General features: G+C 53.2%; 48 protein-coding genes and 1 other RNA gene (2 of these 49 cut by a window edge). 28 read left to right on the top strand and 21 right to left on the bottom strand.

All coding sequences use genetic code 11. The annotated features are described in order from the left end of the window. Together HV832_RS12300 and HV832_RS12295 are read right to left on the bottom strand one after the other, a co-directional pair. Positions 1–710, bottom strand: partial view of an MFS transporter gene (locus tag HV832_RS12300; protein ID WP_176804135.1) — the 5' portion only. It extends 475 nt beyond the left edge of the window; 710 of the gene's 1,185 nt are visible here — the first part of the coding sequence; its start codon is at positions 708–710; the stop codon falls past the left edge of the window. 46 nt (positions 711–756) lie between these two features. Beyond that, entirely contained in the window at positions 757–2,469 is a 1,713-nt protein-coding gene (locus HV832_RS12295; RefSeq protein ID WP_176804134.1) for a thiamine pyrophosphate-binding protein, read from the bottom strand. Between the two features lie 112 nt (positions 2,470–2,581). On the opposite strand from HV832_RS12295, the gene rnpB reads away from it, so the two are divergent. The 19 genes from rnpB to lpxC all read left to right on the top strand — a co-directional run bounded on the left by rnpB (position 2,582) and on the right by lpxC (position 25,697). Then, an RNA gene (gene rnpB, locus HV832_RS12290) (RNase P RNA component class A) lies at positions 2,582–2,952 on the top strand. A 239-nt stretch (positions 2,953–3,191) separates the two neighbouring features. After that, positions 3,192–6,383 (top strand): EAL domain-containing protein, encoded by a 3,192-nt coding sequence (locus tag HV832_RS12285; protein WP_176804133.1) that lies wholly within the window; start codon positions 3,192–3,194, stop codon positions 6,381–6,383. Positions 6,384–6,745: 362 nt separating this feature from the next. Further along, on the top strand, positions 6,746–7,174 hold the full coding sequence (gene mraZ / locus HV832_RS12280) for a division/cell wall cluster transcriptional repressor MraZ (protein WP_176804132.1): 429 nt from the start codon (positions 6,746–6,748) through the stop codon (positions 7,172–7,174). A gap of 9 nt (positions 7,175–7,183) precedes the next feature. Continuing rightward, complete coding sequence (rsmH, locus tag HV832_RS12275; protein ID WP_176804131.1) at positions 7,184–8,143, top strand: 16S rRNA (cytosine(1402)-N(4))-methyltransferase RsmH; 960 nt, start codon at positions 7,184–7,186, stop codon at positions 8,141–8,143. Continuing rightward, positions 8,140–8,415, top strand: coding sequence for a cell division protein FtsL (ftsL, locus tag HV832_RS12270; RefSeq protein WP_176804130.1), 276 nt, complete (start codon positions 8,140–8,142; stop codon positions 8,413–8,415). Before rsmH ends, ftsL begins: the two co-directional genes overlap by 4 nt. Next, positions 8,412–10,175, top strand: a complete 1,764-nt coding sequence (locus tag HV832_RS12265) for a peptidoglycan D,D-transpeptidase FtsI family protein (RefSeq protein WP_176804129.1) — start codon at positions 8,412–8,414, stop codon at positions 10,173–10,175. Before ftsL ends, HV832_RS12265 begins: the two co-directional genes overlap by 4 nt. Then, the gene (locus HV832_RS12260; RefSeq protein WP_176804128.1) at positions 10,175–11,701 is read left to right on the top strand and encodes a UDP-N-acetylmuramoyl-L-alanyl-D-glutamate--2,6-diaminopimelate ligase; all 1,527 of its coding nucleotides are present in this window, start codon (positions 10,175–10,177) and stop codon (positions 11,699–11,701) included. Before HV832_RS12265 ends, HV832_RS12260 begins: the two co-directional genes overlap by 1 nt. Further along, entirely contained in the window at positions 11,701–13,098 is a 1,398-nt protein-coding gene (locus HV832_RS12255; protein WP_176804127.1) for a UDP-N-acetylmuramoyl-tripeptide--D-alanyl-D-alanine ligase, read from the top strand. The genes HV832_RS12260 and HV832_RS12255 overlap by 1 nt, the downstream gene beginning before the upstream one ends. Position 13,099: 1 nt before the next feature. Next, positions 13,100–14,269 (top strand): phospho-N-acetylmuramoyl-pentapeptide-transferase, encoded by a 1,170-nt coding sequence (mraY, locus tag HV832_RS12250; protein ID WP_176804126.1) that lies wholly within the window; start codon positions 13,100–13,102, stop codon positions 14,267–14,269. Positions 14,270–14,321: 52 nt separating this feature from the next. Then, on the top strand, positions 14,322–15,824 hold the full coding sequence (gene murD / locus HV832_RS12245) for a UDP-N-acetylmuramoyl-L-alanine--D-glutamate ligase (protein WP_176804125.1): 1,503 nt from the start codon (positions 14,322–14,324) through the stop codon (positions 15,822–15,824). Positions 15,825–15,907: 83 nt separating this feature from the next. After that, positions 15,908–17,041, top strand: a complete 1,134-nt coding sequence (ftsW, locus tag HV832_RS12240; RefSeq protein WP_399310911.1) for a putative lipid II flippase FtsW — start codon at positions 15,908–15,910, stop codon at positions 17,039–17,041. Then, positions 17,038–18,120 carry an undecaprenyldiphospho-muramoylpentapeptide beta-N-acetylglucosaminyltransferase gene (gene murG, locus HV832_RS12235; protein ID WP_223827273.1) on the top strand — a complete coding sequence of 361 codons (1,083 nt, stop codon included), beginning with the start codon at positions 17,038–17,040 and terminating at the stop codon, positions 18,118–18,120. Before ftsW ends, murG begins: the two co-directional genes overlap by 4 nt. Continuing rightward, the gene (murC, locus tag HV832_RS12230) at positions 18,117–19,502 is read left to right on the top strand and encodes a UDP-N-acetylmuramate--L-alanine ligase (RefSeq protein ID WP_176804123.1); all 1,386 of its coding nucleotides are present in this window, start codon (positions 18,117–18,119) and stop codon (positions 19,500–19,502) included. Before murG ends, murC begins: the two co-directional genes overlap by 4 nt. A gap of 21 nt (positions 19,503–19,523) precedes the next feature. After that, positions 19,524–20,495, top strand: coding sequence for a D-alanine--D-alanine ligase (locus tag HV832_RS12225; RefSeq protein WP_176804122.1), 972 nt, complete (start codon positions 19,524–19,526; stop codon positions 20,493–20,495). A gap of 29 nt (positions 20,496–20,524) precedes the next feature. Continuing rightward, the gene (locus HV832_RS12220) at positions 20,525–21,307 is read left to right on the top strand and encodes a cell division protein FtsQ/DivIB (protein ID WP_176804121.1); all 783 of its coding nucleotides are present in this window, start codon (positions 20,525–20,527) and stop codon (positions 21,305–21,307) included. Next, complete coding sequence (gene ftsA, locus HV832_RS12215; protein ID WP_176804120.1) at positions 21,304–22,536, top strand: cell division protein FtsA; 1,233 nt, start codon at positions 21,304–21,306, stop codon at positions 22,534–22,536. Before HV832_RS12220 ends, ftsA begins: the two co-directional genes overlap by 4 nt. A 123-nt stretch (positions 22,537–22,659) precedes the next feature. Then, complete coding sequence (ftsZ, locus tag HV832_RS12210) at positions 22,660–23,859, top strand: cell division protein FtsZ (RefSeq protein ID WP_176804304.1); 1,200 nt, start codon at positions 22,660–22,662, stop codon at positions 23,857–23,859. A 208-nt stretch (positions 23,860–24,067) separates the two neighbouring features. Then, on the top strand, positions 24,068–24,574 hold the full coding sequence (locus HV832_RS12205) for a peroxiredoxin (protein ID WP_176804303.1): 507 nt from the start codon (positions 24,068–24,070) through the stop codon (positions 24,572–24,574). 187 nt (positions 24,575–24,761) lie between these two features. Then, positions 24,762–25,697, top strand: coding sequence for a UDP-3-O-acyl-N-acetylglucosamine deacetylase (lpxC, locus tag HV832_RS12200; protein WP_176804119.1), 936 nt, complete (start codon positions 24,762–24,764; stop codon positions 25,695–25,697). 56 nt (positions 25,698–25,753) lie between these two features. Here the strand turns inward: lpxC and HV832_RS12195 are convergent, their stop codons facing one another. From HV832_RS12195 to HV832_RS12180, 4 genes are all read right to left on the bottom strand, one after another. After that, entirely contained in the window at positions 25,754–26,365 is a 612-nt protein-coding gene (locus HV832_RS12195) for a class I SAM-dependent methyltransferase (RefSeq protein ID WP_176804118.1), read from the bottom strand. Positions 26,366–26,498: 133 nt separating this feature from the next. After that, positions 26,499–28,376 carry a 1-deoxy-D-xylulose-5-phosphate synthase gene (gene dxs, locus HV832_RS12190; protein ID WP_176804117.1) on the bottom strand — a complete coding sequence of 626 codons (1,878 nt, stop codon included), beginning with the start codon at positions 28,374–28,376 and terminating at the stop codon, positions 26,499–26,501. A 12-nt stretch (positions 28,377–28,388) separates the two neighbouring features. Further along, positions 28,389–29,276, bottom strand: coding sequence for a polyprenyl synthetase family protein (locus HV832_RS12185; RefSeq protein ID WP_176804116.1), 888 nt, complete (start codon positions 29,274–29,276; stop codon positions 28,389–28,391). Further along, a complete protein-coding gene (locus HV832_RS12180) occupies positions 29,273–29,539 on the bottom strand; it encodes an exodeoxyribonuclease VII small subunit (protein ID WP_176804115.1) in 267 nt (88 codons plus the stop codon). The genes HV832_RS12185 and HV832_RS12180 overlap by 4 nt, the downstream gene beginning before the upstream one ends. 403 nt (positions 29,540–29,942) lie before the next feature. Between HV832_RS12180 and HV832_RS12175 the strand changes: the two genes are divergently transcribed. Next, positions 29,943–32,219, top strand: a complete 2,277-nt coding sequence (locus tag HV832_RS12175; protein WP_176804114.1) for a DUF1631 family protein — start codon at positions 29,943–29,945, stop codon at positions 32,217–32,219. A 9-nt stretch (positions 32,220–32,228) separates the two neighbouring features. Here the strand turns inward: HV832_RS12175 and HV832_RS12170 are convergent, their stop codons facing one another. Both HV832_RS12170 and HV832_RS12165 read right to left on the bottom strand, forming a co-directional pair. Continuing rightward, entirely contained in the window at positions 32,229–33,197 is a 969-nt protein-coding gene (locus HV832_RS12170) for a lipase secretion chaperone (RefSeq protein WP_176804113.1), read from the bottom strand. 56 nt (positions 33,198–33,253) lie between these two features. Continuing rightward, positions 33,254–34,198 (bottom strand): lipase family alpha/beta hydrolase, encoded by a 945-nt coding sequence (locus HV832_RS12165; protein WP_176804112.1) that lies wholly within the window; start codon positions 34,196–34,198, stop codon positions 33,254–33,256. A gap of 11 nt (positions 34,199–34,209) precedes the next feature. On the opposite strand from HV832_RS12165, the gene HV832_RS12160 reads away from it, so the two are divergent. From HV832_RS12160 to HV832_RS12145, 4 genes are all read left to right on the top strand, one after another. Beyond that, positions 34,210–34,389: a hypothetical protein gene (locus HV832_RS12160; protein WP_176804111.1), complete on the top strand. Its 180-nt coding sequence runs from the start codon at positions 34,210–34,212 to the stop codon at positions 34,387–34,389. A 383-nt stretch (positions 34,390–34,772) separates the two neighbouring features. Beyond that, positions 34,773–35,873 carry an aromatic ring-hydroxylating oxygenase subunit alpha gene (locus tag HV832_RS12155; RefSeq protein ID WP_176804110.1) on the top strand — a complete coding sequence of 367 codons (1,101 nt, stop codon included), beginning with the start codon at positions 34,773–34,775 and terminating at the stop codon, positions 35,871–35,873. Positions 35,874–35,947: 74 nt separating this feature from the next. Continuing rightward, positions 35,948–36,859 carry a DMT family transporter gene (locus tag HV832_RS12150; protein ID WP_176804302.1) on the top strand — a complete coding sequence of 304 codons (912 nt, stop codon included), beginning with the start codon at positions 35,948–35,950 and terminating at the stop codon, positions 36,857–36,859. Between the two features lie 12 nt (positions 36,860–36,871). Beyond that, positions 36,872–37,717 (top strand): sulfurtransferase, encoded by an 846-nt coding sequence (locus HV832_RS12145; protein WP_176804109.1) that lies wholly within the window; start codon positions 36,872–36,874, stop codon positions 37,715–37,717. An 88-nt stretch (positions 37,718–37,805) separates the two neighbouring features. Here the strand turns inward: HV832_RS12145 and HV832_RS12140 are convergent, their stop codons facing one another. After that, entirely contained in the window at positions 37,806–38,567 is a 762-nt protein-coding gene (locus HV832_RS12140) for a ZIP family metal transporter (protein WP_218132036.1), read from the bottom strand. A 139-nt stretch (positions 38,568–38,706) separates the two neighbouring features. Continuing rightward, positions 38,707–39,588: a dienelactone hydrolase family protein gene (locus HV832_RS12135; RefSeq protein WP_176804108.1), complete on the bottom strand. Its 882-nt coding sequence runs from the start codon at positions 39,586–39,588 to the stop codon at positions 38,707–38,709. Between the two features lie 329 nt (positions 39,589–39,917). Here HV832_RS12135 and HV832_RS12130 point away from each other — a divergent pair, with 329 nt between their 5' ends. After that, on the top strand, positions 39,918–41,615 hold the full coding sequence (locus tag HV832_RS12130; protein ID WP_176804107.1) for an L-lactate permease: 1,698 nt from the start codon (positions 39,918–39,920) through the stop codon (positions 41,613–41,615). Between the two features lie 83 nt (positions 41,616–41,698). On the opposite strand, the gene HV832_RS12125 is transcribed toward HV832_RS12130, so the two are convergent. Further along, a complete protein-coding gene (locus HV832_RS12125) occupies positions 41,699–43,120 on the bottom strand; it encodes an MBL fold metallo-hydrolase RNA specificity domain-containing protein (protein ID WP_176804106.1) in 1,422 nt (473 codons plus the stop codon). A 560-nt stretch (positions 43,121–43,680) separates the two neighbouring features. Between HV832_RS12125 and HV832_RS12120 the strand changes: the two genes are divergently transcribed. Further along, complete coding sequence (locus HV832_RS12120) at positions 43,681–44,430, top strand: toll/interleukin-1 receptor domain-containing protein (RefSeq protein ID WP_218132035.1); 750 nt, start codon at positions 43,681–43,683, stop codon at positions 44,428–44,430. A gap of 351 nt (positions 44,431–44,781) precedes the next feature. On the opposite strand, the gene HV832_RS12115 is transcribed toward HV832_RS12120, so the two are convergent. The 8 genes from HV832_RS12115 to rbsK all read right to left on the bottom strand — a co-directional run bounded on the left by HV832_RS12115 (position 44,782) and on the right by rbsK (position 53,276). After that, complete coding sequence (locus tag HV832_RS12115; RefSeq protein ID WP_176804105.1) at positions 44,782–45,180, bottom strand: cytidine deaminase; 399 nt, start codon at positions 45,178–45,180, stop codon at positions 44,782–44,784. A 238-nt stretch (positions 45,181–45,418) separates the two neighbouring features. Continuing rightward, positions 45,419–46,258, bottom strand: a complete 840-nt coding sequence (locus tag HV832_RS12110) for an isopenicillin N synthase family dioxygenase (protein WP_176804104.1) — start codon at positions 46,256–46,258, stop codon at positions 45,419–45,421. An 11-nt stretch (positions 46,259–46,269) separates the two neighbouring features. Next, positions 46,270–47,262 (bottom strand): nucleoside hydrolase, encoded by a 993-nt coding sequence (locus HV832_RS12105; protein ID WP_176804103.1) that lies wholly within the window; start codon positions 47,260–47,262, stop codon positions 46,270–46,272. A gap of 173 nt (positions 47,263–47,435) precedes the next feature. After that, the gene (locus HV832_RS12100) at positions 47,436–48,407 is read right to left on the bottom strand and encodes an ABC transporter permease (RefSeq protein ID WP_176804102.1); all 972 of its coding nucleotides are present in this window, start codon (positions 48,405–48,407) and stop codon (positions 47,436–47,438) included. Continuing rightward, positions 48,404–49,486 carry an ABC transporter permease gene (locus tag HV832_RS12095; protein WP_176804101.1) on the bottom strand — a complete coding sequence of 361 codons (1,083 nt, stop codon included), beginning with the start codon at positions 49,484–49,486 and terminating at the stop codon, positions 48,404–48,406. Before HV832_RS12095 ends, HV832_RS12100 begins: the two co-directional genes overlap by 4 nt. A 54-nt stretch (positions 49,487–49,540) precedes the next feature. Beyond that, on the bottom strand, positions 49,541–51,070 hold the full coding sequence (locus HV832_RS12090; protein ID WP_176804100.1) for an ABC transporter ATP-binding protein: 1,530 nt from the start codon (positions 51,068–51,070) through the stop codon (positions 49,541–49,543). A 103-nt stretch (positions 51,071–51,173) separates the two neighbouring features. Then, positions 51,174–52,169, bottom strand: coding sequence for a BMP family lipoprotein (locus HV832_RS12085; protein WP_176804099.1), 996 nt, complete (start codon positions 52,167–52,169; stop codon positions 51,174–51,176). Positions 52,170–52,346: 177 nt separating this feature from the next. Beyond that, positions 52,347–53,276 carry a ribokinase gene (gene rbsK / locus HV832_RS12080; RefSeq protein WP_176804098.1) on the bottom strand — a complete coding sequence of 310 codons (930 nt, stop codon included), beginning with the start codon at positions 53,274–53,276 and terminating at the stop codon, positions 52,347–52,349. A gap of 540 nt (positions 53,277–53,816) precedes the next feature. On the opposite strand from rbsK, the gene HV832_RS12075 reads away from it, so the two are divergent. Continuing rightward, positions 53,817–54,917, top strand: a complete 1,101-nt coding sequence (locus tag HV832_RS12075; RefSeq protein ID WP_176804097.1) for a carbohydrate kinase — start codon at positions 53,817–53,819, stop codon at positions 54,915–54,917. Beyond that, positions 54,917–55,831: a pseudouridine-5'-phosphate glycosidase gene (locus tag HV832_RS12070; RefSeq protein ID WP_176804096.1), complete on the top strand. Its 915-nt coding sequence runs from the start codon at positions 54,917–54,919 to the stop codon at positions 55,829–55,831. Before HV832_RS12075 ends, HV832_RS12070 begins: the two co-directional genes overlap by 1 nt. A 76-nt stretch (positions 55,832–55,907) precedes the next feature. Here the strand turns inward: HV832_RS12070 and HV832_RS12065 are convergent, their stop codons facing one another. Together HV832_RS12065 and prmA are read right to left on the bottom strand one after the other, a co-directional pair. Continuing rightward, positions 55,908–57,206, bottom strand: coding sequence for a DUF3426 domain-containing protein (locus HV832_RS12065; protein WP_176804095.1), 1,299 nt, complete (start codon positions 57,204–57,206; stop codon positions 55,908–55,910). 5 nt (positions 57,207–57,211) lie between these two features. Beyond that, positions 57,212–57,671, bottom strand: the 3' portion of a protein-coding gene (gene prmA, locus HV832_RS12060; protein ID WP_176804094.1) for a 50S ribosomal protein L11 methyltransferase. 452 nt of this gene lie beyond the right edge of the window; only the last 460 of its 912 coding nucleotides appear in the window; its start codon lies beyond the right edge, outside the window; its stop codon occupies positions 57,212–57,214.

Genomic DNA, 57,671 nt, shown 5'->3' with positions numbered 1-57,671 from the left:
CGCAACACCAGAAAGGCTTCACTGAAGCGTGCCAGCGTGAAGATGCTGCCCATGAGCACCACCCACCAGTAGCTGCGTCCCATGCGGCGCAGATTGTGCGGGCTGACCGGATTGCCCGGGTTGCGGATGGCGACCGATGCCGGTTCGTGGACGCCGAAAAAAAGCAGCAGCATGGCGGCCAGACCGGGGATCACGGCCAGCCAGAATATCTGCCGGAAATCATTCGCCCACAGTAGCATCAGTCCGCTTGCCAGCAACGGACCAGCGACCGCCCCAATGGTATCGAGCGATTGCCGCAAACCGAATGCCTCACCGCGTATCGATGGCGGTGTGATGTCGGCAATCAGTGCATCGCGCGGTGCGCCACGAATACCTTTACCGATACGGTCCATCAGGCGGGCAGTCAGGAGCATGTCCATGCCCTGAGCGATGGCAAACAGCGGCTTGGTGAATGCACTCATGCCATAACCGAACACCGCAAGGGCTTTGCGTTTTCCTAACTTGTCGCTGAGTGCGCCGGAAAATACTTTGACCAGCAAGGTCGTGGACTCTGCGATACCGTCGATCAGGCCGACGGCAAAAACGCTCATGCCCAGCGTCCCGACCATGAACATCGGCAGCAGGCTGTGAATCATCTCAGACGAAATGTCCATCAGCATGCTGACGAATCCGAGAACCCAGATGCTTTTCGGGAGGCTTACTTTACTCATGGTGATCCATTCAAATACTGTCCGGCTACGCTCAGGCTGAGTGCAATCAAGTGCCGTTGATCTCCTTACCGGCATCCAGTGCTGCCTGACGCAGAGTATTCAGTGTCGCTCCGGGCGTGATCAGGTTTCCATCGTAACGCAATTCAATCAATGCGGGCAGTTGCTGTGTTCTGGTGTGTTCGATCGCTCGTTGCAGGGCAGGAGCAAAATCTGCTGTTTGTTCCACCGTTTCACCGTGCGCCCCGAAGGCGCGGGCGAGGGCGGCAAAGTCCGGATTTTGCAATTCCGTGCCGGATACCCGCTGAGGAAAGGTTTTTTCCTGATGCATGCGGATGGTGCCGTACATGCCGTTGTTGAAGACGATGATGATGACACCCACTTTGTACTGCACAGCGGTGGCGAGTTCTTGTCCGTTCATGAGGTATTCACCGTCACCGGCAAATGTGATGACTGTGCGTTCCGGTGCAATCAGCTTGGCCGCAACGCCTGATGGGACACTGTAACCCATGGCACCCGAGGTCGGCGCCAGCTGGGTGCGGAAGCCACCATAGCGGAAATAACGGTGTGCCCAGGTGGCGTAATTACCGGCGCCATTGGTGATGATGGTATCCGTCGGTGTTTGCTGCATGATGTTTTGCACGACCTGCCATAAGTTCAGCGGGGCATTTTCTTTTGCAAAAATCGCTGGCTCCTGTTGCCACATCTGCAGTTCAGCTCTTGCCTCGCTGACGTGATGCTGCCATGTTGTGCCGGTATCGAATGCCGCCATGTCTGTCAGTGCCTGTGTCATTTCTTTCATACCGCTGTTGATCATCAGATCGGCCTGATAGACACGGCCAAGCTCGCTGGCATCGCTATGAACATGAATCAGTTTTTGTTTGGGCAGCGGTGCTTCCAGCAACGTGTAGCCACCGGTCGTCATTTCGCCAAGACGCGGGCCGATGGCGACAACCAGATCGGCATTCTGAATGCGTTGCGCCAGTTTGGGGTTGATGCCGATGCCGACATCGCCGATATAATTCGGATGCGCATTGTCGACCAGATCCTGAAAGCGGAAGGTGCAAGCCAGCGGGATATGGTGGCGCTCTGCAAAATCGGCGATGCGTTTGCAGGCATGGCAGTCCCAGCCGCTGCCACCGAGCAGGAAAACCGGGCGTGTCGCTGCTGACAGCAGCGCACGCAGCTGCGTGATCTGGGTGGGTGAAGGCGCAGCCTGTACCGGTGTGTAGCGGCGGGTGTCAGCGACGATGGCCTGCTGCACCAGCATATCTTCCGGTAATGCCAGCACGACCGGACCCGGGCGACCGCTGGTGGCGACCTGAAAAGCATGAGCGATGTATTCCGGTATCCGGTCGGCACGGTCGATCTGTGCCACCCATTTCGCCATCTGCCCGAACATGCGGCGATAATCGATTTCCTGAAACGCTTCCCGTTCCACAAAATCATTGCCGACCTGTCCGATGAACAGAATCATCGGTGTCGAATCCTGGTGAGCCGTGTGCACGCCGATGGATGCGTTAGTCGCGCCAGGGCCGCGGGTCACAAAGCAGATGCCCGGTTGGCCGGTCATTTTCCCATAGGCGTCGGCCATGAAGGCTGCCCCGCCTTCCTGGCGGTTGATAATGAAACGGATGCTGCTGTCATGTAGTGCATCCAGTACTGCCAGATAGCTTTCGCCTGGAACACCGAAAATGGTATCGACGCCATGAACTTCCAAAGCATCCACAATCAATTGACCACCGGAACGTGACTTCAGCATGATAGGTAAACCGGAAAAAGAAAATCAGTACGCTACCAGAAAGCTTGCCGAATTTGCAGCGCTTCTGCAGAGAATCAGCGGAAACTGTGGCGACTAGGGTAAAATGACGCATGAAGCAGGCCAGACAATCGCTGGTTGCTGTGTTTTGCACAGCGACGGGAGGAAGGTCCGGACTCCACAGAGCAGGGTGACGGCTAACGGCCGTACGCTGAAAGCCGCAAGGTATAAGGCGAGGAATAGGGCCACAGAGACGAGTCTTTGGGGAGTAGCGGGCGCAAGCCTGTGCTAAACCACAAAGGGTGAAACGCGGTAACCTCCACCCGGAGCAATTTCAAATAGGCACGCGTTGAGGTGGCTCGCGGAGCGTGCGGGTAGAAAGCTTGAGCGACGGAGCAATTCGTCGCCTAGAGGAATGATTGTCATAGCGGGTTGCAGCAATGCAGCGTGCCGTAACAGAATCCGGCCTACCGGCCTGCTTTATTTTTCCGGTTCCCTCATACTGCGGGCAATTCATTTATTATTGCCAGCGCTGAATTGCGAAAAACGTCCTGCTGCATACTCGCGCCGTTGTTTTCACATCATTTCCATTTTCCCGTTTTTTATCTGTCGCATGCTAAACTGAGCTGCGCACAGCATGATGGCTGAAATATCAGCATCCTGACTCGTGCGAATGTATAAATCAATTCCCTTACCTTCGGTCAGATTAAGCAGATTCCGGATACATGGAAATTCAGGGCTCAAAAAAACAAAGAAAGGTGCCACTGGCTGTATTTACGGGAGGCATTGCCCTGATTGTGCTGGCTATGATCGCGCAGGCATGGTGGGCAGCGATAGAAGACCGTAACCAGACTTTATCTGAAGCGCAGCGTCATAGCTATTTCACGGTACGCATTCTGGAAGAGCAGGCCAATCACGAGCTGGCAGAAGCTGTCCAGGTGATCGCTGAGCTGGAAAATGCGCTGAGAGATACCGCCGACATCACTCTGGTACAAAAGCCGAATTTCGGCGACATACTCGCGGAGCAACGCCAGAATTCCGCATATCTGTGTGGGATGTCGGTGTTCAATCCGGACGGAACGGTGCTATTTTCGAGTCATGCCCGCTATCAGGACAAACGATCGCTGCCTGAGCACATCAGAAAATTGCTTGCGCAACCGGGGCAGAAGCAGATCGTGACCGGCCCTGTCCTCTGGGAGGGCGGCAATCGGGGTATTTTGCCGGTTGCCAAAAATATTTACGATGCCCGGGGAAAGCTGGTGGCGCTGATTGAGGCCAATATCAGCCTCAGTTATTTTCAGGAATTTTATGAAGTGGTTGCACGCGGCAGTGCTGCAGTTCTCTCCTTGCATGATCAGTCCGGCAATCTGCTGACCAGCGCTCCTTTTGATCAGAACTTGATCCGGAATGTTGTACCTCCATCTCCGCTGCTGTCGGTATTGACCGCTGCTGCCGGGGAAGGCGCTTTGTATGCACCGGGATTTTCTGGTGACGCCGGAGAATTTCAATACACATACCGAAAAATCACCGGCTTTCCACTGACGCTGGTGTATGCCAGGAGCACGGCGACTATTTTGTCAGACTGGAGTACCAGATTAAATCATAAGCTGATGTTTTCTGCGGTCATAGCACTGCTGATTCTGTTGCTGACGATTTTTCTGTTGCGGCAGATCCGGCGGTTACAAATATCCCGGCAGCAAGTTGAAGCCAGCGAAAACCGCTACAGACTGATTTTTACCGGTGCTCAGGACCCGATCTTTCTGGTGGATCGGCAATGGTGTTATGTGGACTGTAACCGCGCGGCACTGACTTTGTTGAATGTGCAGAATTTAAGTGACGTCATCGGACATTCAGTGACGAAATTCACGACACCCCAGCTACAGTTTTCTGATCTGCATATCAGCAGCGAACAACAGATGACGACTCTGATGAATAAGGTCATGGAGGGCGGTGTGCAACGGGCTGAATGGGTCACGGAAAGAAATGGTCAGCCTTATTACAGCGAGGTTTCCCTGAGCCGGGTTGAATTAAACGGCGAAATGCTGTTGTTTTGCGTGGCGCGCGACATCAACAGTCAGAAATATTCGGAACGTTTACTGGAAGGCCAGAATCGTTTGCTGCAATTGATAGGCGCAAATGAGGAGCCTTCATATATTCTGAATGCGATCTGCGATTTTGTGGAGGAGCTGCGCCCATGGTGGCGGGTCGGGATTCAGTTGCTGGATGATGATCAGAAAATTTTCGTGCAGTCTGTCGGCCGCCATTTCCCGGAAATCCTGACGCAACAAATGACAGGCGCGCCGGTATCTCACGGTAGTGGTCTGTGGAGCGAGGCGATCCTGTTGGCTTGTCCGGTACAGGCTGAATCATTGCAGCAGGCTGCCTGCATGCAGTTTGTCAATGGATTGGAAGAGTTGACTGAATACAGCTCCGGCAGTGCCTGGCCACTGATGGATAAGCATGGACAGGTTTTGGGGAGCTTTACTGTGCTGTTGCTGTCCGGTTTGTCACTGAGTCTGGATGATCAGCGACTGGTCGGCGCCATGATTGAGTTGGCAGGCATTGCGATTGAAGGCCGCCGTTCAGAGAAAAAGATTCTCCAGCTGGCACACTACGATGAGCTTACCGGTTTGCCAAACCGATTTTTATATAACCAGCATCTGGCGAAAGCCTTGTTGCTGGCTGAGCGCAACAGCCGTTGTCTGGCAGTGCTATTCCTGGATCTCGACCGGTTTAAAAACATTAACGATACCTTTGGTCATGATGAAGGGGATAAGGTCTTGCGCCGTGTTGCGCAGCGGTTCCGCCACACTTTGCGTGAATCAGATATTGTCGCCAGGGTTGGTGGTGATGAATTCATCTTGCTGGTCGATCAGTTCAATGAGCCGCGTGATCTGGGGGATATCGCCGGCAAATTGCTCTACGAGGCTGCGCAACCTTTTGAAATCGGCGGCCAGGAATACCAGCTCAGCGCAAGTATTGGTATCGCGACTTTCCCCAATGATGGGCGTGATGCGCAGACACTGCTGAAGAACGCAGATATCGCCATGTACCGGGCTAAAAACAAGGGGAAAGATAATTACCAGTTTTATGCTTCGGAAATGAATATTCACACCATCGAGCGCCTTGCTTTTGAAGCACGCTTGCGTAAAGCACTTGAAAGACGTGAATTTGTAGTCTACTACCAACCTAAGATTTCCCTGACAACCGGAAAAATTGTAGGAGCAGAAGCATTAGTCCGCTGGAGTCATCCGGAGCAGGGGATTCTGTATCCGAATGATTTCATCATGCTGGCAGAAGAGGCCGGTCTGATCGGGCGTATGGGGATGCTGGTGCTGGATATCGTTTGCAAGGATATCCTGAGTTTTCGTCAGATAGACGGACAGTTTGGGCGGATTGCGATTAATTTGTCCGGTTCCCAGTTCAATGATCATCAGCTGCTGGAAGAGATACGGAGTGTGATTGATTTCTGGCGCGTGCCGCCCAGTGCCATTGAGTTTGAAATTACCGAAAGCATGGTGATGCACAATCGAGAACAGGCGATGGTGTTGATGGATGGCTTTAAAGACGCTGGATTCAGCTTGTCGATTGATGATTTCGGAACAGGCTATTCTTCGCTGTCCTACCTGAAACGCTTTCCGGTTGACAGTGTCAAAATTGACCGTTCATTTATCAAAGACATTCCTGCTGATCCGAATGATACGGCGATTGTTCAGGCCATTATCGTCATGGCGCATACGCTGGGATTGAAAGTGATTGCTGAAGGTGTGGATGCCGCCGATCAACTGGTCTCGCTGACGAACTTTTCCTGTGATGAATATCAGGGCTTTTATTTCAGTAAAGCTGTGCCGGTCAAAGAATTTTTGCATCTGCTGCAAACACAAATGACGAATGCCAAGTCAGTACTTGCTCACTGAAATTTTCCTGTCGTTTTCCCCCCCTACCGTCGCCTCTCCCGGTACACCCATCAAACTTGCTTTTGGAAAATTAAACGGGCTCCCGTCACCTTGCCTTCTGATAAGCTACTTTCAAATTCGTTTGTAAGTACTTCATTTATAGAGCTATTTTCAAAATAAAATTTCGAAGTAGTTGCGCTAAGTCATTGACTTCATTAAGGAAATTCTCTTTTTTGCCTTTAATTTCTCTTGACCACGCTTATTGCATCCTCTAAAGTGGGAAACAGTGTGAAAAAGTGTAATTTTGTGGGATAAATCTCAGCGATTCGATTATCTTCACAAAGCACCTCATTTCAATCTCAATCCAGGTTAAAGGTATCAGCGTGTTTCAGGGTCCATCTGCACTCAATCTCGATGCGAAAGGCAGAATGTCTATTCCTGCCCGCTATCGTGATGCCCTGAGCAACCAGTATCAGGGACAGCTGACGCTGACCCGCCATCCCGACGGCTGCCTTTTGCTGTTTCCGCGACCCACCTGGGAAAACCATCGTGAGCAAATTGCTGCCTGGCCGATTCAGGCGCGGGACTGGAAACGGATTTTCCTCGGCAATGCGTTTGATGTGGACATGGACAGTGCAGGCCGTATTTTGCTGGCGCCGGAATTGCGCCAGGCAACTGGTATTCAGCGCGACATTATGATGCTGGGCATGGGGAGTCATTTCGAGATTTGGGATGCTGGCCGCCTGGCTGAGAATGAGGCAAATGCCAAAGCATCCGGTGCGCCGGATGTGCTCAACAATTTTTCTTTCTGATCGCAGGCAATGACAACACAGCAAGCGACAGAATTCACACATCAAACCGTGCTTCTGCACGAAGCAGTGGATGCGCTCGGGATCGCGAATGAGCGCAGCAATGGCATTTTCATCGATGGTACGTTCGGGCGCGGCGGGCATAGCCGGCTTATTCTCGAGCGTCTGGGGCCGCACGGCAGGCTGATTGCATTTGATAAGGATACGCAGGCGATCGCCTGCGCGAGTCAGATCACCGATCCGCGCTTTCAGATCGTGCACGACAGTTTTGCGACGGTCGCGCAGGCCTTGCAGGCATTGAATATTGAACAGGTGGACGGCGTATTGCTGGATTTGGGCATATCGTCGCCCCAGGTTGACGATGCTGCACGAGGCTTCAGTTTTCGCACCGATGGTCCGCTGGACATGCGCATGGATACCACGCGCGGTATGTCGGCTGCTGAATGGCTGGCGGTCGCAGAAGAAGAAAAAATCAGGGAGGTGATTAAAAATTATGGGGAAGAACGGTTTGCTTTTCAGATTGCAAAGGCGATTGTTGCTCGCCGGCAGGCGGAGTCCATTACTGGAACCCGACAGCTCGCAGAACTTGTTGCACACGCCGTCAAAACTCGCGAGAAGGGTAAGGACCCGGCAACTCGCACCTTTCAGGCTATACGGATTTTCATCAATCAGGAGCTTGAAGATCTCGAAGTAGGGTTGGCAGCGGCTTACAGTGTGCTGGCACCTTATGGCCGGATGTCCGTCATCAGCTTTCATTCGCTGGAAGACCGTATCGTCAAACAGTTTTTTGCCGCCAGAGTCAGGGTTGCACAGCCGGACCGGCGTTTACCGATACGGCAGGCAGATTTACCGCAGCCGCAGATGCGACTCCTGAACCGGTTGAAGCCATCTGATGCCGAAGTACAGCGGAATCCCCGTGCCCGTTCAGCTATTTTGCGGGTGGCGGAGCGTTTGCCGGGAGATTCGGTATGATTACCCGGATTAATATTGCACTGATGATTGCGCTGATCGGCTGTGCGTTATCGCTGATTAATGCTCAATATCAGGCACGTCGGCTGTTCATTGAACTGGAGCGTGAGCAAAGCCTCAGCAAGCAATATGACTTGCAATGGACCCAGCTGCGGCTGGATCAGTCGACCTACGGAAAACATTCACGGATTGAAGCTGTGGCGACACAGGAACTCAATATGGTGCCTGTTACACCGGAGCGGACGCAATACCTGACAGCGGCGGAGCTCAGATGAGCCGCCCCGGAAACATGTCCCGCACTGCCGCATCCCGCGGGGTTTCGTTTTCTTCCAATCCTGTGCTGGAAGTGAAACTCCCGACCTGGCGTTCCCGTCTGGTGCTTTTCCTGTTGTTCGGCGCCTTCGTTGCGTTGATTGCCAGGGCGTTATGGCTGCAGGGCATGACAACCGAATTTCTGCAAAAACAGGGCGCCAGCCGTTATGCCCGGACATTGGAATTACCGGCAACGCGCGGCAAGATTACTGACCGCAATGGACAGGTGCTGGCTTCATCTGTGCCGGTCAAGGCGATCTGGGCCATTCCTGATGATGTCCTGGAAGCACCGAAAGAAAAAATCCAGCAACTGGCGAAGCTACTCGATATGAGCGAAGCGGAGTTGCGCAAAAAGCTCGATTCGGACCGCCAGTTCGTATATCTGAAACGGCAGGTAGAGCCGGCAGTGTCGGACCAGATTCAGGCATTGGGCATTTCCGGCGTGGAAACCCGCAAGGAATACAAACGCTTTTATCCCGAGGGGGAAGTCATGGCGCATGTCGTTGGCTTTACCAGCGTGGAAGATATTGGCCAGGAAGGAATTGAACTGGCGTCTGAAAAAAATCTGGCCGGAAAAACCGGCAGCCGCCGCGTCATTAAGGATCGGTTGGGGCGCATCGTGGAAGATATTCAGGCTATTCGCGAACCGCATGATGGAAAAGATCTGGCGTTGTCAGTGGATAGCAAGATTCAGTACATTGCTTTTACCCACCTGAAAGACGCCGTTGAAAAACACAAGGCTAAAGCTGGTGCGGCAGTGGTGTTGGACGTCAGGACGGGCGAAGTGCTGGCACTGGTAAATTTGCCGGCCTATAACCCGAATGACCGTTCGGTGCTGACCGGCGCGCAGTTGCGGAACCGTGTGATGACCGATACTTTTGAACCGGGTTCAACGATGAAACCTTTCACCGTTGCGTTGGCGCTTGAAACTGGCCGCGTTACGCCGGATACCGTGATCCAGACCGCGCCGGGTACCATGACGATTGGCCCGGATACGATTCATGATGCGCATAAACAGGGTGCATTGACTGTTGCGCAAGTGATTCAGAAATCATCGAATATCGGCACCGTCAAAATGGCGTTGCAAATGCCGCCGAAGGAAATGTGGGAGATGTTTACCACCGTGGGTTTTGGGCAGCAGCCAAAATTCGGCTTTCCAGGAGCGGTGGCTGGCCGGTTGCGCAATTATAAAAACTGGCGCCCGATTGAGCAGGCCACCATGAGTTACGGACACGGTGTTTCGGTGTCGCTGATTCAGATGGCGCGGGCATACATGATATTTGCACGGGATGGCGATCTGATTCCTTTGACGTTTGAGAAGTCCAGTGAACGTCCGGCAGGGCATCGCGTCATTTCAGAAAAGACGGCACAGCAGATGCGCCTGATGATGGAAGCGGTGACTGAGCCCGGCGGCACGGCTACGCAGGCACGCATTGCCGGTTATCGCGTCGCCGGTAAAACAGGGACTGCCCATAAACTCGAAGGCGGACACTACGTAAAAAAATACGTTGGCGATTTTGTTGGTTTTGCACCGGTCTCCAATCCGCGCGTCATTGTTGCCGTGATGATTGACGAGCCAACAGTCGGCGGATATTACGGCGGCACCGTAGCGGCGCCGGTATTCGCTGCCATTACAGCGAATGTTCTGCGTTCGCTGAATGTTCCGCCAGATTCTTCTGTCACCAGCATCATTCCTGATACCAGTGTTCAGGAGAGCATGTGATGACACACGCTATTATTTCAATGAACGACATTATTCAATGGCTCAGACAATATGCGCCCGACGCGCAACTGAGCTCCAATTCACGTCAGATTCAGCCTGGCGACGTATTTCTGGCTGCACCTGGTCATCATAGCGACGGGCGGGACTATATTCGTCATGCGGTCGGGCAGGGTGCGATTGCCGTGCTGTACGAACCGGGAAATTATGTCTGGGATGGGGCGCTCGATATTCCGCATCTGGCAGTTTCCGGATTGGCTCGTGAATGGGGCATGATCGCCAATCACTGGTATCAGCAGCCGGATCACTCCATGCTGACGGTTGCCGTTACCGGAACCAATGGGAAAACTTCCTGTACTCAGTGGCTTGCCAAGGCATTTTCTTTAAACAAAGTGACTGCAGGAGTCATCGGTACTCTGGGGAATGGAATTTATCAGCAGGGCATGGCCGGCGAGCTGCAGGAAACCGGATTAACCACGCCGGACGCCATCAGTCTGCAAAAAGAACTGCGCCGGATGCAGGACTCGGGCGTAACGGCGCTGGCGATCGAGGCTTCTTCGATCGGATTGGAGCAGGGGCGTTTAAATGGTATGCATATCGACATCGGATTGTTCACCAATCTGACGCGGGATCACCTTGATTACCACGGTGATATGGCGCATTACGGCGCCGCCAAACAAAAATTGTTTGATTGGGATACGTTATCAGTCGCGGTCATTAACCTGGACGATGATTTCGGCATTCAGCTGGTTCAGCATTTGCGCGTGAATCGTCCGGCAGTCCGGATTCTGGCGTACAGCCTGAATGGTGCTGAAGCAGAGGGATGTGAAATCTTGAGCGCCTCTCATTGCCGCTCGGGATATGCAGGAACCAGCTTCCATCTTGAATCGCCATTTGGCTCCGGACTGGTGAAAACACAGCTGATCGGCAGATTTAATGTCAGTAATATTCTGGCAGTGCTGGCAGTGCTGCTCACCAGGGAAATTCCTTTTACCAAGGCACTTGGTCTGATCGAAAAACTCACGCCAGTACCGGGCCGGATGCAATTACTGGGTACTGCCGGTCATGTGATGGTTGTGGTGGACTACGCGCACACACCGGATGCGCTGGAAAAAACTCTGGAGACTCTGGGTACCGTCGCCGCAGAGCGGGGTGGCGAACTGTGGTGTGTATTCGGCTGCGGCGGAGACCGTGATCCGGGTAAGCGCCCGCAAATGGGGCGAGTCGCCGAAATGGCACAGCATGTGATCGTCACCAGTGATAATCCCCGTACCGAACGCCCTGCCTCAATTATTCAGGATATTTTGCGCGGAATGAAAAATCCTCCTCATGTGATTGAAGACAGAGCAAATGCGATTCTGTTTGCGATCAAACATGCCGGTGATCATGATGTGGTTCTGCTGGCGGGCAAAGGGCATGAAACCTATCAGGACATCAACGGTAAAAAATGGCCATTTTCCGATGAAGAACATGCTTCGCTGGCACTGGCGACAGTAGCAACCAGCGGCAATCTGAAAAGGGCTAATTGATGCATGCCACGCTTCAACAATTGCAACAGGCACTCAGCTCTGCTGTGATGACTGAGGATGTCGCCATCACGGGATTAACGACAGACAGTCGCAAAATCCAACCGGGTGATTTGTTTGTCGCATTGCGCGGGGAACATTTTGATGCCCATGACTTTTTGCCACAGGTCGTACAGTCTGGTGCGGCTGCAGTGATTGCAGAACAGTTGCCACCGGCATTCAAGCTGCCTGCCCTGATTGTTCCCGATACCAAAAAAGCACTGGCAGAAGCCGGACGCTACTGGCGTCAGCAATTTACTTTGCCTGTCATCGGCGTCACCGGCAGCAACGGGAAGACAACCGTCAAAGAAATGATCTCTGCCATACTGGCCGAGGCTTTTGGCGCTTCGCACCGTTTGGCCACCACAGGCAACCTGAATAATGAAATCGGTGTTCCCCTGACGATGAAACAACTCAGCGCGGAGCATCGGGCTGCAGTGATTGAAATGGGGATGAATCATCCCGGAGAGATTGCAGTGCTGGCCTCTGTCGCATTACCGACCGTTGTGCTGGTCAACAATGCCCAGCGCGAGCATCAGGAATTTATGCAAAATGTTCGTGCTGTGGCGGAAGAAAATGGCGCAGCAATCCGGGCTTTGCCTGCAGACGGCATAGCCGTTTTTCCGCTGGCGGATGATTATGCGGATTTGTGGCGTGCTTATGCGCGTGAATCCGGGCAGCGCAAAGTACTGACATTCGGATTAACACCCGACGCCAACGTCAGTGCGACTTTCAATCCTGATGTATTTGGCAGCCGTATTCAGTTCAACATCAATGGCAGTAGTGGAGATGTATTTTTGCAGGCAGCCGGACAGCACAATGTGCTGAACGCACTGGCGGCGGTAGCCTGCTGCCATGCGATTGGAATTGCCATGCCGGTGATCGTGCGCGGACTGGAAAATTTTCATCCTGTGAATGGCAGGTTGCAGCGTAAAGCGGCTATCTGTGGTGCCGCGCTGATCGACGATACCTATAACGCCAATCCTGACTCGGTACGCGCCGCGATTGATGTATTGCACCAGATTGGCGGCTCCACGGTACTGGTGCTGGGAGACATGGGCGAAGTCGGCGAGAACGGTGCGGATTTTCATGCTGAAATCGGCAGCTATGCCAAAGCCCGGGGCGTGCAGGAAATGTTCTTACTGGGCGACCTGGTGCGTTATACCGCCATGACTTTCAGCGGCGCGCGGCACTTTGATAACCTGAATGATTTACTGCTGGCGCTGGATGCCAGTCTGAAACGTGATCAGACCGTACTGATCAAAGGTTCCCGTTTCATGAAAATGGAACGTGTCGTTGCACACTTGCAGGGCGGCAGCGATCAGATTTTTACTACACCCGATACCATAGGAATTCATTAGCATGTTGCTCTGGCTGGCAGAATATTTTAAACAGGATCTGGGGCTGCTGCGCGTCTTCGGTTTTATTACATTTCGCGCGGTATTCGCTACCATGACGGCGCTGGCGATCGGGATTTTCGCCGGTCCGGCCGTGATCCGCATGCTGACCCGGATGAAGGTGGGGCAAGCCGTGCGTTCCTATGGCATGGAAACGCATCTGGTGAAATCCGGCACACCGACCATGGGTGGTGTGCTGATTCTGATTGCGATTGCGATATCGACGATATTGTGGGCAGACCTGAGCAATCGTTTTATCTGGGTTGTGATGATTGTGACGCTGGGATATGGCGCTGTCGGCTGGGCGGACGACTATCGCAAAGTCGTTCATAAAGATCCGGAAGGAATGCGTTCCCGTGAAAAATATTTCTGGCAGTCGCTGGTCGGTATTGCTGCGGCCTTCTATCTCGCATTCTCTGTTTCTGCACCGTCCAATTCGCAGATTCTGGATTTGCTGTTTGCCTGGGTGCGTTCCGGCTTCAGTATGGACTTGCCGCCCAAGGCTGATCTGATCGTGCCTTTCTTTAAAACAGTCAGCTATCCGCTCGGCGTATGGGGCTTTATCACCCTGACCTATTGTGTGATTGTCGGCACCAGTAATGCCGTGAATTTTACCGATGGCCTTGATGGTCTGGCGATTATGCCTATCATCATGGTGGGAACGGCGCTCGGTTTATTTGCTTACTTATCCGGACACGTCGGCTATTCGAAATATCTGTTGATTCCACATATTCCGGGCGCTGGTGAATTGCTCATCTTTTGCGGAGCACTCACCGGAGCAGGTCTGGCCTTCCTGTGGTTCAACGCACATCCTGCTCAGGTTTTCATGGGCGACGTCGGTGCGCTGGCGCTGGGCGGCGCACTGGGCACAATTGCTGTCATTGTGCGCCAGGAAATCGTGCTATTCATCATGGGCGGCATTTTTGTGGCTGAGACCTTGTCGATCATTCTCCAGGTTTCCTATTTTAAATACACCAGAAAACGTTACGGTGAAGGGCGCCGCTTGTTCCTGATGGCACCGCTGCACCACCATTTTGAAAAGAAGGGCTGGAAAGAAACGCAGGTCGTAGTCCGTTTCTGGATCATTACTATGCTTCTGGTGCTGATTGGTTTGTCCTCGCTGAAGCTGCGCTGAATCAGGCGCACATAAAGAAGTTGATATTGAAGTGCTGATTGGATTACCGGGTATGAATTTTTCTGACAAACGTGTATTAGTGCTTGGACTGGGAGAATCCGGTCTGGCAATGGCGCAGTGGTTATTGCGCGCCGGTGCACGCTTACGTGTTGCAGATACCCGTGCTCATCCGGAGCGGTTGGATAGTCTGTTGCAGCTGCAACCGCAGACAGAATTTATTCCCGGTGAATTCAGCGAAGCTTTGCTAGAAGATATGGATCTGGTTGCCGTCAGTCCTGGATTATCGCCGTTGCGTGAACTGGAAAAAATTATTCCGGCAGCCGGCGCGCGTCAGCTACCGCTCTGGGGCGAGATGGAATTTTTTGCACAGGCGCTGGCTGCCCTGCGCGCAGAAAACGGATACCAGCCGAAAGTGATTGCGATTACCGGCACCAACGGCAAAACGACCGTTACCAGCATGGTTGGTTTGCTGTGCGAACGGGCCGGTCTGACAGTCCGGGTCGCCGGAAATATCAGCCCGGCCGTGATGGATGTCATGCGAACAGTGCTGGAACAAAACACCTTACCCCAGGTCTGGGTGCTGGAATTGTCGAGTTTCCAGTTGCATTCGACAATCAGCTTGCAGGCAGATGTGGCAACTGTACTCAACGTCACTCAGGACCATCTGGACTGGCATGGCAGCATGCCGGCGTATTGTGCGGATAAAGCCCGGATTTTTGGCGAGCAGACTGTACAGGTACTCAACCGTGACGATGCGCTGGTGATGGCGATGGCAAAGCCCACTGCCACAGTGCTCAGTTTTGGTACGGATGCACCGGAACACGCCGGGGATCTGGGTCTGGTCAGCGAACACGACATGAGCTGGCTGGCAACGGCGACGCCGGCAGAGGATGCTCCCGTCGCTTCTGGCCGGCGCAAGAAAAAAGAGGCGGAAGAAATTCCCGTCACAATGACCCGGTTGATGCCATCTGATGCCCTGCAGATCCGTGGCCAGCATAATGCGGCAAATGCATTGGCGGCACTGGCGCTGTGTCGCGGTATCGGCTTGCCGTTTGCTCCTTTGCTGCACGGTCTGCGTGAATATAAAGGCGAAGCGCACCGGGTGGAGCTCATCAGTACCGTTAGCGGCGTTGACTATATCGATGACAGCAAGGGAACGAATGTCGGTGCAACCGTCGCTGCTCTGAAAGGTCTTGGCCAGCAGTTTGCTGCATCGGAAAAACGGATACTGCTGATCGCAGGCGGTGAAGGTAAGGGACAGGATTTCTCACCTCTCGCAGAAGTTGTTCAGCGCTATGCCAGAAAGGTGTTGCTGATTGGCCGGGCGCGCCCGGAAATCCGAGCAGCGTTGACTGCCAGCCAGACAGAGATGCAGGATTGCAATTCGCTCGAGGAAGCCGTGCAACAGGCAGCAGCGATCGCCAAGGAAGGCGATGTGGTTTTGCTGTCCCCGGCCTGTGCCAGCCTTGATATGTTCCGTAATTATGCGCACCGCGCCCAGGTATTCGCCGATGCGGTGCGTGAAATGGCGCTTGACCGTGGGGAGATCTGTTGATGAAACAGTTATTGCTTCCTTTGCAGCGCTGGTCGCCGTTTGCGACACCTGGTCCTGAGACCCGGTTGGTGAATCGTTCCCGGATGATGAATTACGATCAGCCGCTGGTCTGGGTCACGATGATTCTGATGCTGTTTGGCATGGTCATGGTGTATTCCGCCTCGATTTCTTTACCTGATTCACCGAAATACGCGAATTACAAAAACACGCATTTCCTGGTTCGCCAGGCGATGTTTGTTCTGGTATCCGTCATCATGGCTGCGCTGGTATTCCGGATACCGGTTTTAAGCTGGCAAAAACTGGCGCCTTATCTGTTCGTATTCACACTGATTTTACTGGTTGCTGTCCTGATTCCGGGGTTGGGTAAAGGAGTGAACGGTGCAAAGCGCTGGCTGTCATTCAAGATATTCAACCTGCAGCCTTCCGAGTTTATGAAGCTGTTCATGGTGTTGTATGCCGCTGACTATACGGTACGCAAGCAAGATTATATGCATAAACTGACCAAAGGATTTGTACCCATGCTGGCCGCAGTCGGTGTGGTCGGGTTGCTGCTACTGCTGGAACCTGATCTCGGCGCCTTCGGCGTGATTGTCTGTATCGCGATGGGAATTCTGTTTTTAGGCGGAATCAACGGCATCTGGTTCGGTGGTATTGCAGCAACACTGGTCGGTATTTTTACACTGGTGATTGTTTTATCTCCCTGGCGGCGGGAGCGGATTTTCGCCTATCTGAGCCCGTTTGATGATGACCATGCGCTGGGTAAGGCTTACCAGTTGACGCATTCGCTGATCGCATTTGGGCGCGGTGAGTTGTTTGGCGTGGGGCTCGGCGGGAGCGTTGAAAAACTGCATTATCTGCCGGAAGCGCATACCGATTTTCTGCTGGCGGTGATAGGCGAAGAACTGGGATTTGTCGGTGTGATGGTGGTGGTGTTGCTGTTCTACTGGATTATCAAGCGGGCATTTGAAGTCGGCAGGCAGGCGATTGCGCTTGATCAGACGTTTGCCGGGTTGACCGCCAAAGGAATCGGTATCTGGATTGGTGTGCAGGCATTCATCAATATGGGGGTGAATCTTGGTTTGCTGCCGACCAAGGGATTGACTTTGCCATTGATGAGTTACGGCGGTTCGGGTGTCATGATTAATTGTATCGGGCTGGCAATCCTGCTCCGTGTCGATTATGAAAACCGTGTGCTGATGCGGGGAGGCCGCGCATGAAATCTGGGCAGACCAAAAAACTGATGATTATGGCGGCCGGCACGGGGGGGCATATTTTTCCCGGATTAGCCATTGCTGAAGTCATGCGTGAACGGGGCTGGGAAATCAGCTGGCTGGGCACTAGTACCGGCATGGAAGGGCAAATCGTTCCGGGGCACGGCATTCCGATGGATAAACTGGCATTCACCGGTTTGCGCGGCAAGGGTTGGAAGCACAGTGTGAGCGGCGCCTGGAAACTGCTGACCAGTTTTTTGACTTGCTTCCGCTTCATCGGCCAGCGGAATCCGGACGTGGTACTGGGCATGGGCGGCTATGTCACAGTTCCCGGTGGTTTGATGGCGTTTTTGCGAGGCCGGCCGCTGGTGCTGATGAATGCAGATGCTGCCTTGCTGTTATCGAACAAGGCTTTACGCCCGTTTTCCAGCCGCTTGCTATTTGGCTTGCCGGCCAGGGATTTGCCGGCAGATCAGAAGATACAGATTACCGGTAATCCGGTTCGTCAGGAAATCTGTGCGTTACCCGGACCACAGCTTCGTTACGGTCAGCGGCAAGGCGCTTTACGGATACTGGTGGTCGGTGGCAGTCTGGGTGCGCGGGCATTGAATGACTGTCTGCCACAGGCGCTGGCGTTGATTCCGGAACACCTGCGGCCGATAGTGACGCACCAGTCGGGGAAACAGAATATCGCAGCACTGCAAAAAAACTATGCAGCCGCCGGCGTACAAGCAGAAATACTGGATTTTATTAACGATATGCCGCGTCGTTATGCACAGGCTGATCTGGTGATCTGCCGTGCCGGGGCAATCACGGTGTCTGAGCTGACGGCTGCCGGTGTGGCAAGCATCCTGGTGCCTTTCATGGCATCAAGCACATCTCATCAGCAGGAAAACGCGGTCTGGATGGCCGGCCAAAAGGCCGCACTGTTCCTGCCGCAGGCAAAACTGACGCCGACCGCACTGGCGGAACAATTGCTGCTGCTGGACCGGACAGCGTGCCAGAACATGGCGGAACGTGCCTACGCATTGGGGCAGCGCGAAGCGAGTCAGCATATCGCCGGGATTTTGGAATCATTAACATGAAACATAAAGTTAAACACATACATTTTGTTGGTATCGGCGGCTCGGGAATGAGCGGTATTGCTGAGGTCTTGCTGAATCTCGGATACACCGTCTCCGGTTCTGATCTCAGCAGCAATGCTGCCTCACAGCGTTTATCCGGCCTCGGGGCGCAGATCAGCATTGGTCATGATGCACAACATATTGAAGGCGCCGATGCTGTCGTGACGTCAACAGCCGTCAAGGGCGACAATCCGGAAGTCGTCGCGGCACGCGCACGGCATATCCCGATTGTGCCGCGGGCGCTGATGCTGGCAGAGCTGATGCGTTTGAAAAGCGGCATCGCCATTGCCGGCACACATGGCAAAACCACGACTACCAGTCTGGTGGCAAGCGTGCTGGCGCAGGGTGGATTGGACCCGACCTTTGTGATCGGCGGCAGGCTCAACAGCGCGGGAGCCAATGCCAAATTAGGCAGCGGTGATTTCATCGTGGCGGAGGCAGATGAATCCGATGCCTCATTCCTGAATCTGTTACCGGTGATCGAAGTTATTACGAATATCGACGCCGATCACATGGAAACTTACGGACACGATTTTGCCCGTCTGAAGCAGGCGTTCATTGAATTTACCCAGCGTTTGCCGTTTTACGGTGTTGCTGTGCTGTGTCTGGATGATGTCAATGTGCGCGAGATCATGCCATTTGTGTCAAAACCGGTGGTGACCTATGGTTTTCACCCTGACGCGGATGTGCATGCGGTCGATGCGCGGGCTGCAGATGGCAAGATGCATTTCACCGTTGTACAGGATGGCTATGCCGACATGCCGGTCAGCCTGAATCAGCCCGGCATGCACAATGTTCAGAATGCTTGCGCCGCAATTGCGATTGCACGTGAAGTCGGTGTCGCCGATGCCGCCACACAAAAGGCGCTCAGTGAATTCAACGGCGTGGGGCGACGTTTTACCCGTTATGGCGATATTCCTCTGACTGCGGGTGGCCATTTCACTCTGGTGGACGATTACGGACATCATCCGGTGGAGATGGCGGCCACCCTGGCAGCAGCACGCGGCGCTTATCCGGGACGCAGGCTGGTGCTGGCATTTCAGCCGCACCGGTATACCCGGACTCGTGATTTGTTTGAGGATTTTGTCAAAGTTATTTCCACGGCAGATGCTGTCGTACTGGCCGAAGTTTATGCAGCCGGCGAAGCAGCGATTTTGGCGGCAGATGGTCGCGCTCTGACGCGTGCGCTGCGGGTTACAGGAAAGGTTGAGCCGGTGTTTGTCGAAGATATTCAGGACATGCCGGAGAGTTTGCTGCGGGTATTGAAAAATGACGACGTGCTGATCGTCATGGGAGCAGGTTCTATCAGTGCAGTGCCGGCAAAACTGGCGCAGGCAAAATAAAATTTTTACGGTCAGATCATCATGAGTGAATTGAATAGTCAGTCTCTGGGTAAAGTGGGTGTGTTATTTGGCGGACGTTCTGCTGAGCGTGACGTGTCTGTCATGTCAGGCAATGGCGTACTGGCAGCTCTGAAGAGTAAAGGAGTGGATGCGTATGCCTTTGATCCTGCCGAGCGCAGCATTGCAGAACTGGCAGCTGAAAAATTTGACCGTGTTTTTATTGCCTTGCATGGACGTTATGGCGAAGACGGCAGTCTGCAGGGTGTGCTGGAGCAGCTGAATATTCCTTATACCGGCAGCGGTGTCATGGCCTCTGCGATTGCGATGGATAAGATATTCACCAAACGTATCTGGCAGACACATGGTCTGAGCACGCCGAAATACGCAGTGCTGACACCGCAGACACAATTGCGTACTGTGCCGGATGATCTGGGGCTACCGCTGATTATCAAACCGCCGCATGAAGGATCGACGATCGGTATTTCCAAGGTCAGGGGATATTCCGAGATGTCGGAAGCCTATGCGCTGGCAGCACAATTTGATGACGTGGTGCTGGCAGAAGAGTTTATCGAGGGCAGGGAGCTGACTGTTGCTGTACTTGGTCAGGGCGAGCAGGCATATGCGTTGCCGATCATCGAAATCGTGGCACCAGACGGCAATTACGATTATCAGAATAAATACTTTACCGATGACACCCGATATCTGTGTCCTGCATCGTTAGATCCGGTACTGACGCAGCAGATTCAGGAGATGGCGGTAGATGCCTATCGCGCGCTTGATTGCGAAGGCTGGGCGAGACTCGATGTGCTGTTGCGTAAGTCTGATAACCGGCCATTTTTGCTGGAAATTAATACCTCGCCGGGGATGACCGGCCACTCGCTGGTTCCGATGGCGGCGAAGGCAACGGGTATGAGTTATGAAGATCTGTGTATGGAAATTTTGAAAACGGCGCGTTTGAAAATCCGGACTGAAGTGAAATCAATCACGAATTAATCGGGGACTCTGGAAAAAGGATTGCAGCCATGTGGCATGACATCAGATGGATGAACATCACCGCGAATGCCCTGTTCGGCATGGTGTTGCTCGCCCTGATGGCGTCGGGAGTCTGGTGGGTGATCCAGCGGCCGATGTTTACGCTGGCTGCAATACGGGTAGAAGCGATGCATACGGAGCCATTAAGGCACGTCGATGCGCTGACGATCCGTAATGCGGCGATTCCTAAAATCCGGGGGAATTTTTTTACCGCTAATCTTGATGCAGTCCGTGCTGCTTTTGAAAGCGTCCCTTGGGTCAGACGGGCCAGTGTGCAGCGTGAATGGCCGAATAAGCTGACTGTCAGGTTGGAGGAACATGCCGTGTTAGGAACATGGGGGGAGGACGGCCGCCTGATTTCGGTGCGCGGTGATGTGTTTACCGCGAATCTGGCCGAGGCGGAAGAAGATGCCGAACTGATTTCATTGAGCGGTCCGGACGGCAGTGAAAAAGAAGTGCTGGCGCAGTATCAGTTATTTCAGCAATGGTTTTCCAGAATCCACCTGGCGCCGGAGGCGGTCCGGTACTCCAATCGTTACGCATGGAGTGTCAGGCTGAACAACGGTATGCAGGTGGAACTCGGGCGGGTGCAGGACGGTACTACTCTGGAGTCGAGGGTGAATCAGCTGATGACGGTGTATCCGCAACTGATTGCCAGTCTGCAGGATAGTATTCAAAGTGTGGATATGCGTTATCCGAATGGTCTGGCGCTGAAATCCAGCCATGGTGCTATCGGGTTGAAAAAGCAAACAAAGGCAAGTGGGAAGACATGACAAAAGACGCAAAAAATCTGATCGTAGGTCTCGATATCGGCACATCTAAAATTGTGGCGGTCGTTGCTGAAGTCATGCCGGATGGCAGACATGAAGTGATTGGTCTGGGACAGCATGAATCCAAAGGGCTGAAAAAAGGCGTGGTGGTGAATATTGAGGCTACCGTCGAATCCATACAGCGCGCACTCGAAGAAGCGGAGCTGATGGCCGACTGCAAAATCAGCCGGGTATATACCGGTATTGCAGGCAGTCATATCCGCAGCTTCAATTCCAGCGGCATGGTTGCCATCAAAGATAAAGAAGTCACCGCAGCGGACGTTTCGCGCGTGATAGAAACGGCGAAGGCGGTGAATATTCCGACCGATCAGCAATTGCTGCATACATTGCCGCAGGAATTCATCGTTGACAGCCAGGACGATGTGCGCGAGCCCATCGGCATGAGCGGCATTCGGCTGGAAGTCAAAGTGCATATCGTGACCGGTGCTGTGTCTGCGGTGCAGAACATCGTGAAATGCGTGCGTCGTTGCGGGCTGGAGGTGTCCGACCTGATTCTGCAACCGATGGCCTCGGCAGAGGCTGTATTGACACGGGATGAAAAAGAGTTGGGCGTCGTCCTGATTGATATTGGTGGCGGTACTACGGATGTAGCGGTATTTTCCGAAGGATCGATTCGCCATACGGCGGTGATTCCGATTGCAGGTGATCAGATCACGAATGATATTGCGATGGCCTTGCGGACGCCGACATCGGAAGCGGAGGAAATCAAGGTTCGTTTCGGAGTCGCCAAGCAGGTGCTGGCAGATCCTGCCGATACGCTGGAGGTGCCGGGTCTGGGCGATCGTGGTCCGCGCTCTTTGTCGCGTCAGGCGTTAGCGGCAGTGATTGAACCGCGTGTCGAAGAATTGTTTGCGCTGGTTCATCAGGTGGTTCGTGAATCCGGATATGAAGACGTGCTGTCGTCAGGTATTGTGCTGACTGGCGGTTCCGCAGCGATGCCCGGCATGGTAGAAATGGCGGAAGATATTTTTCTGAAGCCGACCAGACTCGGCATGCCCGCATATACAGGGCAACTGGCTGATGTGGTGCGCAGCCCGCGTTATGCAACGGTTCTTGGTTTGTTGTTGGAAGCAAAGAAGCAGTATCTGCGTGGCCATCTGGTGACGCGGCAGGAAGGGTCTGCCAAAGCAGTCTGGCAGCGCATGAAAGAGTGGTTTTTAGGAAATTTTTAATCAGCTTTTTACACCATTACAGGTGTACTCATTTTATAATGGTCTGATCTACAGTTATTAGTCGCTAGTCGTCTCACCGTGTGATGATTAGCGACTGATAACTGCCTACCTGGAGGAGTCATGATGGAGTTCGATATGGTTGATAACGCCACACAAGGCACCGTAATTAAGGTTGTCGGCGTAGGTGGCGCAGGCGGTAATGCAGTTCAGCATATGATCAACAAAGGCGTGTCCGGCGTTGAATTTATTGCTGCTAATACCGATGCACAGGCATTGCTGCAATCCAAAGCGCATAACGTGATTCAGATCGGTGAAACTGGTCTGGGTGCAGGGATGAAACCGGAAGTCGGTCGCAAACTGGCAGAAGATTCCCGTTCCCGGATTGAAGACGCTTTGCGTGGCGCACACATGGTGTTTATCGCTGCCGGTATGGGTGGCGGCACTGGCACTGGTGCTGCTCCTGTGGTGGCACAGGTTGCAAAAGAACTCGGTGCACTGACCGTAGCCGTGGTATCCAAACCTTTCTCATACGAAGGCAAAAAATGCATGGATATTGCCGACGAAGGTTTGGATGCACTGACACAACACGTGGATTCGCTCATCATTATTCTCAATGAGAAGCTGGAAGAAATTTACGAAGACGACAGCATGATCGAATGGCTGCAGCATGCCGACGATGTGCTCAATAATGCGGTTGCCGGTATTGCTGAGATCATCAATGTACCCGGACACATCAATGTCGATTTCAATGACGTCAAAACGATCATGGGCGAACAAGGCAAAGCCATGATGGGTACGGCGACTGCTTCCGGTGTTGACCGTGCGCGTATCGCTGCAGAACAGGCAGTCGCATCGCCGCTGCTGGATGGCATCGATCTGTCCGGCGCCCGCGGCGTGCTGGTGAATGTAACTGCCAGCCGCAGCCTCAAAGGTAAGGAAATTAAAGAAGTGATGTCGGCAGTCCGTGCATTTGCGGCACCGGACGCTTCCATCGCTCAGGGTATTGCTTACGATGAAAACATGGGTGATGAAATCCGTGTCACCGTCGTTGCAACAGGACTGGGTCGTGGCAAGAAAAATATTCAGTTGGTACAGACTCCGATGTTGCGGACGGGTACCAATAATGAACCAGTCATGGCAGCGGCAGCAATGAGCGCCACCACAGTGTCAAACGGCATGGCAACGGCAGCACCGGCATTTGATGGTCTGAGCAAACCTGCTGTCTGGCGTCGTGAATCAGCTTCAGATACCGTTCGTGCACTGGAAAAAAACGGAATGGAGACTTACGACATTCCTGCATTCCTGCGTAAACAGGCTGACTGACAGGTCGCCTAAACAGGCAGATTGATGCTTGTTTAAACCCTCTATCAGTAGCTTCACTTAAAACAGCACAAGTTTTCTTGTGCTGTTTTTTTTGTGCATTCTGCAGATTTTTTTCAACTCAGGCATACTGCGCGCAGACGCAGCTTTCACGGGAAAGCTGACGCGGTGCCGGTAGGCAATTTATTTTGAATTAATTAAAGGAAACATGATGAGCATACAGATTGGCGAACATTTACCTGCCGGCAGCCTGGCAGAATTCATCGAAGTGGAAGGCGAAGGCTGCACTCTCGGCCCGAATACTTTTCAGGTCGCCGATCTGGTCAAGGGTAAGACGATTGCCATTTTTGGATTGCCAGGCGCTTACACGCCGACCTGCTCTGCCAAGCATGTGCCGGGCTATATTCAGCACGCCGCTGCGTTGAAAGCCAAAGGCGTGGATGAAATCTGGTGTATTTCAGTTAACGATGCGTTTGTGATGGGTGCCTGGGGACGCGATCAGAAAGCTACCGGTATCGTGCGTATGATGGCTGACGGTAATGCCGCATACAGCAAGGCGCTCGGACTGGACGCTGATTTCAGTCAGTTCGGTATGGGAACACGGTCTCAGCGTTATTCTTTGTTGGTGGTTGACGGTATCGTCAAACAGGTCAATATTGAGGCTCCTGGTAAATTTGAAGTGTCCAACGCGGAAACATTGCTGGCTCAGTTGGGCTGATCATTTCAGATCTGCAGTCAAAGAAGCGCAGCGCCGGTTGGCCTTGCGCTTTTTTTTTTCTGATGATTTCCGGTGTTGGCGATAAACCGCCGAGCTTGTGTGCATCTGATGTTGTCTTTTTGTCTGCCCCAAGTATTGCGGTGAGCTGACTTACATCGATTATCCGGCGAATCGCTATAATAGCGGGATGTTAAAGCAAACCACTATCCAACAAACAGTCAAAACAATCGGTGTTGGCCTGCATTCAGGCACCAAGGTTGAACTGGTCATGCGCCCCGCTCCGGTTGACACGGGCATCGTATTTACCCGCACCGATCTTGTTCCTCCGCTGGTGTTTCCCGCCAGTGCAACCGGGGTCGGCGATACCCGCATGGCATCCACGCTGTCAAACAATGGCGAACGGGTTTCGACGGTCGAACATCTGTTATCTGCCTGTGCTGGTCTTGGAATCGATAATCTCTATATCGATGTCAGCGCCGAAGAAATTCCGATCATGGATGGTTCTGCTTCGTCTTTTGTCTATCTGTTGCAGCAGGCCGGGATGCAGGAGCAGGACGCTGCCAAGAAATTTATCCGTGTATTAAAGTCAGTGGAAATTCGTGAAGGCAAAGGGGCTGCAGAGAAATGGGCTCGCCTGGAGCCGTATAACGGATTCAAACTGCATTTTTTTATTGAATTCAATCATCCTGCTGTCGATGGCACCGTCCAGACAGCAGAAGTCGATTTTGAAAAAGTGTCGTTTGTTAAGGATGTCGCCAGAGCGCGTACTTTCGGTTTCATGCAGGATGTGGAAATGCTGCGTGGCATTGGTCTTGCCCGTGGCGGCTCCATGGAAAATGCCATCGTGATGGATGAATACCGGATATTGAATTCAGATGGCCTGCGTTTTGATGATGAGTTTGTGCGTCATAAAATACTCGATGCCATTGGCGATCTGTACCTGATCGGACATCCCTTGCTGGCCAGTTATACGGCACATAAATCCGGGCATGGATTGAATAATCAGCTGTTGCGGGTATTATTATCCCAGCCGGATGCTTATGAGATCGTTACGTTTGACGATGTACTGCAGGCACCGGTCAGTTACGCAGGGCAGGCTGACAGGGAATGGGTATTTGCCTGAGATGATGGCGTGTCGGCTACGGATTATTCTGTTAGCTGAGCTCTGCCTGTACTGCCTTATTCGATTTTGCAATAGCAATACAAAAACTGCTGGATCGTACCAAACGGTGTTTCATGCAGTTCGATGGTGCTGTCCACCCGTCTGAAGCGGGTTCCGAATTGCTCATGCAGCGAATCTGCATCGTAGCGTACCACCTCCAGCCCGCTGCATTGTTCCGGTCCTTGCGGGCCAAATGTCGCCACAATGATATGGCCACCGGGTTTCATTGCCTGACCGACTTGCCGGACATACGCGTGTCTTTGTTCAGGACTGGTCAGAAAATGGAATACTGCACGGTCATGCCAGACATCAAAATATCGCACAGGAAGCGCTACCTGCGTGATGTCGCCTGTAATCCACTGCACATGGCTGGCTTTGGCACCTAGCCTTTGACGGGTACCATCAATAGCGGCCTGTGAAATATCCAGCACGCTGAGGTGTTCATAACCGCGTTCCAGTAAATCATCGACCAGCGTAGACTCACCTCCGCCGACGTCAATGATGCGATCTGACTTATCCGCGATACGTTCAATGAAAGACAGTGACTGATACAGATGCGGGGCATACCAGCTGACGGCATCCGGTGCCTTGGTCTGGTAAACCTGTTCCCAATGTTGACGTTTACTCATCGATAATCCTGTATATCAATGTGCCGGGGCGAAAGACTGAGGAAATTTAGCTGGCAGCGGAAAGCGCAATAAGAAATGCCTCCGGTCAGGAAGCATTGTAGATCAGAATTGGAACACCTGATGAGTCCGTCGATTACTGATTGACCGCCAGTTTTGCGGCAGGCTTCGCAGTGAGATCAAATCGTTGGCGGATAGAGGCTTCAATGCCGGGGGCGTCGAGCCCGCATTGTTTCAACAATAGACCGGGATCACCGTGGTCAATAAATTTATCCGGCAGGCCGAGCAGCAGCAATGGTTTGCTGATGGATGTCGCGGCCATTGCTTCCGCAACGGCGGAGCCGGCGCCTCCCATCACACAACCTTCTTCGACGGTCACCAGCATGTCGTGGCTGGCTGCCAGCTGCTCTACCATCTCCTGATCAAGTGGTTTGATGAAGCGCATATTCACGACGGTCGCATTCAGGGTTTCCGCTGCTTTCAATGCAGGTTGCAGCATAGAGCCGAAAGCCATGATGGCAATGTTGCTGCCCTGACGCCGGAGTTCGGCTTTACCGAGCGGAATGCTGCTCAATGCGGTGTCTGGCGTAACACCGATACCAGCGCCGCGCGGATAACGTACCGCTGCCGGGCCAGGATGGTGATAGCCGGTAGTCAGCATCTGGCGACATTCATTTTCATCCGAGGCAGCCATGACGACCATATTCGGGATGCAGCGCAGATAGGCCAGGTCGTAATTGCCGGCATGGGTAGCGCCATCGGCACCGACGAGGCCGGCACGATCCAGCGCAAAGGTCACGTCCAGATTTTGCAGAGCGACATCATGAATCAGTTGATCGTAAGCACGCTGCAGGAAAGTGGAGTAAATCGCCACCACGGGTTTCAACCCTTCGCAGGCGAGACCGGCCGCAAAGGTGACGGAATGCTGTTCCGCAATGCCCACGTCGTAATAGCGTTGGGGAAATTGCTTTTCAAACTCGACCATGCCGGAGCCTTCGCGCATGGCAGGTGTAATGCCGATCAGTTTCTGGTCGGCGGCTGCCATATCGCACAGCCATTGTCCGAAAACCTGGGTGTAAGTCTGCTTCGTGGATGCGCTGGGCTTGATGCCTTCAGCGGGATTGAATTTTCCTGGGCCGTGATATAGCACAGGGTCGGCTTCCGCCAGTTTATATCCCTGTCCCTTTTTGGTGACCACATGCAGGAACTGCGGCCCTTTGAGCTGCCTGATATTTTGCAGTGTCGGGATTAGGGAGTCGAGATCGTGGCCATCAATCGGGCCGATGTAATTGAAGCCGAATTCTTCAAACATGGTCGCTGGCACCAGCATACCTTTGGCGTGCTCCTCAAAGCGCTTGGCGAGTTCGAGTACAGGTGAAGGCAAGACGGATTTACCGACATTGCGGGCCGCCGCGTAAAACTTGCCGGACATCAGTCGTGCCAGATAGCGGTTCAGTGCGCCGACTGGCGGAGAAATCGACATGTCATTGTCGTTCAGTACCACCAGCAGGTTGATATCGTCGTAAACCCCTGCATTGTTCAGTGCTTCAAATGCCATACCCGCCGTCATTGAGCCGTCGCCGATGATAGCGACCGCGTGCCGGTTATTGCCTTGCGTGCGTGCCGCCAGCGCCATGCCGAGCGCCGCCGAAATCGAGGTCGATGAATGCGCGGTGCCGAAAGTATCGTATTCGCTTTCATTCCGGCGCGGAAATCCGGAAATACCTTCCCATTGGCGCAGCGTATGCATCTGGTCACGCCGGCCAGTCAGGATTTTGTGCGGATAGGTCTGATGGCCGACATCCCAGACCAGACGATCTTCCGGGGTATTAAACACGTAATGTAAAGCCAGCGTCAGCTCTACTGTGCCGAGATTGGACGACAGATGTCCGCCTGTTTTGGAGACGGAATCCAGCACGTACTGGCGCAACTCATCGGCCAATGGCTTGAGCTGATGACGTGACATGAGCCGTAAATCGGCCGGGGAATTGATTTTTTGAAGTAAATTCGTCATAGGAATAGTCAGTTATGCTTGTCGCTGCACGATCAGATCGGCCAGATCATGCAGGAATTGTGCGTTTGTGCCGAACAGCTGCAAAGCTTCGTGGGCTTTCTGGGAGAGTTGAATGGCTAATTGCCGGGACGCTTCAAGCCCGAGCAGGCTGACATAAGTAGGTTTATTGTCTGCGGCATCTTTTCCTGCTGTTTTGCCCAGTGTGGCAGAATCTGCAGTGGCATCCAGCACATCGTCTACCACCTGGAACGCCAGTCCGATGGCCGCAGCATAAGTATCCAGTGCGGCGGTTTCCTCAGCGCTCAGTAATTTACCGCTCATGGCGCCGAGCAATACGGAAGCGCGCAATAAAGCGCCGGTTTTGAGGCGATGCATCTGTTCCAGCTGCTCCCGGGTCAGCGCCAGTCCGACGCTGGCCAGATCAATCGCCTGTCCGCCGCACATGCCCACGGAACCTGCGGCATGCGCTAGTACGCGAACCATTGCCAGTTTGGCAGCCGGATCGCCATCACCTTCCGACAGCACGAGAAAGGCCTGCGCCTGTAAAGCGTCTCCCACCAGCAAGGCGGTGGCTTCATCGTATTTCACGTGGACGGTTGGTTTGCCGCGCCGCAAAGCGTCATCATCCATGCAAGGCATATCATCATGTACCAGCGAATAAGCGTGGATCATTTCGGTGGCGGCCGCCGCCCGCCGCAACAGATCTTCAGGAGCCTGAAACAGGCGACCCGCCGCAAACACCAGCAGTGGCCGGATGCGCTTGCCGCCATCCAGTGCCGCATAGCGCATGGCATCGTGTAAATGGGCGGGAACGGTGGATGGGGCAGGAATGAATTCCGACAGATCGGTTTCACAACGCTTCTGTGTCTGTTCCATCCAGTTGCGGAATGCATCGCTCATGCGGCGTCCCCATCATTAATCTGGAAAGATTTCAACATCCCTGCGTCCAGGATTTTTACTTGTTGTTCAACCTGCTCAAGTTGTGCAGCACAGAATCGGATCAGTTCTGAGCCACGCTGATACGCCGCCACAGAAGCTTCGATAGGCAGATCACCAGCTTCCATTTTTGTTACCAATTCACTTAACTCTTTCATCGCCGCCTCGAAGGAGGCCGGGGTAGGGATGACTCCTGGCAGGGCAGTGTCAGCGTGTTTTTTAGGCATACCAGTTCTTGTCCATCGTTGTTCAAACGTCGCGCTGAAATGCGCAAAATGCGTTCAACCGGCTATTTTAGAGTAATACGGAAACCTTGAGCGGAAATTGGCGGATATGGAAAGTTAATTCTGTTACAAATGGAAATTATTGTTTCAATCAGGAAAATGTTTATTGAGGACGGGGCATTTTATACTCAAAGAATAGGATAAATTGTGTTCTGAACATTTCCATGTGGAAATTCTGTATGTATAGTTCAAATGCAGCCGCTTTATCCGGTCAGGTGCGGGTTCATGCAAAGAAAGCAAAATTCTGTTTTGATCGGAAGCGGAGGGCAGAACGTACCTCTGTTGTTCGTTGTCAGCACAGAGCCAGTATTGCAGAAATTTCTTCTAAAATTAATAGATCGTCATCATGAACAGCCCTAAAAAACAACAGATCTTGCCGGAGACTGCGTCTGCAGGCGCCGGAGAGGTGTTGTCCGGGCTGGTTCCGGCCGCAATGCAGCCGGTATTGGCGCAACTGGATGCTTTTTCCGGCAGATTGTCGAATGCGATGCTGGCCTTATCTGAGCAAAGCATGGATTCGCGCGAGGCAAATCTGAGCTTTCAGGCCGGGCAGTTGCTAAAAAGAAATTCCTATGCTTTTTATCATCTTGCGGCGAAAGAGCTGGAAACTGCTTTTAGCAACGATATACAGGTTTTGCTGTGTACCGGAAAGCTGGCGTCTGCCTGTGCTGGAGGGGATGATCAGGATCTGAGTCTGGTCAGTTATGAGGAAATGGATAAGAAGCTGACGTTCAGCCGCATCAGTCGTACCATCGAGCTTGATAACGCAGAACAATACGCTGCGCTGAATATGCGTTTATCCCATGTGCTGGGTAGAGATACACTCAGCATTGCTCAGAATCCGTTCCGCCCTGATATCGTATTACAGGCTTTGTACAATGCCTGGTGTCAGTTTGAACCGGAAGAAAATACGCATGAGCTGATTTTGCCTTTACTGAGTGCCGATATCCTGTTTGATCTTGCGCCGGTTTTGTATGAATTAAACTTGGTTCTGGTTGGAAAGGGCATATTGCCTGATTTGCAGGAGTCTTACCGGATCAGGCAGAATTTGGTCAAAAAAACGCGTCCGGCGTCGCCTGGGCGGGAAAATTGCCAGCCAGACAGTAGTGGGAATAGTTTAGGTCTGCAGCAAAAGCTGGATCGTTATTTTTCCGGAGGACGTTCCGCAGCGCCACCGGGAGTTTATGCGGCAAGCGGTCAGGATCATGCAGCACCGCAACTGCAGTCGTACGCGCAGCCTGCTACAGGCTATCAGTCATCTGCATCCCCCGCACAATCGGCGTTTTTTCAGCATCTGGCAGGTTTGCAGCACAGTCTCAAGCTCCACCAACTGATGGCAGAGGCAAAGGATATTCTGCGCTTGTCGCAAATCCGCGAGTATTTCCCGGAAATGGCCAGCAGCGGTGTGGAAAAGCATACTGTTGATTTGCTGGCGCAAGTCTTTGATCATGTGTTCCGGAATAGCGCGATCCCACAACCGGTCAAGGAGCTGATTTCAGTGCTTCAGGTACCGGTACTGAAAGCAGCGTTGATCGATCAGGGTTTCTTTTTTAAGGAACAACATCCCGCACGCCGGTTGATTGACTTGCTGTCGCGTTACAGCCCGACCCTGGATCAGAGTAAGGGGCAAGATGATCCGCTGTTCCAGGCGATGCAGAAAAATGTACAGCGGATTTCCAAAGAATTCAATGAGGAAATTGCCTTATTTGATGAGGTGGTGACGGATCTCGAAAACTTTATTGCAAAACAAGAGACTGCCGAGGCGGAGGCTTTGCAGACACCGATTCAGCATGCGTTACTCAAAGAAAAAATCAAACAAGCCAGCATGACGGCCAACAATGAAGTCGCATTACGCATCGGCACCGGAGAGGTGGTCGCGTTTGTGGAGGCGTTTCTGGAAAACCGCTGGATCAAGGTGTTGACGCTCGCATATAGCGTACAGGAAGAGAAGCCGCATGCTGTCGAAGATGCACTGCGTACTATGGATGACCTGATCTGGAGTGTCAAGCCGAAAATCACTTTGCAGGAAAGACAGGAATTATTGAATCGTTTACCCGCGATTCTGGCGCGGCTGAATAAATGGCTGAGCCTGATTAAGTGGCAGGATGAAGACCGTGTACGTTTTTTTGCAGAACTGGCGGAATGCCATGCGTCCATTGTCCGGGCGCCACTGGAACTGTCGCCCGATAAACAGCTGGAGCTGGCGGTGGAAGCGGCCCAGCAGGCTGCCGAACGGCGGCTGCAAAAACGTGCGGAAGCAGAGAAAAAAGCAGCACAACAAGTCAGTGAAGACGATGACGAGTCGAGCAGACAGGTTCACCAGCTCGAACGCGGTATCTGGATTAATTACATCCCAGTGACAGGGCAAGAGTCAATCCGGGTGCGGCTGGCATGGGTCAGTCCGATGCGCAGTCTGTATATTTTCACTTCCAGCCAGAAAGAGAAAAGTTTTTCTATTCCCGTTACAGAGCTGGAGCAGGCCTTCCGCGAACAGCGGGCACAGGTGCTGAATCTGGATAAAGTGATGAATCAGGCTTTGCTGGAAGCGCTCGAAACCATGCCAGAATCTACGCCCGATACGGTTGCGCCAGTTGCAGACGATCAGGTTGCCAGCGCAGCCTGATCTACCCGGTTATTGTGTATTTCCTTCATACGCTGCCAGACGGCGCTGTTCCTGCGGACTGAAATAGCGATCCCGTATCTGTTGCAGGCCGGTCAGTTGTGCCGAATCTGTCGTGTTTCCGGCATGGCTGAGCAATAGCTGACGCTGTTCGAGATATATGCGGATCCGGGTTTTCCATTCTGCGGCTTCCCGGTCGACTGCCGTCAGACGCTCCGCTGCTTCAGGTGTGGTGTTTTGCGCGCGCCAGCGATAGATATCGTCTTCACTGGCCCCCTGATTGCGCATTTGCTGCACCTGTTCTTCCAGCCGGATAACCTGATAAGGTGCCTGCCTGGCTGCCCGCAGTTCAGGGTTCATCGCATCGTCCAGTGCCTGCAGGCGTGCTTTTTTCTGTTCTGCGTTTAGTGCGGTGTCCTGGCTGATTTCCAGTCTTGCCAGTGCATCCTGATCGTATGCATCATCAAAACTGAACAGCGCCTGATTTTCCGCCGCATTGAAATACTCCAGCCGCAAAGCCTGCATTTTTTGCCAGCGCTGGCGGATTGCGGCCAGCTGATTGCCCGCTATGCTGATATCGGCAGAGCCATGTAGCTCAAGGTCAGCCAGCGCCTGTTTATAAGCAAGGTAATGATCCAGTAAGCGCATGGCCTGTCCTGCTGCATGAATCGATAATTTTTGTCGCAGTACCTGCTCAATCTGCTTCCGGATATCGGGCAATTCTTTTTCGCCGACCGCCGACAGATAGTAATCAAACAGCAGTCGTAAATCCTGCGTAATGATCAGGTCGCCCTGATCGGTCTGCGTAGCGTCACCGTCCGTGTTGCTGCCTGTCATGGACCGGACAAAAGAAAAAGAAATGTCTCCGGTAGTGAGCCTGACCGGAGTGTGGGTATCCTGCAATGGCAGGCTGTTGGTTAAGAAAAAAGCGCAGATAAAACCTGAGAGCACGCATGCAACAGCCACATTTTTCTTTTTCATCTGACCGGCCTCCGACTTTGACAGATACATTATGCTGGAAATGAAATGATGCGCTTTCAGAGACCGCTGTTTTTCAGGCGATTTGCATGTTGCCTGAAAATGGTCACCGGATTGGTTTCGAAAATATTCACCAGCCCGATAGTCTGATTGACTTCATCCAGATGATTCATGGCGTAGTCATCACGGATCACCTGACCCAGATGAGTCGAGCAACTCGATACCAGTCCATCATTTTTCTGCCCGCCAAATACCAGAGACGTCAGCGCGAGTGCCGGATCGGCAATGTCGAACAGATTGGTATAGGCCTGTGCACCGCTCCAGGAGTAATAGGCTACGCCATTCACCTGATACGCACCTTCGCCGCAGGCAGTGGTTGGTATACCCTCGGGATAAGCGTTGTTGAATTTGAGCGAGCCGGCGGTGCTCAGCGAGTTAGCTGCGGCCAGTGCATCCTGCGACAGACTGGGTTGTCCGGACAAAAAGCTGATCAGTTGTGCCAGACCATTGCTGACTGCAACCAGTATGCTGTTCGACAAAGATCCTGGCGGCGCAATACCCAGCAAGACATCGGCCACGCTGGAGCCGCGGTTCACGCCACCGACGGAAGTGACAGAGGCAACCAGATCAGGCCTGACTGAGGCGACATACCGCGCCGTCGGGCCACCGTGGCTGTGGCCGATCAGATTGACTTTGGTCGCACCAGTGACCGCGAGTATCTGCTGAATCTGCGTCAGCAATTGTTCGCCGCGCACTTCGGTGCTGTTGGCGGCGGCAACCTGTGTCACATACACGCTGGCACCATCAGCACGCAAGGCAGAAGGAATACCGTACCAGTATTCAACCGGTCCGATATTGTCAAAGCCGAATAAGCCATGTACCAGCACAATCGGGTAGCGGGTCTGTGTATAGCCGACGGCGGACGCCGTGCCGGTACAGATAAAGCAGGTGAGCCATATCGCCAGGAGTTGCCTGAGCAATTGCCTGATTCTGGTTTGGTTCATTGTGATTCCTTATGAAAAAAGTTAAGTCAAATGAAGCAGAAATCAATCAAAAATGCGTCAAGGAGGATGTCGATGAAGGAGCCGGCAACCTGTCAACTTGTGGTTCGTCAGATGCGTTGGCCAGATGCAGGCTAGTGATTGTCAGCAACCGTGGCAAGCTGCTGTGCAGCATAAAAAAAGCACGGATCTGAGGCCGTGATGAGCAGAAATTTGTGGTTCAAAAACAGAAATTTCCCGGCTGTCATAGGGGAGATGGCGTTCTGCTAAAAAGAAGCTGAAAACAGAATAAATCAGATAAATGAATTAGATGATTTTTACTAAAAAGCAGAACTGTTGTTTGTACGTGTCTGGTGCGGGATGGTGAAACTTGCCTAAGGAATTGATTTTTCTCAGTAATTATCCTTTTTTAAGGCGAAATCTGAGGGAGTCGGGTATAATTCGCGGTTCTGTCCAAAATTTCCTCTTCAAGGCGTTTGATCGTTTGAATTTCCGGCCACCAGGCTTTACTGGCTGGAAACAGGTTTTTGTGGATTCTTTCTCTCTTAGGTTGGTGCAAATTAATTTGGGGGTGGGGATGTCCGATCTGGCTTCTTTGTCTACACTGGCGCGTTCTGACGCGCAACTTCCGGTTCAGGTTTATTTTGATGAAGCGTTATTAGAACGCGAAATAAAAGATCTGTTCCAGGCTGGCCCTCGCTATGTGGGTCATGAACTGATGGTGCCGAATGTGGGGGATTTCGCCACACTGGCTTCCGAAAATGAAGGCCGCATGCTGGTTCGCAGCGCTCAGGGAATTGAGCTGATGTCGAACGTCTGTCGCCATCGTCAGGCTTTAATGTTTAATGGCCGCGGCAATGCGAATAATATCGTATGTCCGCTGCATCGCTGGACGTATGATCTGAAAGGTGAACTGATCGGTGCGCCGCATTTTGCCGATACGCCTTGCATGAATCTGAAGCGCACGCCGCTGCAAAACTGGAATGGCCTGTTATTCGAGCAGAATGGTTACAATGTCATGGAGCGCATGTCGCAACTGACCGTGACCCGCGATCTCGACTTTACGGGATACATGCTCGATCACGTTGAAGTGCATGACTGTGATTACAACTGGAAAACCTTTATCGAGGTTTATCTGGAAGATTATCACGTCGAGCCTTTCCATCCCGGTCTGGGCAGCTTCGTCACATGCGATGATCTGCGCTGGGAATTCGGCGATGATTACAGCGTCCAGACCGTCGGCGTCAATCACGGTTTGCTGAAGTCTGGTTCGGAAAAATACCGGCGCTGGCAGGAACAGGTGCTGAAATTCCGCAATGGCGAACCGCCTCAATACGGTGCGATCTGGCTGACCTTGTATCCGAATATCATGGTGGAATGGTATCCGCATGTGCTGGTGGTCTCGACCTTATGGCCGACTGAAACCGGCAAGACCCGCAATGTGGTCGAATTTTATTATCCGGAAGAAATCGTGCTGTTTGAGCGTGAATTCATCGAAGCCGAGCGCGCCGCTTACATGGAAACTTGCATCGAGGATGATGAGATCGGCATACGCATGGATGCTGGCCGTAAAATCCTGCTGGACCGTGGCGAGAATGAAGTAGGTCCGTATCAGTCGCCGATGGAAGATGGCATGCAGCATTTTCATGAATGGTACCGGCGCAGAATGGTATTCTGATCCGGTCTGGTCAGATCACGAAGGGGAGGCAGATGGCCTCCCTTCTTTTTGGAAATTTTGGATTGGAAGTGTTGATGCAGTCTTTGTGGATGCTGGTTGCGAGTTTTCTGTTTTCGATCATGGGTGTTTGTGTCAAGCTGGCATCGGTTGATTATTCAACTTCGGAAATCGTCGCCTATCGTGGCGTGATCGGCATGTTGATGATCCTGGCGTTGATACGCTGGCAAGGCGGCAGTCTGAAAACCGGAATGGCAGGTCATCACCTGTGGCGCGGCAGCGTCGGCGTCAGTGCCTTATGGTTATGGTTTTATGCGATTGGGCAATTGCCGCTGGCAATGGCGGTGACGCTGAATTATATGTCGCCAATCTGGATCGCCGCTATTCTGCTGGTGAGCGCCTGGTGGCGCAGGCAGCGCAATATGGACTGGCGCCTGATGGCTGCGATTATCATGGGGTTTGGCGGTGTGGTCTTGTTGCTGCGGCCAAGCATACATGCAGACCAGTGGATCGGCGGAGTGGTTGCTTTGGTGTCCGGCATACTGGCAGCGCTGGCGTATTTGCAGGTACGGCAAATGGGGTTGATGGGAGAGCCGGAATACCGCGTGGTGTTTTATTTCTCCATGAGTTGTGCGGTCGCCGGTGTGATTGGGACGGCGCTGTTTCCGCCCACCCCGGCTGGTCAGCCTGTCTGGCATCCGGTGAATCTGCATGGCGCGTTGCTGCTGCTGACGATCGGGCTGACGGCAGCCAGCGCGCAGATGGCCATGACACGCGCTTACCGGCTGGGGAATACCTTACTGACAGCCAATCTGCAGTATGCGGGGATTGTCTTTTCCAGCTGCTGGGATGTCTTTTTGTGGAACGAGCATCTGGCCTGGCTGAGCTGGTGCGGGATCGTCATCATTCTATTGAGTGGACTGATTGCCAGCTTTTATAATGCCAGAAACCAGCAGCGACCCGCTTCTGACCCGATCACCTCTGAATAAAAGGAGATAAGCATGTGGACTACGTTAATCAGCGTCGCCGACCTGGTACGGCATCAGCAGGATCGCAATCAGGTGATTCTGGATTGCCGGCATGATCTGGGCAATCCGCAGGCTGGCAGGGAGGCTTACGCGCAAGGGCATTTGCCGGGTGCTTTGTTCGTGCATCTGGATGAGCAACTGTCTGCCTGCAGCCGGGATCATGATGGTATATTCCGCGGCCGCCATCCTTTGCCTGATCAGCAAACGTTTATCCAGACTCTGCGTTCGCTGGGAATCAGTGATGACACTCAGGTGATTGCCTATGATGCGCATGGCGGCATGTTTGCGGCACGCCTGTGGTGGATGTTGCGCTGGGTCGGGCATGAGGCGGTCGCGGTACTCGATGGCGGTATTACCGCCTGGACCGCGGCAGGACTGCCGCTGTCAACGGACCTCAGCATCCCTTCAGCCGGGACGATTTCGCAGCATCCGCCCCTGACTGTGCAGGTCAGTATCGGAGATGTGTTGGAAAATCTGTCCAGTGCCGCCATGACGCTGGTGGATGCGCGGGCAGCAGACCGTTATCGCGGAGAAAATGAAACGATCGATCCGGTGGGTGGCCATATTCCCGGTGCGCTGAATCGGTTTTTCAAAGACAATCTGCAGCCGGACGGTACATTCAAATCACCTCTCCAGCTGAGTCAGGAATGGTCGCAACTGGTGGCGGATCCGGCCAGAGCGATTATGCAATGCGGCTCTGGTGTGACGGCCTGCCACAATCTGCTGGCGCTGGAAGTGGCCGGTTTATGCGGTGCTGCCCTGTACCCCGGTTCATGGAGCGAGTGGTGCGCCGATCCGGCGCGTCCGGTTGCGCGATAAGTGCTTGCTGGTCGAAGTCTGAATGCCTGTGGATGGTCAGCACAGCATTGCGCCGTACTATTGCCTTGATGTTGGCAGCGGCTTAAGCTTAATGATGCCGTGTGACGAACAGCACCAGCATGATGCCGAGTGCGATCAGCAGGACTTGCGGTACTGTTTCCCGCAGGGTGGCGCGCCGCTGCATTTGCGGCATCAGATCGCTGACGGCGATATAAATAAAGCCGGATGAGGCAAACACCAGCACATACGGAATCATGCCGCTGGCTTTTTCGAGTGTGAAATATCCCAGGATGCCGCCGATGACCCCCAGCAGGCTGCAGGCCAGATTGTACAGATAAGCGCGCATACGGCTGAATCCGGCATTCAGCAGCACAATAAAATCACCGATTTCCTGAGGAATTTCGTGCGCAATGATTGCCAGCGCCGTGACTAGCCCGAGCTCCGGATTGGCGAGGAAGGCGGCGGCAATCAGGATGCCGTCGGTGAAATTATGCATGCCGTCACCGACCAGAATCATCCATCCGGCTTTACCCGCTTCATGCGCATCATGACCATGTTCATGGTGGTGGCCATCGCCCTCATGGTGATGAGAGTGCCGCAGAATCGCCATCTTCTCCAGCAGGAAGAATGCGAGCAGCCCGCCCAGCAGGCAGGCAAACAGGGTGCGGGTATCCGCCTGTGATTCAAACGCTTCCGGCAAAGCGTGCAGTAAGGAAGTCGACAGCATGATGCCGACCGACAGACTGACCATGCGTTCGACAATGCGGGTCAGGAAGGAATAGGAAAAAACAGCCGCAGCAGAAATGCTGAGTACACCCGCGATGGCGGTGGTAAAAATAATAGACAGCAATGTGGAATGAATTTTAAAACCTCAGATTTGCAACATGGTTGCAAATTAAAACATATTGCCGGGTTTTCTGCAAACCGCCTGCAGGTATGACCGTATCCACCGGAATTTTGCGCCGGAAGAATACGGTCAGGCAGCAGACTCAGATGACCTGATGTGCTTTAAACCATGCCAGACAGCGCGCCCAGCCATCTTTGGCATCCGCTTCGACATAGCTGGGACGGTAATCGGCATGGAATGCGTGGCCCGAGTTTTCATAAATCCTGAACTCAGAATGGCTGTTACCCTTTGCCAGCGCCGACTGCATCTTCTGGACAGACTCAACGCTGATACCGGTGTCTTTGGCACCGTACAGTCCCAGGATCGGCACAGTGAGTGTTGGTGCGATATCAATCGGATTGGTCGGGGATAAGGCATTTGGCTGATCAATCAGCCGACCATACCAGGCGACGCCGGCTTTTACCGAAGGATTATGCGCCGCATACATCCAGGTGATGCGTCCACCCCAGCAGAATCCGGTAATGCCCAGACGTGTGATATCGCCGCCGTGCTGGCCGGCCCAGGCGACGACGGCATCCAGGTCACTCATCACCTGCGCATCAGGCACTTTGGAAATCACTTCTTTAATCAGTTCTGCAATCGAACTATATTTACCGGCGTCCCCCTGACGGATAAATAATTCCGGTGCCAGTGCCAGATAACCCTGTTTTGCAAAACGGCGCGCCACATCCGAGATATGCTCATGAACGCCAAATATTTCAGAGACCACCAGAATCACCGGCAGATTACTTTTACCTTCCGGCTGGGCATAGTAGAGCGGTACTTTCTGGCCATGAATATCCAGTGAGATCACACCGGCGGTCAAGCCAGTGGCATCAGTTTTGATCACGCTTTGCGCAAACACGGGGAGCGTTGCAGCCGCAAAGCCGACGCCGACCGCTGTCTGGATAAAATTTCTGCGATTGATACCTTCATCAATATCCGAATGGCCGATCAGGCTGCGGCAGTCTTTCTCAAGTTGCATGGCTTTCTCCGTAGGGATGGGGTGGGGAGTGAAGGCTGGAAACCGACTGGCAGCCTCAGAAAATATATTAACCTGAAACAGAGAATTATTCTGTCGCTGCGAAAGCGTAGCTGAACCACGTCTGAATGAGCTGAAAGCGGGTAATGTGGCGACATCAAATAATGTTTTTAACTAAAGCGCAATTCTGTTTTAAGGAAAGTATCGAATTATTCAACAATAGTTGAAAATCATTTCATCCGAGCGCCATGAAAACTGTCTCGCTTCCTGTCGTACTATCCCCGCCATAGCGCCAACTGTGCGCAAAAGCTTTTAAAACAATGGAGATAGAAATGGTCTGGAGTCAGGTTTATGACCCGCTAGGCAATATATGGTTGTCCGCCCTGATGGCGGCGATACCGGTGGTTGTGATGCTGGGATGTATTGCATTTGGGCACATGAAGGCGCATTACGCTGCCGGGCTGGGGCTGGCGAGCGCGCTGGCGGTGTCGATTTTCGGTTTCGGCATGCCTGCCGGGCTGGCATGGAATGCGGCGGGTTTCGGCGCAGCATTTGGTCTGTTGCCGATAGGCTGGATCGTTCTGAATATTATTTTCCTGCACCAGCTGACCATAGAAAATGGTTCGTTTTCAGTATTGCAGGACAGCCTGACCGGCATCACCGATGATCGCCGCATACAGTTATTGCTGATCGCTTTTTGCTTCGGTGCTTTCTTTGAAGGTGCTGCTGGTTTCGGTACGCCGGTGGCGGTGACTGCCGCGATCATGATCGGTCTGGGATTTTCTCCGCTGGCGGCATCCGGCCTGTGTCTGATCGCCAATACTGCACCGGTGGCGTATGGCGCGCTCGGCACACCGGTGATTGCGCTGGCCGCTGTGACTGGCATCGATCTGATGCAATTGTCCGGCATGATCGGTCGCCAATTACCCTTATTTTCTTTGCTGGTGCCATTCTGGCTGATCTGGGCGTTTGCCGGTTTCCGCGGTATGCTGCAAATCTGGCCAGCGATTCTGGTGGCCGGGCTGAGTTTCGCGATTCCGCAATATCTTGTATCGAACTACCATGGTCCGTGGCTGGTGGACGTGGTGGCGGCGATTGTGTCCATGATCAGCCTGATCCTGTTCCTGAAAGTCTGGAAACCGAAAAAAATCTGGACATCGACTTCCCTCAAAGGTCATGAAACGGATTCTGGCGAGCCTGATCTGGAAAGCGAAAAACCGCATGGCCATGAAGCCGATGCTGCGGCAGCGATTTTCAAAAAACACGATACCCGCGCGCTGGTGCTGGCTTGGATGCCGTGGGTGATCTTAACGACGCTGGTATTTGTCTGGGGCGTTCCGGAATTCAAAAAATGGGTCGATGGTATTTCTGTGTTCAAGATTCCATTTACCGGCTTGCATAATCTGGTGGAAAAAGTCGCCCCTGTCGTCGCCAAGCCGCATACAGAACCAGCGGTGTACACGCTGAACTGGTTGTCGGCCACTGGTTCCGGGATTTTCCTGGCATCGGTCATCAGCGGCCTGCTGATGAAATACAAAATCATTGATTTGGTCAAAATCTATTTCCGTACGATCTGGCTGGTACGGTATTCCCTGCTGACCATCGTGCTGATGCTGGCGCTGGGTTATCTGACGCGCTATTCCGGCACCGATGCGACACTCGGTCTGGTGTTTGCACATGCCGGCACCTTCTACCCGATCTTCGGTACTCTGCTCGGCTGGCTCGGTGTGGCGCTGACCGGCTCGGATACGGCAGCCAATGTGCTGTTTGGCGGCCTGCAAAAAACCACGGCAGAGCAATTGGGTTTAAGCCCTGTACTGATGGCCGCCGCCAACAGTTCGGGCGGTGTCATGGGCAAGATGGTCGATGCGCAGAGTATCGTGGTCGCCAGTACCGCGACACGCTGGTATGGACATGAAGGCACGATTCTGCGGTTCGTGTTTTTCCACAGTCTGGCGCTGGCGGTGCTGGTTGGCTTCTTCGTGTTTATGCAAGCCTACGTTGCGCCATTTACTTCATTAGTGCATTAAAAACGCGACATAAACGACAGGGACAATTTCTCCTGTCGTATAAGAAAAATTCCTGCCACAGTGCGCTGTGAGCAGGGATTTTTTTAGTGTTCGGCTGTTTTCTGAGAATGGCAATACGGCGTCAGATCAATGCTGTCGGCCGTCTGCGGCAGGCTGACTTTCCCTGCTGGCAGCAAGTGCGCAAAGCTGTGCATGACTTCTTCTTCGCCATGCACCAGGAACGTCTGTCTGGCGTGCGTATGCTGATGCCAGGCGAGTAATTCATCACGGTCGGCGTGGGCTGAAAATCCGTTGATCGTATGGATGCCAGCCCTGACCGCAATCTCTTCACCAAGCACCCGCACTGTACGGGCACCGTCGATAATTTCCCTTGCCAGCGTTCCCTGGGCGGCGAAACCGACGAAGACGATGCTGGCGTTTTGCCGCCACAGATGATGCTTCAGATGATGGCGGATGCGGCCGCCGGTACACATACCCGCGCCCGCCATGATGACGGCGCCACCGGAAAAGCGGTTGATCGCCATACTGTCTGTCACATCGCGTGTGAAATGCAGACCCGGCAGATCGAAAGGATCGTGCTCGTTGCTGAACATGGCGGCGGTTTCCGCGTCGTAACAGCCGGTATGCTGGCGGAAAATCTCCGTTGCCGAGATCGCCATCGGTGAATCCAGAAATACTTGCATGGAACGCGACAAGATGTGTTTCTCCACGCCTTCACGCAGGTAATACAGCAACTCTTGCGCACGTTCCAGCGCGAAGGTCGGAATCACGACATTGCCGCCATGCCGGAAGGTTTCTGTAATCACCTGATACAGTTCCTCGATCGACAGATCGAGTGGCTTGTGCAGACGGTCGCCATACGTGGTTTCCATCACCACCACATCGGCTTTCGGCGGTGTCGCCGGATTGCGCAGCAGCTTTCTGCCGTTGCTGCCGATATCACCGGAAAAAACGACGCGGCATTTTTTGCCATCTTCCGTCAGATTCAACACGACAGACGATGAACCCAGAATATGGCCGGCATCGATAAACGTGGCAGTGATGCCGGGCGCGATCAGCAGTTCCTGATCGTAATGCACCATCTGGTTAAAATGATCCAGCGTATGCAGCACATCATGCGTGTTGTACAGCGCTTCCATGTGCTTGTCGTTGCCGCGCCGCGCATTTTTCTTGTTCTGATAGTCGGCTTCCGATTCCTGCAGATGCGCAGAATCGAGCAGCACGATGCGCGCCAGATCACGGGTCGCCGCGGTGGCGATGATGTTGCCGCGAAATCCGCGTCGCACCAGCAAAGGCAGGCGACCGCAATGATCCAGATGCGCATGCGTCAGCAACACGTAATCGATCGACGCCGCATCGAAGCCGAATGCATCGGCATTTTCTTCATTCAGATTACGGCTGCCCTGATACATGCCGCAGTCAATCAGTATGCGCACACCGTCGCATTCGAGCAGATGGCAAGAGCCGGTCACACCAAGATCGGCACCATGAAATGACAGTTTCAATTGAATTTCCTCACTGAATAATCAGGGCATGGCGCTGACTGCCGCTTCGCCCGAAGCGTCAAGTATAGCCAGAGTGATGCCATACAGATAGCAGGCGCAGCGCCAGGCATTGAGAATGCCGCATTGAATGCACGCTTGCTGAGGCAGCGCAAACTTTGTGCACCGCTTGCTCAGCATTGGCGCTGATGATAACAGCGTGCTTGCGTCGTCTGATAACCAGAAAACCATATACTCCCCCCATTTTTAATGGAAATCACCTTCACCTCAACAAGAATAAAGGGGCTTTAAAGATACTGGGGGGAGTATATTTATGCCGTTTGAGGGGCTTTTGAGGCAGGACGGGGCAATGAGGCAAATGGTAAGGAACTTTGCCGTTAAAGACTGGCAAGAAGCAATTCGCAAATTTGCTTTGTTTATTGAGTTTAATGTGACGACAGGGAGTCGCTAAAAATGAAAAAAGCAATAAACATTAGCTGCTTAATAGAGAGAGTGATATTGTTAATTTTGCATTCGACTGTTAACTTTTCACTATTTCACATTAAATAGAAACCAGAGGCTCTATGTCCCCCAAAGTTTTTGTTAGTCATGCCAGCGAAGACAAAGATAGATTTGTACTTCGGTTCTCAGAGCGCCTTCGTCAAAATGGTATTGATGCTTGGTTAGATAAATGGGAAATGCTTCCAGGGGATAGTCTCGTAGACAAAATATTTGAGGAGGGAATAAAGGAGGCAAGGGCTATTATCATCGTCCTATCAAAGTTCAGTGTAGAAAAGCCGTGGGTAAGAGAGGAACTTAACGCTGCTTTTGTTAAGAGGATCAACAACGGCAGCAAGCTTATTCCAATTGTTATCGACGATTGCGAAGTCCCAGAGGCACTTAAAAGTACGTTGTGGGAATCTATCACTGATCTATCAGCTTATGACTCAAGCTTTGATCGTGTCGTTGCCTCGATCTATGGTGCCAATGACAAACCACCCATTGGACATCCACCTGAATACGTCCAGTCGTTTGCTCAATCCATCGGAGAGCTAAATAACATTGATAGTCTTGTACTTCGTTTGTCTTGCGAAGAGGTTTTAAATACAAAAGACGTTTTCGTTGATCCAGAACACATCTTTTTTAAAGATGGCAAACCAATTGTGCCAGAAGAAGAACTGATCGATTCCTTAGAAATTCTTGATAACAGTGGTTATATTGACTTTCTACGATTACTGAGCGGCGGTGTTCCTTCGTATCAAATAACCACTTTGGGCTTGACTTATACGCAAAAGCAGCTATTCCCGACTATCACCGTAAGATTGAAGCGGTAGTCTCCGCCATAGTGAACGAGAAGCTGACAAGTAACGCTGAAATTCAGGAGCTAATTAGCGAAAACATAGTAATTGTTGACTATATACTCAACTTACTTGAAGAGAACGGTCATATAAAACAAGCAAAAATGGTTAGTGGGCTATCTCGTATTTTTAATGTGTCGCCCTCTTTGAAACGAGCACTCAGTGGAGGCTAGATTTCTATAACAAGCAAGTTATAGTTCCGCTTCGCCCTCTGTCTTGGGTTAATACCTTTTTTTCATGCATCTGTTGCTCGTCACGCTGATCAGTTCAATAAAAAATCCCCGGCAAATCTAACGATGTGCCGGGGATTTTTTATTGGGTAGAAATTTATTCCGGTTGCAGATAAAACGCATCCGGTAATTGCGCGCCGGCGGTGGTGGTTTTGATGTCGCCTTTGGTGTTGGTCAGCACGACTTCGAGTTCGGGGCCACCGAGTTCGATGATGACTTGTCGGCAGGCGCCACACGGTGCGATCGGGCCGTCGGTGTCACCAGTGACGGCGATTTGTTGAAAATCACCGGGGCGATAGCCCGCGGCGACGGCACTGAACAGGGCGGTGCGTTCGGCGCAGTTGCACAGGCCGTACGATGCATTTTCCACATTGCAGCCGTGGAAAACTTTGCCGTCTTTGGTCAGTACTGCCGCGCCGACTTTGAATTTGGAATACGGTGCATAGGCGCGTTCGCGCGCCAGTTTGGCTTCAATGATTAGTTGCTCAGTGTTCATAATTTCTCCATGAGGACTTACGCAAAGCCGCCCCAGCGGCGTTATGGCTCCTAGCCGTACATTCGTACTGTCTTCGTCGCCAAGCCTTGCTGGTACAACTTTGCGTCAGTCCTGTCTATTTAAAAAGGCATGCTTACCAGCATGCCTTTCTTGTTCACGTTCATCCCTGATATCTGCTGCGCTTATTTTCTGCACTTCAGCGCATTGTTGCCCTGACAGGTGCAGCAGTATTGAGAGTTTATTTTTTGACGCCCAGTTCGCGCAAACGTTCCTGCAGGTAGCTGCCGGATGTGTGACGTTCAGACAGGACGACGTCTGGACGCGGATGCAGGAACAGTGGCAGCGAAATACGGGATTTCTTCGCTTCTTCGCCGGTCGGGTTCAGCACGCGGTGAATGGTCGAAGGGTAATAACCTTGTGAGGCTTCATCGAGCATGTCACCGATGTTGACGATCAGCATGCCAAAGTCGCACGGCACGTCATGCCAGGTATTGTCTTTGCCCAATACCTGCAAACCAGCCTGCGTCGCGGCTGGCAGCACGGTCAGCAGATTGATGTCGCCATGTGCTGCAGCCCGCACTGCATCTGGCTCTTCATCGCCGGTCAGCGGTGGATAGTGCAGCACGCGCAGCAGGGTCAGATCGCTGTCGGTGATCATGTCAGACAAGGGCATGGAATATTTGGCCTTGATGTCTGCCGGTGTGTAATCTTCGACCCATTGCAGCAATTCGGTCGCGAGTTTGTTGCCGTGTTCGTAGTATTCCAGCGCAGCTTTAGACACCTCGGATGGATATTGTCCCCACGGGTAGACGTGGTAAAACTCTTTCAGGTCGCGCTTGGCATAACCCTTGGCGGTTTCGGAAATTTTCGGCGAGAAATAGCCGTCCATTTTTTCCGTAAAGGTGTATTTGTTTTTCGCATCCGTCTGAAAGAACTCATACCATTCCTGATAAATGGTATTGAGCAGATTTTGCGATAAAGGATGATTGGTCAGTACGCCAAAGCCGGTGTTGTGCAGGCTTTCGGTGAATTTGCGTGCCGCATCCGGATCACGGTAATCAACTGGTTGTATCAGCATGACGGTTCCCCTTATTTTGCCAGTGCTGGTTTCAGCCAGTCGCCGGACAAGGTCTGGTCGATTAATTTAGCGCAGGCGTCGGCATCGACTTTCATGCAGACGCGGGTTTCTGGTTTGCTGGCTTCCCAACCTGCTTGCGGGTAAGGAATCGCCAGTTTTGCCATCATGGTCTGACCATTGCCGATGCCTTCTTTGGCAACGCGCACGCGACCGTTTTGCGTTTCGAAGATTTCCGGCGCGACCAGCCAGACAAAGGCCAGCACATCGTGACCGTAGCAGGCGTGACCGAGGTCAGGGCGTATGCTTTGGTAGAAGTTCGCGTAGAAATTCACTGCGTGCGACAGGGTATCCATCGCGACGTGTTTATGTTGTTCCGCCAGACGCGCAAAGAAGCTGGATGGCAAGACCACGCGGTGAGTCACATCCAGACCCACCATGGTCAGATCCCAGCCTGCGGTGAAGACCAGATCAGCAGCATCCGGATCATTCCAGACATTGGCTTCTGCAACAGGCGAGACATTGCCCGGTTCATCAACAGCACCTGCCATCAGCACGACTTTTTTCAGCAGCTTAGGCAGTTGTGGTTCCATTTTCAGTGCCAGACCCAGATTGCCCAGCGGGCCCACCGCGACCAGTGTGATTTCACCCGGATGCTGACGCGCCATCTTGACGATGAATTCTGCTGCGCTTTCCACTTCCGCTTTACCGCCGACGTCGATACGCGATGGCAGATTGCCGAGGCCATCTGCGCCGTGGATGAAGTCAGGCGGCGTGCCGGCGGCTTTCGCAAACGGCACATTCACACCTTGTGCCACGGGAATAGTGCGGCCTGCGATGCGGGTCAGGTAGAGCGCGTTAGTTGTTGCCTGTTCGACATACACGTTACCGAAGGTGGTGGTGATACCGACGACATCGATATCAGGATGCGCCAGCGCGAAATACAGCGCCATTGCGTCATCTACACCCGGGTCCGTATCGAAAATGACTTTATGTTTTGCTTGCATGGAAATACTCCAGGAATTAACTTCAGCTGGCCATTGAACAGAACCCAGCTTGAAGCAATTTGTTGTGTTTGACCTGGTTCAAGGAGGCCGTAACGTTGTCGATTTAAAAAATAAATCACCGGCAGCCGGCACGGGTCAGCCCCATGCAGTTTGCCAGCAGGTTTTATAGTCTTTTATCTTGACTTTACAAACGGCACGCCTATCGCCTTCGGCGCGACGGATTTCGCCATCAGGCCCGCAAGAACGACGACGGTGACTACATAAGGAATCATCTGTATCAATGATCCCGGTACTTTGCCCAGGCCAGGGAAGACCACGCCTTCGATCTGAACTTGCAGAGCAGCGAAAAAACCGAACATCAGGCAACCGAGCGCTGTTTGCAGCGGCCGCCAGTTACCGAACACCAGCGCAGTCAGCGCCAGATAACCATTACCGGCCGACATATCGCGCAGGAAGAAACCACTTTGTACGATGGACAGATACGCGCCCGAGAATGAACACAGCACACCGGCGCACAGCATCGCCATAAAGCGGGTGCGCTCGACATTAATGCCAGCGGCATCTGCGGCGTGCGGGTTTTCACCGACGGCACGCAGACGCAGGCCGAAACGGGTGTGATACAGGATCCAGTGCACCAGCGGTATCAGGGCAAACGCCAGATATACCAGCGCGCTGTGGCCGCCGATCAGCTTGGTGTAAAACCAGCCGAGAAACGGAATACCTGCCACCGCATCTGAACCCGGCAAAACGATATCAAACAGACGGGCAGAGCCAAGGTCAGGCGTGCGTCCGCCCTGCATGAAGAAAAACTGCGCCAGTACAAAGGTCAGACCGCTCAGGGCGATATTCAACGCAATACCAGCGACCAGCTGGTTACCTTTTTGCGTGATGCTGACGAAGCCCTGCAACAAGGCGATGGCCGCAGAAATGCCGACACCGGCGAGTATGCCGAACCACGGGTTTTGCGTAGCGTATGCGACCGCTGCAGAAACAAAGGCCGCCGCCAGCATCTTGCCTTCGAGTGCCAGATCAACCACGCCGCTGCGTTCGGCAAACAGACCTGCCATCGCTGCAAACATTAATACCGGTGCATTACGGATGGTAGAGACCAGAATGCTGGAAAATTGAAAATCATCAAACATCATTTTTCCTTACGCTTGAGCAAAGCAGAAATCGCCGGGGCATACAGATTTTCCATCGCACCGCAAAACAGAATGATCAGGCCCTGAATGAAAATAAAAGTTTCGGTCGGAATATTCGGTTTTTCCAGCGACAGATCAAAGCCGCCCTGAATCAGCGCGCCGAACAGTATCGATGACAGCAAAATCCCTATCGGATGCTGGCGTCCCATCAGCGCAACGGCGATGCCGATGAAACCGGCGCCGGCAGGGAAATTCAATCCCAGATAATGGGTGGAACCCATCACGGAATTGACGGATGCCAGACCCGCCAGTGCGCCGGAAATCATCATCGCAATGATGATGGTTTTACTGATAGAAATACCGGCATAGTGCGCCGCGTGTTGGTTCAGACCTGTTGCGCGTAATTGATAACCCCAGGTTGTGCGCCACACAGCAATACCGTAAATGAGCAATGCCAGCAAGGCCATGATGAAGCTGATATTCAGCGGTGTTTCACCAAGGATAGGAAGGATGCCATTCAGTTTAGGCAGCCATGCACTGTCGGCAAAGACCCGGCTGGCGGTGTTTTGTTCACCGGCAGGAATCAGAAAGCTGACGATGATGTAATTCATCAGGCTGGCGGCGATGAAGTTGAACATGATGGTGGTGACGACGACGTGGCTGCCACGCTTTGCCTGCAGATAGCCAGGTAAAAAAGCCCATGCCGCACCGAAAATCGCGCTGCCTGCTATTGCCAGCGGTATCAACAGCCATGTCGGTAAGCTGGCATCAAAAGCCAGCAATACCAGTGTCAGCCCGAGACCGCCCAGATACATCTGACCCTCGCTGCCGATATTGAATAAGCCCGCTTGCATCGCAATTGACACCGACAATCCGGTGAAGATGAATGTGGTGGCGTAGAACAGGGTGTAACCCATTCCTTCAGGATTGAAAACAGCGGCATTCAGCAGTATGCCCAGCGACTCCAGCGGGCTTTCACCCAGCAGATAAATCACACCCGCTGCGACTAGCAGGGCAGACAGCAAATTCAGTAAAGGCAGGGCAAAGGCGGTGGCCCAGCGGGGAAGATCGGCTTGATTCATACGTGGTTCGTCGCTTGTTTGTTCGCTTATATTCGGTTTTTGACAGGCTGCTGCTTAGTGCTTATGTAATCCGCCCATCAGCAGGCCGATGCGGGTCGCATCAAATTCTTCTACTTTCAGTTCGCCGGTAATGCAGCCACCGGACATCACCAAGATGCGGTCAGCCAGCGCGCGGACTTCTTCGAGTTCCACTGACACTAACAGGATGGCGACACCGGCATCGCGCATCGCCAGCAAGCGTGCGTGCAGGCTCTCTATGGTGCCGATATCGACACCGCGTGTTGGCTGGCCGACCAGCATCAGTTTGGGTGACGATGCCATTTCGCGCGCCATCACCACTTTTTGCTGATTACCACCAGACAGCAGGGCGATGCGCAAATGCGGGTCGGCCGGGCGCACATCAAATTTGCTCAGCAGTTCGTTACAGGTTTTTAGTATGGTTTTGTAGTCGAGCAGGCCAAAGGCTTTGCCCAGCTTTTTCTGGTAACCGAGAAAGCTGTTCATCATCACCGAAAAATTCTTCACAACCCCGTCACGCAAACGGTCTTCCGGGACGTGGGCAATACCAAGCTCGCGGAAAGTCGCCGGCAGGCCGTCAGCATCCTTGCGGCCCGCAAATGGCAGTGGTTTTCCTTGCATGCTGACGGTGCCGCTGCTCGGCAGATGCATACCGCTCAGCACTTCCAGCAGTTCGCTTTGTCCATTGCCGGAGACGCCAGCGATGGCGACGATTTCTCCGGCGCGGATATTGAAATTCAGATCTTTGAGCAGGCTGACTTGCTGCGCATTGATCAGGTTCAGACCCTTTACATCGAGCACCGTTTCACCTGGCGCATACGGTGCACGCGGCAGATGTGTTTCGATAGGGCGACCCACCATCAGTTCAGCCAGTTGTTCTTTATTAGTGTTTGCTGTCTGCACAGAACCGACGACGGTACCCGCGCGCATCACGGTTACTTCGTCGGTGATGTCGAGAATTTCCTGCAGCTTGTGAGTAATCAGAATGATGGTTTTGCCCTGCTCTTTGAACAGGCGCAAGACGGCAAACAGCGAGGCGGTTTCCTGTACCGTCAGCACCGCGGTCGGCTCATCCAGAATCAGGATGTTCGCGCTGCGATAGATCTGCTTCAGGATTTCTACTCTTTGCTGAACCCCGACGGATAAATCTTCTATCTTATCGAGCGGATCGACGTCGAGTGAATAGCGCTGACAGATGTCACGCAATTGCTGCTCAAGCTGCTTACGGTTTTTTTGCAGACGGAAGCCACCTTCGCTGCCCAGCATCACATTGTCGAGCACGGTCATGTTCTCGACCAGCATAAAGTGCTGATGCACCATGCCGATTCCGAGATCGATTGCCTCATGGCTGTTGCGGATATCGTGTTGCTGGCCATTGATGAGTAATTTGCCACTATCTGCGCGATAGTAGCCGTACAGGATACTCATGAGCGTGGACTTGCCCGCACCATTTTCGCCGATGACACCGTGGATTGATCCTTCCGCAATGGAGAAGCTCACATCGCGATTGGCTTGTACCGCACCAAAGCGTTTGGAGATGTGTTGAAATTCGACTGCTGGCTGCATACGTTCAGGATGTTAGGTTCGGCGAAGAAGGGGCATGATTCGGAATCAGGGGTGACGACGCAATGCGGGGCGCATCATCTGCGCCCCGGCAAGGAATATGTCGTCAGACCGGACACTTGTTGGCATCGCGGAAATCAACTACTTTCACTTTACCGCTGATGATGTCCTGCTTGGCGGCATTGACACGCTTTTCCATATCCGCACTGACCACACTGCGGTTATCCTTGTCCAGCGCCCAGTCCACACCGCCTTCTTTCAAACCTTTATAGGCGACGCCGGCTTTCCAGTTACCGTTTTTCATTTGCATGAAACTGTCATAAATGACCTGATCGACGCGCTTGACCATGGATGTCAGCATGCTGCCCGGATACATGTAATTCTGATTCGAGTCAACGCCGATAGCGAGCTTGCCTTTTTCTTTGACGGCCTGCAGAGTACCCATACCGCTGCCACCCGCTGCTGCAAAAATCACATCGACGCCGCGTTCAAACTGGGCTCGTGCCAGTTCACCGCCTTTGGCAGGGTCATTCCATGCGGAGGTAGTGGTGCCGACCATATTCTGCACGATCTCGACTTTGGCATCCGTTGCTTTGACGCCCTGCACATAGCCGCAGGAGAAATTGCGGATCAGTGGAATATCCATGCCGCCGATGAAGCCGACTTTTTTCGATTTGCTGGCAATCGCTGCTGCCACGCCGACCAGATAAGAGCCTTCCTGTTCTTTAAACAGCACTGAACTGACGTTATCGCCTTTGGCGACGCCATCGATCAGAACGAATTTTGTGGCAGGAAATTCTTTGGCGACATTCTGGACTGCCTGTGCCTGGGCAAAACCGATGGAGGCGATCAGATCGACTTTTTTACGCGCCAGATTGCGTAATACCTGTTCAGTCTGGGTGTCGCTGGCGACCTGAACTTCCATGAAGCCGATCTTGGTTTCTTTTTTAAAGCGTTCCGCACCTTCGGAAGCAGACTGGTTGAAAGATTTATCAAATTTACCACCTGCATCGTAAATCACTGCAAACTTCGGATCTGCGGCATAAACACTGGCTGCTGTGAGCAGACCAGCCAGAGTCAGGCAGAATGGTTTAAGTTTCATGAGAGCTTCCTTATTCAGAGATCATTCAGTGAAAACAGCTGGTAGAAAACGATGGTCAGCGGGATGGTCATTTCACGCTTGCTTTCACCAGCCTAACATGGAGCGGTGCGGCTTCACTTCATGCGGGAAAAATTTTATCAAATACAGCAACGGGCCCTGAAATCCGTTGAGACGGCTTCAGGCGGCCTGACGGGCCGCCATGAAATCCAGCACTTCCTGACGTTGCGGAATCGATGTCTGCGCACCGAGCCGGGTCACCGTCAGTGCGGCGGTGTATTGCGCTTCACGGCTGGCGTCAGCAATGCTGAGACCATTCGCAATGCCGACGGCGAATGCGCCGACAAAAGTATCGCCCGCTGCTGTGGTATCGACCACATTCACTTTAATCGCTGGAATAAACTGGCATTCACCCGTCTGCGCAATCAGTGCGCCATGACCGCCCATCGTCAGCAACACGGCACCAGTTCCGAGCGCCAGCAGTTTTTCTGCCGCATAACGGGCGCTGGTCTGGTCGGTCACTTCGATCTGGCTCAGTTGGGTGGCTTCCGTTTCGTTCAGGATCAGGTAATCGACCTGCGCCAGCAAAGCAGGATCAAGATCCTGCGCCGGTGCCGGATTCAGGATCACCTTGACTCCGGTGTCGTGCGCGATCTGGATGGCATGGGTGACGCTTGCCAAGGGTATTTCGAGCTGGCACAGCAGCATGCCGGCATTGCAAATCGTATCGCGGGCGGCTTCAATCTGGGCAACCGATACGCTGGCATTGGCACCGGCGGCCAGCACGATACTGTTGTCCCCGCCGTCTTCAACCAATATGCCGGCGACGCCGGTCGCTACTCCGGCAACCCGCGTCAGATAACGCAGATCAATTCCCTCAGCTGCCAGCGTCTGGCGTGAAACATCACCAAAACCGTCGTCACCGACTGCGCCAATGAAGCTGACGTCAGCACCTTGCCGGGCGGCAGCCACTGCCTGGTTGGCACCTTTACCGCCTGGAATCTGCCGGAACTCATGACCGTGCAAAGTTTCGCCTAAAGCGGGCATGCGCGGTGTGCGGAAAACCAGATCCATGTTGACGCTGCCGGCTACTGTGATGCGTGGCTTCATGATACTTTTTTCTCAATATTAGAAGGTGCGCAATCGTTTGCGCAATCGTTTTCGTATTTAACTATGGGCTACTTCCGCTCGTCAAGCGATTCCCGGATTTTTGGTGAAATTTTGTGCAATCCGGTGTTCGGCCGGAGCAGAAAAATCAGACGACGGGCACTGTATTTTTGTTCTACCGTATCAGAAGAGCGTGCGAGATTGTCGGGCAGACAGACGGTGCTGTCAAATAGGAATTGGATCATGCCGTTTGCCGGTATCGCATGAGAAATATTTTGGCGTTTGAGCGGGTAATTTCAGCAAGAAATGATCAAAAGAGTGGCAAGAAACTGGCAAGAAACCCTTTTGGCTGCCAGGTATACCTGATCGTGTCAGGTTGGTGCGACCTGAGGTGCAGAGGTCGATGAGAATCGGATGTTAAATTTAACAAGAACAAAAGTTTATTTTTTAAAACAATTGTTTTATTGCTGAGTAGTGAATAAGATGTTCCCTGCACAAATGTTACGCTCAGCCTCGATGAGCGGCGGATCGACAAGGGGTTTCATGAAAGCGGAAACGAATAAAGAACAGATTCTCGCATTGATACAGGCAAATCCTTACCTCAGTCAGCAAGAGCTGGCGACGCATCTGAGCCTGTCGCGCTCTGCCGTGGCTGGCTATATCGCACAACTGACCAAAGAGGGGCGGATTCTGGGACGTGCCTATGTATTGCCGGATCACCGTACTTTTCTGTGTATCGGCGGTGCAAATATTGACCGGAAACTCAGGCTGTCCGCCAGTTTGCAGAACGGAACTTCAAATCCGGTCGTGCAGCGTGAATCCTTCGGCGGCGTGGCACGGAATATTGCGGAAAATCTGGCGCGGCTGGGAGGTCTTTGCAGTCTGTTGAGCGCGGTTGGCGATGATGCTGCCGGCCAGTCCTTGCTGAAACATGCCGGGGCACTGGGCATCCAGACGGAACACAGTCTGATTCTGCCCGGTGCAGCCAGCGGCACGTACACCGCTGTGCTGAATCCTGCGGGGGAAATGGAAATGGCGTTTTCCGAGATGGAACTTTGCAGCGCCCTGACTCCGGAGATATTGCAGCAACGGCAGAGCGGACTGGCTGCCGCAGTGATGCTGATTGCCGATCTGAATTTATGCCGGGCCAGTATCAGTTTTTTACAGGAAGAAGCCAGACGCACCGTCAAACCACTGATTCTGATCGCGGTTTCCCTGCCGAAGATGGTGCATTTACCCGATGATCTGCAGGGTGTGCGTTTGCTGATTTTAAACCGTTCTGAGCTGGAGCAGCGCGCAGGGCGGCATTTGCCGGATGTCGCCAGCCTGGCACAGGCCTGCGGGCATCTGCAGCAGCAAGGCGTGGAAGATGTGCTGGTCAGCCTGGGGGCGCAGGGTGTCGGGATGACGAACCGGCGCGCCGGGCAGGGTTTTGGCATACTCCCGGCCTTGCCAGCGGCGGTACAGGATGTGACGGGAGCTGGTGATGCTTTTTCTGCCGGTGTCTGCTGGTCATTGCAACGGGTGCCGGATGATTTGCACCTGGCCTGCCAGCGAGGCCTGCAATTGGCTGCTTACACGATACAAACCGAGACCACGGTTGCTGCGGCAATCAACCCTGCTATTTTTGATGAGGAATCCTAATGCAATCTTATCTGGTATTTTCTGATGAAGTCCGTGCCGCAAAAATGACCGGTAAACCGGTTGTGGCGCTGGAGTCGACCATCATTTCACACGGGATGCCCTATCCGCAGAATGTGCAGACGGCCAGGGAGGTCGAGCAGATTATTCGCGAACAGGGGGCGGTGCCTGCGACGATCGCGGTCATGGAGGGAAAAATCCATATCGGTTTGTCAGATGCCGACCTGATCCGTCTGGGGCAGTCTGCCGACGCCATTAAGGTGAGCCGTCGTGATCTGGCTTATGTGCTGGCAAGTCGTCAGCTGGGCGCCACTACGGTGGCGGCAACGATGATTTGCGCAGCGCTGGCGGATATCCAGGTCTTTGTGACCGGGGGCATAGGCGGGGTTCACCGTGGCGCGGAAACCAGCTTCGATATTTCCGCCGACTTGCAGGAGCTGGCGCAGACTTCGGTGGCAGTGGTCTGTGCCGGTGCCAAGTCTATACTCGATCTGGGTCTGACGCTGGAATATCTGGAAACGTATGGCGTGCCTGTAGTCAGTATCGGGCAGCGCGCGTTTCCGGCATTTTTTACGCGCGACAGCGGATATTCTGCGGATTTCCAGCTCGATAGCGCGGAACAGCAGGCCGATTTTATTCACACCAAATGGCAGCTGGGATTGCGTGGCGGTATTGTGATTGCCAACCCGGTGCCGGAAGAAGATGCGATGCCGCGTGCAGAGATTGAGCAGATCACCGTTCAGGCTTTGCAGGAAGCCGCGCAACAGGGAATTGGCGGCAAGGCGGTAACGCCATTTCTGCTGGCACGTATCAAGGAATTGTCGGGCGGCCGCAGTCTGGCGACGAATATTGCACTGGTTAAAAATAATGCCCGTGCCGGAGCGAAGCTGGCATGTGCACTGCATAAAAAACACTGACCGGGCGCTGTCCGGGTAGGACTGGATAATATTCAGGGTAAGGAAGGCGTCCGGGAGGGGGGCGGTGCGCCTGCATTCAGGGATAAAACACGCTGACATGGTAGCCTGCGGCTTTGAGTTTCGGTAATTCAAAAAAGAGTTTGATATTTTGTTCTGTACCCGGCGAAAAACCTTTACTGAGGTCGCTGCTGGCGGGTAAGTAGTCAGCTGGCTGAAATGCTTTTTGCAGGACGGCTTTGTCTTTGCTGTCATTCAGCACCAGTTCCACCACTGGCCATGCCTGCGCTGTTGCTGCGTGATTTTGTAATTGCATCACGAGTGAAAAAACGTTTTTATCCGGAGCCAGCGCCTGCAGTTCATTGGATTCAATGCTGATGGCATCGATTTGCGCGGGCAGACCAATCTGGCAGCGTAACAACTGGCAGACATGAGTCAGTACCGGCCGGGTCACCGGGAAAACAGCACTGAGCTGGATGCGGAAAAAATAGGCGGCCTGTGCCAACAGCAATGGCAGCAGTATCAGAATCATGAGCAGATAGGTCATGCGCAGCCATTTGCCATGACGCTGCTCTTTTTCGGCCTGCAGTACAAAATCAGGTTTATCGTCATCGGCTTCCGCATGGGAATCGTCATCTTCCCCCGGTAAAGTCTGCGCGCCGGACTGCAAAAGATCGTCGCCATGAAGGTCTGTCAGTTCATCGGTATTCGCGTTATCTTCGGCGGCATACGGAGTGGTTGTGACGGCGTGCAGCACTGGTCCGGCAGCAGCGATTGTTTCGCTGTCGCCCGCAGAAAGATCTTCGGTAGCGAGGTCGGCGACTGACCAGTCTATGCTGGGTTCATCCAGTAAAGCTGCCTTGGTTTCGAGTTCAACCTGTGCTGCAATGATTTCCACCGGTTGTTCCTGCAAGCTGGACAAGGTGCCTGCCGGATCTTCATCACCCAGTACAAAATCGAGTGAGGCAGACAAATCATGGGTGTCAGGCGCGCTGTTTGCAGCGGAACCGGCGTGTCCCTGGAATGTCTCTGCAGACTCTTCATGCATTGTTGCTGAAGCGGTTTTCCACACCTGCAGAGCGGGCTTATCCTTATCATTATCCTGCGTTTGAACTGGCGGAGTCGCCGGTATGCTGGCAGCAGCACGGGATGCTTCGGTGGCTGCGGGAGGGTTCTGGCGGATTTCCGGAGTGGCAGAAGATACCGTTGGCCGGACGACGGCTGATTGTTCCGCAGTATCCGGCGCAATGAGATGCTCGACACCGTTGAAAGTCTGCTGGCAGGCTCCGCAACGGACCAGCCCGGCATGCAGTTTCAGCTGATCATTGGCGACCCGGAACGTGGTCTGGCAATGAGGGCAGCGGGTGGCGAGCGCCATCTTGATCAGTCCGGCAAGCTGCCCGACAGCGCAACCCAGCCTTCATGTTCAGCCCAGACACTGAGTCTGATGAAGGGCGCATAGGCTGCCGCGACTTCTTCCGCCTGGCGTGCCAGCACGCCGGACAAAATCAGCGAACCGCCGGCCGCAACCCGGCCGGCCAGCATCGGCGCCATCAGTTTCAGCGGGCTGGAGAGAATGTTGGCAACCACCACGTCAAATTTTTCTGATGCCGGATGGGCTTCGCCAAAGGCTTCCGGCAGCGCATATTCGATCTGACACTGATTGCGCTCTGCGTTGAAATGCGCTGATTCTATGGCCTGCGGATCGATGTCTACCCCGATCACGCTGCGGGCGCCGAGCTTGCTGGCGACCATCGCCAGAATGCCGGAGCCACAGCCGTAGTCGAGCACTGTTTTCTGTGCTGGCGCATGGGCTTCCAGCCATTCCATGCAGAGGCGGGTA

It is taken from the genome of Cognatundibacterium oligocarboniphilum (assembly GCF_013377855.1).
Lineage (GTDB): Bacteria > Pseudomonadota > Gammaproteobacteria > Burkholderiales > Burkholderiaceae_D > Undibacterium > Undibacterium oligocarboniphilum.
This window is presented reverse-complemented; position numbering and strand designations above follow the sequence as displayed.

What these genes read in the sequence shown, in the direction of transcription:
- murC (WP_176804123.1), top strand. Translation starts at nt 18,117, where the DNA reads ATGAAACATAAAGTTAAACACATACATTTTGTTGGTATCGGCGGCTCG.
- HV832_RS12095 (WP_176804101.1), bottom strand. Translation starts at nt 49,486, where the DNA reads ATGAATCAAGCCGATCTTCCCCGCTGGGCCACCGCCTTTGCCCTGCCT.
- HV832_RS12285 (WP_176804133.1), top strand. Translation starts at nt 3,192, where the DNA reads ATGGAAATTCAGGGCTCAAAAAAACAAAGAAAGGTGCCACTGGCTGTA.
- HV832_RS12225 (WP_176804122.1), top strand. Translation starts at nt 19,524, where the DNA reads ATGAGTGAATTGAATAGTCAGTCTCTGGGTAAAGTGGGTGTGTTATTT.
- rbsK (WP_176804098.1), bottom strand. Translation starts at nt 53,276, where the DNA reads ATGAAGCCACGCATCACAGTAGCCGGCAGCGTCAACATGGATCTGGTT.
- HV832_RS12260 (WP_176804128.1), top strand. Translation starts at nt 10,175, where the DNA reads ATGACACACGCTATTATTTCAATGAACGACATTATTCAATGGCTCAGA.
- HV832_RS12155 (WP_176804110.1), top strand. Translation starts at nt 34,773, where the DNA reads ATGTCCGATCTGGCTTCTTTGTCTACACTGGCGCGTTCTGACGCGCAA.
- HV832_RS12100 (WP_176804102.1), bottom strand. Translation starts at nt 48,407, where the DNA reads ATGATGTTTGATGATTTTCAATTTTCCAGCATTCTGGTCTCTACCATC.
- HV832_RS12135 (WP_176804108.1), bottom strand. Translation starts at nt 39,588, where the DNA reads ATGCAACTTGAGAAAGACTGCCGCAGCCTGATCGGCCATTCGGATATT.
- HV832_RS12170 (WP_176804113.1), bottom strand. Translation starts at nt 33,197, where the DNA reads ATGAAAAAGAAAAATGTGGCTGTTGCATGCGTGCTCTCAGGTTTTATC.
- HV832_RS12150 (WP_176804302.1), top strand. Translation starts at nt 35,948, where the DNA reads ATGCAGTCTTTGTGGATGCTGGTTGCGAGTTTTCTGTTTTCGATCATG.
- HV832_RS12180 (WP_176804115.1), bottom strand. Translation starts at nt 29,539, where the DNA reads ATGCCTAAAAAACACGCTGACACTGCCCTGCCAGGAGTCATCCCTACC.
- HV832_RS12295 (WP_176804134.1), bottom strand. Translation starts at nt 2,469, where the DNA reads ATGCTGAAGTCACGTTCCGGTGGTCAATTGATTGTGGATGCTTTGGAA.
- murG (WP_223827273.1), top strand. Translation starts at nt 17,038, where the DNA reads ATGAAATCTGGGCAGACCAAAAAACTGATGATTATGGCGGCCGGCACG.
- HV832_RS12075 (WP_176804097.1), top strand. Translation starts at nt 53,817, where the DNA reads ATGAAAGCGGAAACGAATAAAGAACAGATTCTCGCATTGATACAGGCA.
- HV832_RS12105 (WP_176804103.1), bottom strand. Translation starts at nt 47,262, where the DNA reads ATGCAAGCAAAACATAAAGTCATTTTCGATACGGACCCGGGTGTAGAT.
- ftsW (WP_399310911.1), top strand. Translation starts at nt 15,908, where the DNA reads ATGATGAATTACGATCAGCCGCTGGTCTGGGTCACGATGATTCTGATG.
- ftsZ (WP_176804304.1), top strand. Translation starts at nt 22,660, where the DNA reads ATGGAGTTCGATATGGTTGATAACGCCACACAAGGCACCGTAATTAAG.
- HV832_RS12160 (WP_176804111.1), top strand. Translation starts at nt 34,210, where the DNA reads ATGAAAAAAGTTAAGTCAAATGAAGCAGAAATCAATCAAAAATGCGTC.
- dxs (WP_176804117.1), bottom strand. Translation starts at nt 28,376, where the DNA reads ATGACGAATTTACTTCAAAAAATCAATTCCCCGGCCGATTTACGGCTC.
- HV832_RS12205 (WP_176804303.1), top strand. Translation starts at nt 24,068, where the DNA reads ATGAGCATACAGATTGGCGAACATTTACCTGCCGGCAGCCTGGCAGAA.
- HV832_RS12145 (WP_176804109.1), top strand. Translation starts at nt 36,872, where the DNA reads ATGTGGACTACGTTAATCAGCGTCGCCGACCTGGTACGGCATCAGCAG.
- HV832_RS12115 (WP_176804105.1), bottom strand. Translation starts at nt 45,180, where the DNA reads ATGAACACTGAGCAACTAATCATTGAAGCCAAACTGGCGCGCGAACGC.
- lpxC (WP_176804119.1), top strand. Translation starts at nt 24,762, where the DNA reads ATGTTAAAGCAAACCACTATCCAACAAACAGTCAAAACAATCGGTGTT.
- ftsL (WP_176804130.1), top strand. Translation starts at nt 8,140, where the DNA reads ATGATTACCCGGATTAATATTGCACTGATGATTGCGCTGATCGGCTGT.
- HV832_RS12090 (WP_176804100.1), bottom strand. Translation starts at nt 51,070, where the DNA reads ATGCAGCCAGCAGTCGAATTTCAACACATCTCCAAACGCTTTGGTGCG.
- HV832_RS12220 (WP_176804121.1), top strand. Translation starts at nt 20,525, where the DNA reads ATGTGGCATGACATCAGATGGATGAACATCACCGCGAATGCCCTGTTC.
- ftsA (WP_176804120.1), top strand. Translation starts at nt 21,304, where the DNA reads ATGACAAAAGACGCAAAAAATCTGATCGTAGGTCTCGATATCGGCACA.
- HV832_RS12255 (WP_176804127.1), top strand. Translation starts at nt 11,701, where the DNA reads ATGCATGCCACGCTTCAACAATTGCAACAGGCACTCAGCTCTGCTGTG.
- HV832_RS12120 (WP_218132035.1), top strand. Translation starts at nt 43,681, where the DNA reads ATGTCCCCCAAAGTTTTTGTTAGTCATGCCAGCGAAGACAAAGATAGA.
- HV832_RS12085 (WP_176804099.1), bottom strand. Translation starts at nt 52,169, where the DNA reads ATGAAACTTAAACCATTCTGCCTGACTCTGGCTGGTCTGCTCACAGCA.
- HV832_RS12065 (WP_176804095.1), bottom strand. Translation starts at nt 57,206, where the DNA reads ATGGCGCTCGCCACCCGCTGCCCTCATTGCCAGACCACGTTCCGGGTC.
- rsmH (WP_176804131.1), top strand. Translation starts at nt 7,184, where the DNA reads ATGACAACACAGCAAGCGACAGAATTCACACATCAAACCGTGCTTCTG.
- HV832_RS12110 (WP_176804104.1), bottom strand. Translation starts at nt 46,258, where the DNA reads ATGCTGATACAACCAGTTGATTACCGTGATCCGGATGCGGCACGCAAA.
- HV832_RS12195 (WP_176804118.1), bottom strand. Translation starts at nt 26,365, where the DNA reads ATGAGTAAACGTCAACATTGGGAACAGGTTTACCAGACCAAGGCACCG.
- HV832_RS12130 (WP_176804107.1), top strand. Translation starts at nt 39,918, where the DNA reads ATGGTCTGGAGTCAGGTTTATGACCCGCTAGGCAATATATGGTTGTCC.
- HV832_RS12070 (WP_176804096.1), top strand. Translation starts at nt 54,917, where the DNA reads ATGCAATCTTATCTGGTATTTTCTGATGAAGTCCGTGCCGCAAAAATG.
- HV832_RS12265 (WP_176804129.1), top strand. Translation starts at nt 8,412, where the DNA reads ATGAGCCGCCCCGGAAACATGTCCCGCACTGCCGCATCCCGCGGGGTT.
- HV832_RS12175 (WP_176804114.1), top strand. Translation starts at nt 29,943, where the DNA reads ATGAACAGCCCTAAAAAACAACAGATCTTGCCGGAGACTGCGTCTGCA.
- murD (WP_176804125.1), top strand. Translation starts at nt 14,322, where the DNA reads ATGAATTTTTCTGACAAACGTGTATTAGTGCTTGGACTGGGAGAATCC.
- HV832_RS12185 (WP_176804116.1), bottom strand. Translation starts at nt 29,276, where the DNA reads ATGAGCGATGCATTCCGCAACTGGATGGAACAGACACAGAAGCGTTGT.
- HV832_RS12165 (WP_176804112.1), bottom strand. Translation starts at nt 34,198, where the DNA reads ATGAACCAAACCAGAATCAGGCAATTGCTCAGGCAACTCCTGGCGATA.
- mraY (WP_176804126.1), top strand. Translation starts at nt 13,100, where the DNA reads ATGTTGCTCTGGCTGGCAGAATATTTTAAACAGGATCTGGGGCTGCTG.